The organism is Craterilacuibacter sp. RT1T (genome assembly GCF_023502145.1).
Taxonomy (GTDB): domain Bacteria; phylum Pseudomonadota; class Gammaproteobacteria; order Burkholderiales; family Chromobacteriaceae; genus Craterilacuibacter.
Window position 1 is genome coordinate 1 of sequence record NZ_JAMFLI010000015.1, and the last position, 45,910, is coordinate 45,910.

Here is a 45,910-nt window from a genome sequence, read left to right on the forward strand (position 1 = left end):
TTTCCAAGCCAAATTTGTATATAACAGATCAGTTTAATGTTACGTCATAATTTGGCTTGTCACTTAGAGCAACAACCGTATAATCGTATGTAATATGCAGGTATGTGATAGCCCACCAGCCGGACAAATTATGACCACTTTGCAGCCGATCAAGCGTCAGACATTGACTAGTGCCGTTACCGAGTCCTTGCGCAAGCGCATTCTTTTGGGTGAGTTTGCTGATGGCCAACAATTGAGGCAGGAAGCCTTATCCAATGAGTACGGGGTTAGCCGTGTACCGGTGCGTGAGGCTTTACGCCAGTTGGAGGCTGAAGGCTTAATTCAGATTATCGACCACAAGGGCGCTCTGGTTTCCAAACTGTCGTTTGAGGATGTGCAGGAGTTGCTGGAAATTCGTGCCATGCTGGAAAGCAGTGTGCTGATGGCTTCCATTCCGCGCCAGACTCGGGAGGATCTGGATTTGGCCGAGCAGACGCTAAAGGAGTTTGAGTTGGCGCTTGCCGAGCACGATGTCAAACAGTGGGGTGAGCTGAATTCACGCTTCCATCTTGCCCTGTATCGTTCGGCTGACCGGCCCAATACCTTGTCGCTGATTGAGTCATTGCATAATAAAACGGATCGCTACACCCGGATGCAGATTCTGTTTACCCATACGATGGAGCAAGCGCATGCCGAGCATACCCGCTTGCTGCAGCTGTGCCGCAGCGGTGCGGCAAAAGAGGCCGGCGAATTTGTTCACTTCCATATTTTGTCTGCCGGCCGTGCCTTGGAAGCATATCTGAAAGGGCAAACTGCCGTCGCAGCATAATGCCAGCTACGGCTCAAGGCATGGCAGGCGCTGGCTTGGGCAGGGCACGCATGCGGTCTTGCGGATGAGCAAAGGTCACGCGGCCAATCCGGACGATGCCTATTAGCGGGACGCTATCGTCGATGGCCTCATGGTCATGGCGGGAGTAGGGGCGTTCATAGCGCGCGATCACGCCTTCTACAGGGTTTCTCAAGCCTTCCAGCGCCTGTACCAGTTTGACACCGCCTTCGCCTTGGCTCTCTCGCAGGCCTTGTGCCAGCAATAACATCCCATCGTAACCTTGTGCCACTGCGGATGGCGAGCGCATACGCTTGGTGTGAAAGCGTTGATAAAAGCGCTTGGCAAAGGCTTGCTGGCGGATTTCATGACTGTTTTCGATAAATGTTTGCACCATGCGGGTGCCTTCGGCATTTGGCCCCGCCTGATCGATGAAGTTGCTCATGGATAAGGTCCAGCTACCCATAATAGGGACGTGCCAGCCCATTTTCTTCATGCCGTTGGCAATAGCTGCCAGCGGGGAGCCTATGCCATAGGTGAGCAGCGTTTCGGCACCGGCCTCGCGACTGCGCATTAGTGCCAGATTAAGGTCTCGTTCGTTTTGGCCGAAGTTTTCTATATTAACCGGCTTTAATCCGCGCCGGGCCAATGCCTTGAGTAACTGGGCTTGGCCGTTACGTCCGTAGGGCGTGGTATCGGCAAAAATAGCCACCCGCCTGAGTCCATCACGGCGTACGGCTTCCTGCACAATCAGTTCTGCCTGCGTGTCGTCCGGAGCGGAAACGCGAAAAATATAATGAACCGGCGCTTGCTGATGGCGCTGCAAAATTTCGGGAGCGGTGGCGATGGTCACCATGACCGGCATGCGGGCCTGCTGGTAGATTCCTATGCTGGCAAGCACAACCGGTGTATTGACGAAGCCGATTACAGCATCCAGTTTTTGCTTGCTGGTAAATTCGTGTGCGATGCGAATGCCCCGTTCGTTCTGGCTGGCATCATCACGCTCGACCAGTTGCAGCATTCTGCCGCCAATTCCACCCTGACTATTAATTTCTTCTGTTGCCAGACGAATTCCTGCGCGCATGGATAAACCCATGGGCGACGAGTTGCCGGTAAATGCACCAGTGACACCAATGCGCAAAGGGGGCGGAGCGGGGGAGGCCGCTTGTGCGGTGCCGAGCAAGAACGGGAGCATGGCAAGGCATGCGCGCACAGTAGGCATTATGTGTTGCTCTTTAGTGTGTTTTATTTACATACAATAAATCGATAGACCATACGGTTTCAAGTTTAATGAATTAAATACAAAAAGCATTGCATGGCTTCACTCGGGTAGACTAGCGTCTTCTTTCGCTATTTTTGCTGTGGCTATGTTTTTGTTGCCCTGGTTTTCCCGTCAAACAAGTGGCCGCCGCCTGCCCCGCTGGTTGCGGCTGGTGCCCAATACCACCATTGTCTTGTTCTTTCTGATGATGCTGTTGGTGTGGTGGATGCTGGATGTGCGCGAAGCCGAGCAGCGTCAGGTCGAACTGGTTCGCGATGTGCAGTGGGCCGAGCAGACGATACAGTTGCGGCTGGAGGATGATGTGAGCCAGTTGGCCACACTGGTTTACGCCATCACGCATGAGGAGGTCGGGCGCGCCGATTTTGAACGTCAGGCTGCCGAATTGATGGCCAATGCGCCGGAAATCGTTCAGCTGACCCAATTTGATGCGCAGGGCCATTGGCTGGCCGGCACTGTTTTGCCCGAGCAGTTTTTGCCAAGGTTAAAGGGTAAGGAGCAGACCGGTTTATGGCCATCCTTATTGCTTGATGCGCGTCCTGTTTTCAGTCGGCCTTACAAGCTGGGCAACCAAAACTGGGCGTTTGCCTTGTTGTTGCCCATTCAGCGGCAAGACCGTTTTGCCGGTGCCGTGATGGCAGTGTTTGATGCGACGGCTTTTGTGCGCCATGTGCCGCCGGCCTGGTTTAGTGAAAAATATCAGCTGGCCTTGCAAGACCAATCGGGTGTAACGCTGGCGCGTAGCGCCGCATCTGCGCAGGAGTATGCCCGCTCTGCCGCCCGTTTGATTTTGCCGGGCACCGGCCTGGTTTTGCGTGCGCATCCCCTGGGGAGCCCTTTTTCTTCCGCCCTGACATTTCAACTGGCCCTGATCGGTGGCTTGGCCTTGTTGACACTGATCAGCCTGATTCTGTTGTCGCGCCATATCGGGCGCCGGATAGAGGCTGAGGATGACCGCAATATGGTTTATCAGATGTCTCAGGAAATGTTGGGGCTGATGCGTGCGGACATGACTTTGCTGGATGTCAATCCGGCCTTTTCTGCAGCACTGGGCTATAGCCAGGCGCAGCTGGTGGGGACGTCTTTGTTGAGTTATCTGGAGGAGGAGGCGCGCGAGCCGGGACGTGAGAAATTGTTGCGGATACTGGATGGCTCCGAGCCGGATATTTTGCTTGAAACCGGGCTGCTCGCGGCGGATGGTCGTGTGCGCTGGGTCTGTTGGGCCATCAGTCCGCTACGGGATCGCGGGCTGCTGTATATGTCTGGTCGTGATCTTAGCCATATCCGCCAGGTGGAGGCGGCCTTAAAGCAGGAGTCGGCTTATCGCAAGGCGATGGAAGATTCGCTTTCTGCGGGCGTTCGCGCCATCGATCTGGAAGCGCGTATCTTGCATGTCAATCCGGCGTTTTGCCGTATTACCGGCTATTCCGCCGAGGAGCTGGTGGGCTGTGTGCCGCCTTACCCTTACTGGCTCTCTGGCGATGAAGGCCGGCATTGTTACGAGACGCTTATTCTGGCGATGCAGGGGGCTTACAAAGAGGACGGCTACGAACAGGTTTACCGGCGCAAAAATGGCGAATTGTTTTATGGCCATTTATTGATGTCGCCATTGATTGATGAGTCCGGCAAACATAACGGCTGGATGGCCGCATTAACCGACGCCAGCGAACAGCAAGAGAGCAGGCAGCGCCTGATGGCTGCGCATGAACGCTTCGTCACCGTGGTGGAAGGCCTGAATGTGGCGGTGGCGGTGCATGATGCGGCCAGCCACGAACTGTACTTCTCCAACAGGCTGTACGAAGAGGGTATGGCTGGCGGCTTGGTGCCGGATGCGCCTTGCTGTGATGTCTTTTTATGGCGGCTGATTCAGACGCAGGGCGATTTTGATTTCGAGCTGCAGTTGGGCGCGGAGGGCGGTGCACGCTGCTTGGCCGTACGCCGGCGTATCGTGCGCTGGGTGAATGGTTGTGATGCCGAAATGATCTTGCTGGATGATATTACGGCCCAGCGTGAAGCAGAGCAGCGCTATCAGTCTCAGCTGATTCAGATGCAGGCGACCAGCCGTCTGGTGACCATGGGGGAGATGGCCTCCACTTTAGCGCATGAGTTGAATCAGCCATTGGCTGCGATTGCCAACTATCAGGCCGGCTGTGTGGCCCGTATTCGTCAGGGCAAGAGTTCTCCCGAGGCACTGTTGCCGGTGATGCAGAAGATTACCGAGCAGGCGGAGCGCGCCGGCAAGGTAGTGCGCCGTGTGCGCGAGTTCGTCAAACAGAGCGAGCCGGATCGCCGCGCTTGTCTATTGGCCGATATTATCGAGGCGACGCTGTCTATTGCCGATATCGAAGCCAGGCGCTTGGGGGCGGTGATTGAACTGCAACTGGCCGACGATCTGCCTGCCGTGTGGGCGGACCCCATCCTGATCGAGCAGGTTCTGCTTAATCTGATCAAAAATGGCATCGAAGCCATGCAGCAACTCGAGCGTTCGCAACGCGTGCTGACGATTACGACGCATCAACTGGATACAAGACAGATCAGGCTGGCCATTCGCGATCGCGGTCATGGTGTGCCCGAGTCGATACGCGGCCAGCTGTTTGATGCTTTTTTTACGACCAAGCCTGACGGAATGGGAATGGGTCTGAATATTTGCCGCTCCATTATCGAGATGCATCAGGGGCAATTACGGCTGGATGCGGCCAAGGAGGGGGGCAGCGTGTTTTCTATTACCTTGCCGGTAGCGGAGTCTGTATGTCTGAGCGAAGCATGAAAATCCATGTAGTAGACGATGATGATGCTTTTCGTGATTCCTTGTTGTGGCTGCTGGAAAGCCATGACTATCAGGTGGAAGGGCATGATAGCGCCGAGGCTTTCCTGATCGGGCGCACACGCGGGGAAGTGGCCTGTCTGATCGCCGATGTCAGGATGCCGGGCATGAATGGCTTGCTGCTATTGGGCGAATTGCAGCAGAGGGGGATTCACTGGCCGGTCATTTTTATGACCGGGCATGGTGATGTGCCCATGGCGGTACAGGCGCTGAGAAACGGTGCCCATGATTTTCTGGAAAAACCGTTTGACCAGCCTGCGCTGCTGGCTTCGCTGGATAGTGCATTGGCGGTTGCTCTGGATAGGCAAAGCAAGTTGCTGGCCTATGAGCGGGTCGCCGCGCGTTTGGCGCTGTTGACGCAGCGTGAGCGCGAAGTGCTCGACTTGGTGGTACAGGGCAAGATGAACAAGGTGATCGCTGACGACTTGGGCATCAGTATCAAAACAGTAGAGGTTCACCGCGGCAAGATGATGGATAAAATGCGTGCCCGTTCGGTGGTCGAACTGGTGCAGGCGCTGGTGAGTGTGCAGGAGTAGTGCGTTAAAACATGGCCGGTGCAAATTAAAGCATCCTGTTTCTTTGCCGATAAAGTAACATCTCTTGAAAATAATCGTGGGTATGCATAATGAGCATTTTCAAACCGAGTGCGGCGGTATTTTTGCTGCTTTCCTGTGCCGCGTGCGCTTCTCCGGCTAAAACCACTGCGGCGACGCCAGCGGGCTGGATGGTGGTGGCCGATGTGCCGGCGGCAACCGGGCGTATCGCGAATGCGCCGACCATGGGGCAAGGTGGTGTGGTGCTGGGTAGCGGCTACTCCGGTCCCGGGCAGGATCCTAAAGTCATCGTGCAGGAAAAAATCGTCGTCAAGCAGGCACCGGCACCACTTTATGATGCGCTGCGGGTGCGTGTCGTCGGCTATGGCGCGCCGCCCGTGACGCGTTCGGTATCGTCTGTTCAGCAGCGTTTGCTGGCCAAACGCGCGTCGCAGCTGGATGCTTACCGTAATATTGCCGAGCAGGTGCAGGGCTTTCGTTTGACCGGCAGCAGTGCGGTGTCGAACTTGGTCGCGGTCAATGATATTTTCCGCGTGTATGTGGATGCTTATCTGCGTGGTGTGCGCGTGATTTCAACGACGCTCAAGCCGGATGGCAGTGCCGAAACCGTCGCGGAGATCGTGCTGGACGAAGCATTCTACCAAGCCTATCGCACGGCCTTGGCGGGGCAGTCGCAGCAGGTGCAGCGCGCAGCCGAAGCGATGCCGCATGGCCCTGTGCCGGCTAAGTTGTCCAGTGCCTGCAGCGGCAAGAGCTGCACCTGGGACAATAATTTCTATATGGCGCAATAATGCGTGCTCGCCCGCGCTTTCTTGCCCTGTTGCTTGCCCTGTTGCTCGGGGTGAGCGGGGCTCGTGCCGAAGTTTATCAGGCAGAAGGCATGGCTTCGCTGGAGGGCGGGCGCACGGCTGCCCGCGAGCAGGCGATTGATGATGCGCTGGCGCAGATTGCCGTGTCACACCGCGGGCGCTTAGTTGGCGTGAGCGAGTGGGGGCCTGAGGGATTGGCGGAGTCTTCATTGCTGGGGCCACGGCGGGTGCCGGGGCGTATGAGTGTGATTTCCGAGCGTGAAGGCGAGCAGTTGCTGTATGTGACAGTGAGTCTGGACACCGGGCAAACCGCATCGGGGGAGGCTCCACCGGTGGCTAGGGTAGAGGTGCAAACCGCTCAAGATGGCTGTGCCGGCACCAGCCTGCCGCCGGGGCGCTTTCTAAAGCGCCGGGCGCTGACCAGCTTTTTTGCACTAAAGCATCCGCAGCAAAGTAGCGGGCTAGGTGAAGTTTCGTACTGGCTGCCCGGCGAGCTGGCGCGCCGATTGTCGCTGCAAAACAATGTGAGTGCCATGGACGGGGGGCGCTACACGCTGTTTGCCCCCGGGGTGCTGGATGAACCCTTATCCGGGCAAGATAGCGCCCGCGAGCTGGGCGCGCGTGAAGGCGCGCAGTTTATTGTGGCAGGCCAGGTGGTGGAGAGCCGGATCAGCCGTCAGGCGCCGCGGCTCTCTTTATTCGGTTCTGCCGATAGTACGCAAGCCAGTCTCGCCTATAACGGCCCGTTTGCCGGATTTTTGGGCGCCTCGGTGCGTGTTGCGCCGGTGGCGCGCGAGTTTGCCATGGATGTGTGGCTGTATGACGCGTTTACCGGTGCTTTGCTTGCGCGCGAGCGTTTAAGTGGAGAGGCGAGTGGTGATGTCGCGCCGTCTTCAGCGCGCAGCCTGACGCCTTATGCGCTGGCCGACAGCGATTATGGCCGCATGATTGATGGTCTGATTGATCAGGCTGTGCAGCGTTTGTCGGTCAATATGGGCTGTTTGCCGTTTACCACGCGCGTGGTGCGCGCAGAGGGCGGCAAGGTCTATCTGGGTGCAGGAGCGGTGGATGGTCTGGCCGTGGGCGACCGTTTGCTGGTTTACCGTCAGCAGCCGGATACGCAGATCCGTTCGGCCGCAGGCGAGGCTTTGGGGGTGCCTGAGGTTTTGCTGGGTGATATTTCCATTACCCAAGTGCAGCCCCGTATGTCCCTGGGCATCATGAATGGCGGTCGACAGGCGCAAACCGGCGATCTGGCACGCTTTCCGCGACGGCTTTAACCGGATTTAAAGCAAGGTAAAATATTACAGCTTGGTGTTGATAATTATTATCATTCACATTATTATCTCTGCATCACAACCAAGTCGTGCAGGAGAGTAGCTTGAACAAGATGCTGATGATGGGTGCCGTATTGGCATCGCTGTCTACATGGTCGCTGGCGGAAGAGCTGGTGGTATATGGTGCCCGTGGCGAGCAGCTGGTCAAGCCGCTATTTGATGCCTACCAGAAGGAAACCGGCGTCAATATCCGTTATGTGATGGACAAGGAAGGCCCGCTGATGGAACGGCTCAAGGCCGAGGGTAGCAACTCGCCGGCCGATATTCTGCTGACGGTAGATGCCGGTAACTTGTGGCAGGCATCGCAGATGGGCTTGCTCAAGCCTTATGCGTCCAAGACGATAGACGCCAACGTGCCTGCCCACCTGCGCGACCCGAAAAAAGAATGGACTGGCCTGTCTATTCGCGCCCGCACCATTTTCTACAATACGCAGAAGGTCAAGCCGGCACAATTGTCCAGCTATGAAGATCTGGCCGATCCGAAGTGGAAGGGCAAGCTGTGCCTGCGCACTTCCAAAAAGGTGTACAACCAGTCGCTGGTCGCCATGATGCTGGCCGAAAACGGCAAAGTAGCCACCGAGAAAACAGTTAAGGGCTGGGTGAATAATCTGGCGACCGATGTGTTCCCGGATGACACCAAAATGCTGGAAGCGATTGCGGCTGGCCAGTGTGATGTGGGTATTGCCAACACCTATTACTACGGCCGCCTGATGGAAAAGAGCCCGAACCTGCCATTGGGCGTGTTCTGGGCGAACCAAAAAGCCCGTGGTACGCATGTGAATATTTCGGGTGCCGGCCTGACGCGCTACACCAAGAAAGAACAGGCGGCGACCCGTTTGCTGGAGTGGCTGTCCTCGGATAAGGCGCAGAATATGTTTGCCGACGTGAATATGGAGTTCCCGGTGAACCCCAAGGTCAAGCCGGATGCCAAGGTGGCGGCATGGGGGCCGTTCAAGCAGAACGTGATCAATGTCTCCAACGCCGGTAGCCGCCAGACCGAAGCGGTGATGTTGATGGATCGTGCTGGCTATCGCTAAGCCGTTTAGCCGTGACTGACAAAAGCCGGGCCGCAAGGTTCGGCTTTTGTCTTGGATGGCCGGTATAATAGCGGCGACTCCTAAGCCCAACTAAAGATAGTTCCTGCCTTGCCTAAACTACCTGTCTTGCCCGGCCTTACGCGCTGGCGTGTCTTGCTGCTTTTGCTCAGCCTGCTGACTTTACTGCCGCTGGCGGTGATCATTCCGGCGGTTTTTAGTCCCGATCCGGCCATCTGGTCGCATCTGGTCGATTATCTGCTGCCGCAGCTGTTTCTCAATAGCGCTTATCTGATGCTGGGCGTGGGTAGCGGTGTGCTGCTGATCGGCGTGTCGCTCGCCTGGCTGGTCGCGGTATACGACTTTCCCGGGCGGCGCTTTTTCAACTGGGCGCTGATGCTGCCCCTGGCCATGCCGGCCTATGTGATGGGTTTTTCCCAATTAGGCTTGTTTGACTATACCGGCCCCTTGCAAAGCTGGTTGCGGGCAAGCTGGGGCGACTCGAGCTGGGTACCGTCCATACGCTCGACGCCGGGTGTGATTCTGGTGCTGACGCTGGCTTTTTATCCCTATGTCTATTTGCTGGCGCGTAATGCTTTTGCCACCCAGGGGCGGCGCGCACTCGAAGTGGGGCAGTCGCTGGGTTTGTCGCGGCTGCAAGGCTTCTGGCGCGTGGCCTTGCCGATGGCTCGGCCATGGATTATGGGCGGGCTGATGCTGGCGCTGATGGAAACGCTGGCAGACTTTGGCACGGTGTCGATTTTCAATTACGACGCCTTTACCTCGGCCATTTACAAGGCCTGGTTCAGTTTCTTCTCGCTGGATACCGCCAAACAACTGGCTTCCATGCTGGTGTTGATTGTGTTCGTGCTGGTCGTGCTGGAGCAGCGCGCCCGTGGCCGGCGTGCCTATACCCAAAGCGGCCGTGCCGCGCCCTTGCATCGCTTGCCCTTACAGGGCGCGCCTGCTGCCTTGGCGGTGCTGTTTGCCTCGCTAGTGTTGTTGCTGGCCTTTGTGTTGCCGTTTGGCCAGATCGTCTGGTGGTCTTACCAGAGTCTGGAGACCGAATTGAATAGCGACTTGTTGTCCTACAGCCTGCATTCGGTCGTCTTGTCGGCGCTGGCGGCGCTGCTGGTCTGCGCGGTTGCGCTCTTGCTGTCGTACGCGCAGCGGCGTGCGCCATCGCGCATCAACCAATTGCTGGCCCGTTTGGCCACCATGGGCTATGCCGTGCCGGGTACCGTGCTGGCGGTGGGCATTTTTGTGCCGGTGGCGTGGCTGGATAATGTGCTGCTGGGCCTGTTTGCCAGTGTGCTGCCGCAAGGCACCACGGCCATTTTGAAGGGTTCGATGCTGGTCTTGCTGCTGGCCTATCTTGCCCGTTTTCTGGCTGTCGGCCACACCTCGGTGGATGCTGCCATGCACCGCATTACCCGCTCGCAAGAAGAAGCTGCGCGCAATTTGGGCTGGTTTGGCTGGCGTCTGGTGACGCGTTTGCATCTGCCTTTATTGCGCGGCGGGCTGATGACGGCGCTGTTGATGGTATTTGTCGATGTAATGAAGGAAATGCCGATTACGCTGATGACCCGTCCGTTTGGTTGGGACACGCTCGCGGTGCGCATCTTTACCCTGACCACCGAGGGCGAGTGGGAGCGGGCCGCACTGCCTGCCGTCGCCATTGTTGTGGCCGGCTTGCTGCCGGTGATTCTGCTGTCGAAAGAGGAAAATTAATATGTCTGCCTTGCTTGAATTTTCCGCTGTATCACATGCTTACGGCACGCGCCGGGTCATCGATAGCATGAGTTTTTCGCTGCAGGATGGGGAAATCGGTTGCCTGTTGGGCGGCTCGGGCTGTGGCAAGACTACGGTCTTGCGCTGCATTGCCGGTTTTGAAACGCTGGGCGAGGGTGAAATCCGCTTAAGCGGGCGGGTGCTGGCGGATGCAGCCATGGCGGTGCCGGCCCACCAGCGCGAAATAGGCATGGTATTTCAGGACTATGCCTTGTTTCCCCATCTGACGGTCGAAGACAATATCGGTTTTGGCTTGTCGGCTTTGGCGCGGGGTGAGCGTAAATCGCGGGTTGGGGCGATGCTTGCCCTGGTCGGCCTGACCGCGTATGCCAAAAACTACCCGCATGAACTCTCCGGCGGCCAGCAACAAAGGGTCGCTCTGGCAAGGGCGCTGGCTACACGGCCGCGCCTGCTGCTGCTGGACGAGCCTTTTTCCAATCTGGACGTAGATTTGCGCGAACGCCTGAGCCGTGAAGTGCGCGATATTCTCAAACATGAGGGTGTGAGTGCGATTCTGGTCACGCATGACCAGCACGAGGCATTTGCCGTAGCCGACAAGGTGGGCGTAATGCAGGGGGGCGCTTTATTGCAGTGGGCGACGCCTTATCAGCTTTACCATGAGCCGGTTTCGCGTTATGTAGCCAATTTCATCGGTCAGGGTGTGCTGGTGCCCGGCAAGGTCAGCGGGCCGCGCTGTCTGGCGCTTGAGGTTGGCGAGTTCTGCGGTTTGCTGCCCTTGGGCTTTGCCTGCGGGGACACGGTTGACGTGCTGTTACGGCCGGATGATGTGGTGCATGACGACGCGAGCGAGCAGACCGCCGTGGTGATCGATAAAGTGTTCCGTGGGGCGGATTTTCATTACACCCTGGCCTTGCCTTCCGGCCAGCATGTATTGGCGCAGGTGGGCAGTCACCACAATCACGCCATCGGCGAGGCGATAGGCATCCGTCTGGAACTGGATCACCTGATTGCGTTTAAGAGGGAGTAGGGAGTAGGGAGTAGGGAGTAGGGATCGGGGAGCCGGGATTCGGGATTCGGGATTCGGGAGCCGTGGTGTTGACGTGAGCGAATTTGATCGAAACACTGAAATCCGAGTCCCGAGTCCCGAGTCCCGAGTCCCGAGTCCCGAGTCCCGAGTCCCGAGTCCCGAGTCCCGAGTCCCGAGTCCCGAGTCCCGAGTCCCGAGTCCCGAGTCCCGAGTCCCGAGTCCCGAGTCCCGTCTTAACCCGCCAGCCAATGCCCGGGCTGGGCTTCCAGCCAGGTGCGGATGTTTTTTGCGTCATTGGTGCGGGCGTTGCTGGCTTTGGAGTCCAGCAGCACGATGACCAGTTGCTGGCCACCGACGGTTGCGTACATGACCAGACAGCGACCGGCTTCCTGGATATAACCGGTCTTGGACAGGCCGATATCCCATTCCCCCTCGCGTACCAGCGCATTGCTGTTTTTGTAGTGCAGCATGCGCCCGGCGCGGGCGATGGTATCGTGTTCGGTCGAGGTGCTGAACTGGCGGATCAGCGGGTAGCCATGCGCCGCGCGCACCATGCGTGCCAGGTCTTGTGCCGTCGAGCTATTGCGCATATCCAGACCGGTCGGATCATAGAAGACGGTGTTGTTCATGCCCAGGGCGCGTGCCTTGCTGTTCATGCGTGCGACAAAGGCCTGGGTACCACCGGGGTAGTAGCGCGACAAGACATGCGAGGCGCGGTTTTCCGACGACATCAGCGCCAGCAGCAGCATTTCACGGCGCGACAAGGTGGTACCGACGGCAAGACGCGAGCTGGTATTTTTCAGCCTGTCGATTTCGGCTTCGGAAATTGTCAGCATATCGTCCAGCGGCTGGCCGGCATCCAGCATCACCATCGCCGTCATCAGCTTGGTGATGGACGCGATGGGGGTGCGCATGCCGGCATTTTTCTGATACAAGGCTTCGCCGGTACTGGTATTCAGGACAAGAACCGCGTTCGAGCTGAGCTGTGGTGCGCTCTGCTGGAAGGCAGCAAGGTGGTACACTGGCTGGGCCGCATGCACCATTGGGGGGAGGGCCAGCAGGCTTACGCTCAAGGCGGTGATGATTCTCAGCATCCCGTGAACTCCATATAAGGGTGTCTGAACAGATTCTGTGACGGCGATTTTAAACACAAAACTCCCGGATGTCGCTGTTGTTGCGGGAGTTTATCCAAGCGGATGTTTTCACTATGGTTGTCACCTTTCCCGGTAGTCCGTTTCGCCTGCACCAAAGCTTCGAACCGGCTGGAGATCAGCCGGCGGCGATTCGCGCGCTGGACGAGGGCTTGAGCGACGGACTGTCCTACCAGACCCTGCTTGGGGTGACCGGCTCGGGCAAGACTTTTACCATGGCCAACGTGATTGCCCGCACCGGACGTGCCGCCATCATTATGGCGCACAACAAGACGCTGGCTGCCCAGTTGTATAGCGAGATGCGCGAGTTTTTTCCCGAAAACGCGGTCGAGTATTTCGTGTCCTACTACGACTACTACCAGCCTGAGGCCTATGTGCCCAGTCGCGACCTGTTTATCGAGAAAGACTCCAGCATCAACGAGCATATCGAGCAAATGCGCTTGTCGGCGACCAAAAGCATACTCGAGCGTCCGGACTGCATCATTATTGCTACGGTGTCGGCTATTTACGGTATTGGCGACCCGGCATCCTACCACCAGATGATTCTGCACCTGAAAGAGGGCGAACGTCTGGCGCAGCGCGAGATTATCGCGCGTCTGGTCGCCATGCAGTACGAGCGCAACGATGTTGATTTTTCTCGCGGCACTTTCCGTGTGCGTGGCGATGTAATCGATATTTTTCCGGCCGAATCGGCCGAGCTTGCGCTCAGGGTCTCGCTATTCGATGACGAGCTGGAGACCTTAACGCTGTTTGACCCGCTGACCGGCGTGACGCGCCAGCGCGTCGGGCGCTTTACCGTGTTTCCATCCAGCCACTATGTCACGCCGCGCGACAAGGTCTTGACCGCCTGTGAAAAGATCAAGCTGGAGCTGGCCGAGCGGGTGGCGTGGTATCAAAAGGAAGGCAAGCTGGTTGAGGCGCAGCGCATCGAGCAGCGCACCCGTTTCGATCTGGAAATGTTGTACGAGATGGGCTTTTGCAAGGGCATTGAAAACTATTCGCGCTTGTTTTCCGGGCGCGGCTCAGGCGAGGCGCCGCCGACGCTGATCGACTATCTGCCGAAGAATGCGCTGATGTTTATCGACGAGAGTCACGTCACCATTCCACAGATTGGCGCCATGTATAAAGGCGATGCGGCGCGCAAGTCGAATCTGATCGAGTACGGCTTTCGCCTGCCTTCGGCGGCGGACAACCGGCCGTTGAAGTTTCCCGAGTTCGAGCAACTGATGCCGCAAACCGTATTTGTTTCGGCAACGCCTTCGCTGTACGAGAAAGAACATGCCGGGCAGGTGGTCGAGCAGGTGGTACGCCCGACCGGTCTGACCGACCCCGAAATCGAGGTGCGTCCGGTCGCAACCCAGGTGGATGATTTGCTATCGGAAATCACGCTGCGTGTTGGGCGGAATGAGCGGGTGCTGGTGACTACGCTGACCAAGCGCATGGCCGAGCAGCTGACCGATTACTATACGGAGCATGGCGTCAAGGTACGCTATCTGCATTCGGACATCGATACGGTCGAGCGGGTCGAGATTCTGCGCGACTTGCGTCTGGGTATGTTCGATGTACTGGTGGGCATTAACCTGCTGCGCGAGGGATTGGATATTCCCGAAGTGAGTCTGGTGGGTATTTTGGATGCGGACAAAGAAGGGTTTTTGCGTAGCGAACGCAGCCTGATCCAAACCATAGGCCGTGCTGCGCGCAACCTGCATGGCCGTGCCATCCTTTACGCCGATCGAATTACCGACAGTATGCGCCGGGCGATGGATGAAACCGAGCGGCGCCGTGCCAAGCAGATCGCTTTCAACCTCGAACATGGCATTACCCCTAAAGGGATAGACAAGAAGATCAAGGATCTGATTGATGGCGTCTATTCCAAGGCGGCGGATAAGCAGCACCTTGTTGATGAGGCAAGGGTCGCGATGATGGACGAAAAAACGCTGGCGCGTGAGATTAAGCGTTTGGAAAAAGAGATGCTGGCCGCGGCCCGTAATCTTGAATTCGAAAAAGCAGCCTCACTGCGCGACGAGTTGAAATCACTCAAAGAGCTGGCGTTTATCAATGATCTGTAGGGATGCATGATGCAAAACCCGCCGCAAGACAAAAATAAGCGTATTCGGCCGCTGCAGGCGCTGGAGGTGTCGCCCAGTCTGAGTGCCGATGCGATTTTGCCGCGCCAGAGCGGGCGTGCACAAGGTCGGGGCGGATTGCTGGCGATGGGGTCGTCTACCGGCGGCACCGAGGCTTTGCGCGTGGTCTTGGCCGGTTTGGCCAGGGATACGCCACCGGTGATCGTGTCGCAACATATGCCCGAGATGTTTACCCGTTCTTTTGCCGAGCGTCTGGACAGCCTGTGTGCCATTCATGTGAAAGAGGCGGTAGACGGCGAAGTGTTACAGTCCGGTACGGCGTATATCGCACCGGGGCATTCGCATCTGCTGCTGCGTTTGGCACCGAATGGCGCTTATACGATTAGTCTTAATCAGGGACCTCCGGTTAACCGGCATAGGCCGTCGGTCGATGTGATGTTCCGTGCCGCCGCCAATATTGCAGGTGCCAACTGTATTGCTGTGATCCTGACCGGCATGGGGCGGGATGGTGCCGAGGGGATGCTGGAGCTGAAACAGGCCGGTGCCTATAACCTGGCGCAAGATGAGAAAAGCTGTGTCGTATTCGGCATGCCGCGCGAAGCCATTTTGCGTGGCGCTGCCGACGAAGTGCTTGCCCTGACCGATATTCCCGCGCGCCTGACGGCCTTGTGCCGGCAGCGCTTCAATTTGCGATTGCCTTGCTGATGAAATTTTTACCTGTACTTGTAGTTGAAGACGATGCTGACCTCAGGGAGGCGATTGTCGACACGCTGGCGCTGGCCGGCTTTGCCGTACTCGAGGCGTCGGATGGTCATGCGGCTTTGGCGCTGATGCAAACCGAGCCGGTTGGTCTGGTGGTCTCCGATGCGCAAATGGCGCCGATGGATGGTTATACCCTGTTTGCCAAGCTGGCCGAGTCTTATCCTGCTGTACCTTTTATCCTGATGACGGCATATGGCGTGATTGAGCGCGCGATAGATTTATTGCGCGCCGGTGCCGCGCATTATCTGCTTAAGCCATTCGAGCCCAAGGCTTTGCTGGCCGAGGTGGAAAAGCACATTCTGCCGTTGCCGGCAGCCCAGATGGATGGCGTGGTGGCCGAGTCGCCTGTTATGCAACAGCTGCTGGCGCTGGCGCGCAAAGTGGCGCCCTCTGACGCGAGCGTACTGATTTCCGGCCCCAGCGGTGCGGGCAAGGAGGTGTTGGCGCGTTTTATTCATCGTAATTCACGACGTATGGCGGGGCCTTTTGTTGCGGTTAATTGCGCGGCAATTCCGGAAAACCTGCTGGAGTCGACATTATTCGGCCATGAAAAAGGCGCCTTTACCGGTGCGCACACGGCATTGGCTGGTAAATTCGAGCAGGCGCAAGGCGGAACCTTGTTGCTGGATGAAATCACCGAGATGCCGCTGGCCTTGCAGTCCAAGCTATTGCGCGTTTTGCAAGAGCGCGAGCTGGAGCGGGTGGGGGGAAACCGTACCATTAAGCTGGATATCCGGGTGCTCTCAACCAGCAACCGTGATGTTGCTGCCGAAGTCGCTGCCGGCCATTTTCGCGAAGATCTTTACTTTAGGTTGAATGTTTTTCCCTTGCGCATCCCTGCACTAAGCGAACGTAACGAAGACATTCTGCCCTTGGCACGAATGCTGCTAGTGAAATATGGGGATGCCTGCAGCCGGCAGTCTTTGACACTCTCGCGCGAAGCTGAACGTCATTTGACTGCCTATGGATGGGAAGGTAACATTCGCGAGCTGGAAAACGTGATGCAAAGGGCGGCAATTCTTGCCGCGACAGCGGAGATTTCCGCCGCCGACCTGATGCTGGACACGGTTTTCCCGCCTGCTATTACCTTGTCTTCCGTGGCTGGCGAAGACACTGACATGAAGGCGCTGGAGCGGCGCCATATACTGGAGACGCTGTCCCAGTTTGGCGGTGTCAGAAAGCTGGCGGCCCAGAAGCTGGGCATGAGTGAACGGACCTTGCGCTACAAGCTGCAACGCTATCGTGAAGAGTCCGGGCAGTAAATAAAGGTAAGCATCAATGTCGACACAGGGAATTAATCAGCTTTTAGGCGAGCTCAGAGCCATGTCGGCGCTGGCAGGAGGGCAGTCTGCCTCTGCCCCGCAGCAACCGGGAGCGGTCGAGTTCGGCGATGTGCTCAAGTCGACGCTGGAGCAGGTCAATAGTGCGCAAAAAGCATCGCAGGATCTGCAAAAAAGCTTCGAGTTGGGCGATGAGGGCGTCAATGTGCAGGACGTGATGGTGTCCATGCAAAAAGCCAGCCTGTCATTCCAGACCATGGTACAGGCCCGCAATAAACTGGTGTCGGCCTACCAGGAAATCATGAACACCCAAGTCTGACGCTTGCGGCCGGCATCCGCCGCGCGCGGCGGACATCTAACGAAACCACTGTATGGCTGAACTGGTCGATCACGCAGCGCCAGCCTGGAAAAACCGGGCAAATGAGGCGCTGGGGCGTTTCAAGGCTCTGCCCAATAATAAGAAGTTGTTGTTCTTTGCCGCTATTGCGGCTGTTTTGTCTATCGTTGTCGGCTTGCTGGTGTTTAACCGCGAGCCTGCGCAGCGCATCCTGTTCTCCGGCCTGTCCGATCGCGATGGCGGCCAGATCGCTGCTTCCTTGCAGCAGATGAATATCCCCTACCAGCTGGGCGAGGGCGGCGTGATCAGTGTGCCTTCCGACAAGGTCTACGATGTGCGCCTTAAGCTGGCGGCACAAGGCCTGCCCAAGACCGGTGGCACCGGCTTTGAGCTGATGGATAACCAGAAGTTCGGCATCAGCCAGTTTTCCGAGCAGGTCAACTATCAGCGCGCAATCGAAGGCGAGCTGACGCGCACCATAGAAAGCATCGCCTCGGTCGACTCGGCACGCGTGCATCTGGCGGTACCCAAGCAAAGCGTATTTGTGCGTGAGCAGCAACTGCCAACGGCTTCGGTCATGCTGACCTTGCACCCCGGGCGCTTGATGGATACGGCGCAAACGGCCGGTATCATGCATCTGGTGGCCAGCTCCGTGCCTAATTTGCCGTTGAAAAATATCTCCATTGTCGACCAGGAGGGCAATTTATTGTCCGGCTCGGCGGACCCCAATAATGCCTCGGGCCTGGATCAGCGCCAGTTATCGTTTGTCCGCCAGATTGAGCAGGATTATGCACGGCGTATCGAGGCCATACTCGAACCCATCTTTGGCAAGAATAATGCGCATGCGCAGGTGACGGCGCAGGTCGATTTCTCCGAAGTCGAGCAGACTTCGGAGACCTACCGTCCCAACTCATCGCCCAATCCATCCGCAACGCGCAGCCAGCAGATCAGTGAGTCGCTGGGCGGCGGTGTGCCCGTGCCTTCCGGCGTACCGGGCGCCCTGTCTAATCAGCCTCCTTCAGCGGCTTCGGCACCGTTAACGCTGCCGCCGGGTGCCGCGCCCGGTACGGTGACCCTGTCCGGTCAGCCCTTGACGGCAACGGGTGCGACACGGCGCGATATCACGACCAATTATGAAGTCGACAAGACCATACAGCACACCAAGTTGCCCAAGGGCTCGGTTAAGCGTTTGTCGGCGGCGGTAGTGGTTAACTTCAAGCTGGTGCCGGACAAGGATGGCGAGCTTAAACCGACGGCGCTCACGGCCAAAGAAGTCGAGCAGATCAATAATCTGGTGCGCGAAGCGATCGGTTACAACACCGAGCGTGGCGACTCGGTCAATGTGGTCAATGCAGCTTTTGCCGATGCGGTATTGCCCGCTTCGGTGCAGGACAAAGTGCTGGACTATGTCGGCAACAATAGTGGCGAGTTGATTAAATATGGCTTGCTGGCGCTGGCGCTGCTGTATCTGATGTTTGGTGTGGTGCGTCCTATTATGCGGGATGTATTGCGCCCTGCGCCGAGTGCGCTGCCTGAGGCCGAGGACGATGCCCGTGCAGTGGCAGGCCGCCGCGGCAGCCTGCTGGCTGTGGCGGGCGACGAGGAAGAGGGCGAAGAGGGTGTGGCTGGCAAGCCAAGCGTGCTGACCGAACGCGAGAAGCAGCGTCTGGACTATGAGGCCAATTTGCAGGCCGCACGCGAGCTGGTCAGGGCCGATCCACGCATGGCGGCGCAGATAATCAAGGAATGGATAAGCGACGATGAGTGATGCCGGAATCCGTCGCAGCGCGGTGCTGCTGTTTAGCCTGGGGCAGGCCGAGGCGATCGAGGTATTCAAATATCTCGGGCCGAAAGAAGTGCAGAAACTGAGCCTGACCATGGCGGCTGTCAATAACGTCAACCACGACGAAATCGAAACCGTGGTTGGCCAGTTTCGTGAAGAATGTGCTTCGCGTGCCAGTATCGGTGCGACCGACGAGTATCTGCGCAATGTGCTGATCGAGTCGCTCGGTGCTGACAAGGCCGCCAACTTGCTGGACAAAATTACCCAAGGCAATGACCACAGCGGTATTGAAAGCCTGAAGTGGATGGATCCGAGTTCGGCCGCCGATCTGATCCGCAATGAACACCCGCAGATTATTGCCACCATTTTGGTTCATCTGGAGCCGGACCAGTCCAGCGGTATTCTGGCCAGCTTCCCCGAGCGCATGCGCAATGAAGTACTGATCCGTACCGCGACGCTGGAAGGCGTGCAGCCACAGGCGCTGCGCGAGCTGAACGAAGTGCTGACTCAACTCTTGTCCGGTTCGGATAGGGTCAAGAAAAGTGCGGCTGGTGGCATTGGCATGACGGCCGATATCCTCAACTTCCTCGGCTCGAATGTGGAAGCCTCGGCCTTGAGCTACATCCGTGAATACGACCCCGAACTGGCGCAGCGCATTCAGGACAAGATGTTTGTGTTCGAGAATTTGCTGGATATCGATGATCGCGCGATTCAGACCATCTTGCGCGAGGTACAGTCCGATTCTCTGGTGATTGCCCTGAAGGGGACAACGCCGGAAATGCGCGAGAAAATCTTCAAGAATATGTCGCAGCGCGCAGCCGAAATGCTGCGCGACGACCTCGAATCCAAAGGGCCGGTCAAGCTGTCCGAGGTTGAGGGGGAGCAAAAAGAGATTCTCAAGATAGTGCGCAAGCTGGCCGACGAAGGCCAGATTGTGCTGGCAAGCAAAGGGGGGGATGAAGGCCTTGTCGAGTAATCCCATTATCTCGGCGGAAAGCCTGGGGGTCTGGACCAGCTGGCAGCCCGGTGTACTGGGCGCCTCGGCGCCACAGGCTAAACCACCTGAGCCCGCGCCTGTAGCTGAGTCTGGCGGTGTCGCGGCGCAAGCCGTGGCGGATGACGCGCAGGCAACGCGCGATTTACTGGACTCGGTGATTGCGTCAGCCAGTGAGCCGCCGCTGCTCACGCTGTCAGATCCGGCCTCCTCAGCCATCGAAGCGGCAAAGCCTGAATCTGTCCCGGCTGCGATCAGTTACCCCACGGCGGCCGAACTGGAGGCTATCCATCAGGAAGCCTGGCAGGCCGGCCATGATGCCGGTTTTGCCGAAGGCTTGGCGGATGGGCATGCCGAAGGCCTGAGTCTGGGGCAGGCCGAAGCTAAGGCGCAATTCGAGCTGGCGTGGGCACCGTTGGCACAGCTGACGGACAGCCTGGCTGGGCAGCTTCCGCATCTGGAAGCATCCTTGTCGCAAACACTGGTGGCATTGGCCGTCGAATGTGGCGAGCGTTTGGCGCAGGCGCATTTTGTGCATGCACCGCAGGCATTGGAAGTGCTGGTGCGCGAGGCGCTGGCCTCTGCCGTTGGCGAGTTGTCACAAATCCGGGTACGGGTGCATCCTGAGGATGCACCCGTGCTCGAGCATTTTTTGAGCAAAGAATATCCGAAGAGCCATATCAAGTGGCTACAGGATGCGGCCATCAGTCGTGGCGGCTGCATGATTGACACACAGTTGGCTCACTTTGATTTGACCCTGGAAACCCGTCAGCGCGCCTTGCGCGCGGCTTTGGGTCTGGCGCTTGCCGGGCAGCCGGATGAGTGACTGGCTTGAGCGGCAACTGACGCAGTTGCAGGCCTGTCGCCAGGCCCTGGCCACTGCGCCGACATGGCATGCACAAGGTCATTTGACCCGTGTCACCGGTCTGGTGATGGAGGCGGTCGGGCTTAAGCTGCCGGTGGGGAGTGCCTGCCTGATTCATGTGGGTGGCGGGCATACGGTAGAAGCCGAGGTGGTGGGGTTCTCCGGTGAGCACCTTTATCTGATGCCGGTTGCCAATATTCATGGCTTGTTGCCCGGTGCCCTGGTCGAGCCGCTGCGCACGGCCTTTCCCCCTGTTTACGGACAAAAAGCCATGCTGGCGCACTCTGGTGCCAGTCAGGGACGGCAAGTGCCGGTTGGTATGGGGCTGATGGGGCGGGTGCTGGATGCGCTGGGCCGGCCTCTGGATGGCAAGGGCGCGATTGCTCCGGATGCTTGGGCGCCCTTATATAGCCAACCATTGAATCCGCTGGCGCGCACACCGGTGCGCGAAGTGATGGATGTGGGGGTGCGTGCGATCAACGGCCTGTTGACGGTGGGGCGTGGCCAGCGTCTGGGTTTGTTTGCCGGCTCCGGTGTCGGCAAGTCGGTGCTGTTGGGCATGATGGCGCGCTTTACCCGTGCCGATGTGGTGGTGGTTGGCCTGATCGGCGAGCGGGGACGCGAGGTCAAGGATTTCATCGAGAATATTCTGGGCGAGGAAGGTCTGGCGCGGGCCATTGTGGTGGCCGCGCCGGCGGATATGCCGCCTTTGATGCGCTTGCATGGAGCGGCTTACGCGACGGCGCTGGCCGAGCATTTTCGTGCCGAGGGCAAGGATGTTTTGCTGTTGATGGACTCGGTGACGCGCTATGCCATGGCGCAGCGCGAGATTGCACTGGCGATTGGCGAGCCGCCGGTGACGCGCGGTTATCCGCCTTCGGTGTTTGCCAAGCTGCCGCAATTGATTGAGCGTGCCGGCAATGGAGAAGAGGGCGGCGGTTCCATCACGGCTTTTTATACAGTGCTGTCCGAGGGCGATGACCAGCAGGATCCGATTGCCGATTCGGCGCGCGCCATTCTGGATGGCCACTTTGTTCTTTCGCGTGAGCTGGCGGAGTCGGGTCATTATCCGGCTATCGATATCGAACAGTCGATTTCGCGGGTGATGGTGGATGTGGTGAGTCGCGAGCATATGGAGCAGGCGCGCGGCTTCAAACAATTGTTTTCACGCTATCAGCGCAGCCGCGACCTGATCAGTGTCGGTGCCTATGCGCCCGGCGCCGACCCCATGCTGGACGAAGCGATACGCCGCCATCTGCCGCAAGTCGGTTTCCTGACCCAGCCGCAGCACGAATCCCACGATTTTTCCTCCTCGCTTGCGCAGTTGACGCAGACGCTGGCTAGCTGAGCTTAGCGTATGAGCCAGTTCGAGCTTCTGGTGCGTCTGACTACGCAGTCTCTGGATACGGCCGCCGGACTGATGCGGGAGGCGCAGCAGCGTCAGGAAGGGCAAAAATCGCGTCTGGCGCAGCTGGATGAATTTATCGGCGACTATCGTGTGCGCTTGCTGGAGCAGGGCGGGCGCGGGATGGGGGTCGAGCAGTGGCTGGACTTTCGTACCTTTCTTGGCAAGCTGGACGATGCGCGTGCGACTCAGCAGCTTGAAGTGGATCGTGCGACTCAGCGTTATTTGCTAGCCCGGGAAGCCTGGCTTGCCGAGCGCAAAAAGCTTAAGGCGTATCAGGTGCTGCTGGAGCGCCAGCAGGCCCGGCAGGCATTGAAAGCGCAGCGTGCCGAGCAGAAGCTGGTTGACGAGTTTGCCATGCGCAAGCACAGGGAAAAAGACGGCTCGGGTGTGTAAGAATCTGTTTACGATCTGCTGCGCATCGGCGATACGGTGTTAAAAACAGCTTCGAAATGCTCATGTACCACCTGTACATTCCGCTTTCTCAGCCGTTTTCGCCTTGTCTCGCCCTCGCTCGCGAGAGCGTGAACACGCTCTAAGTTGCTGTCACTTTGGCTGGCATATATATTGCTTTTTATTGTGCGTGCTTATTTGATCTGAGGTTGTACTGATGGCTATACCCTCTTTGTCGCCACAAGCGCCGGCGCGTAACGCGGCATTCGCTTTGCCGCAGGCGGGCGAGCTGGCTGCGTCTGGTGATTTGTTTGCCTCTTTGCTCGGGCTGCAGATGGGAGGCAAATCGGTACTGGCCGGCGTCGAGCCTAAGCTTGCCGGGATAAAGCCTGATCTTGATATGAAATCCGGCAAGGAAGCCAGTACGGCTGAGCAGCCGCAGCTGTTTTTATATGGCGCTCAGCCTGCCGTTTTGCCTATGCATATCTTGCCATCGGCACCGTCAGAGGCGTCTGTGCAGGGTCAGGCGGGCGATATGCTGGACTTGACGCAGGAGATGCTGGCAGCAAGTCATGTGGCAGGCGGCAAAAAGTTGCCGCATGAGACGCGGCAATTGCTGCAGTTCTTGCCGGATGGCAGCCAGATGGCACAGAGTATCCGTCCTGCGGACACCGCCCCGGCTGGGCAAATCGTGCAATTAACGGTCAATACGCCGTTAAGCCCCGACAAGGCATGGGGTGAGGCATTGGCCGGACAGGTGAGCGGTTTGATCCAGATGAAGGCCGAGGGCGCGACCATCAAGCTCAATCCGGCACATCTGGGCCCGATCGAGGTCGCGCTAAAGCTGAATCAGGATCAGGCCCAGATTAGCTTTGTGACCGCTACGCCACAGGCGCGGGACGCACTGGAACAAAACTTGTCGCGCCTGACCTCGATGCTGGCTGAAAGCGGTGTGCAGCTGACCGATGCGCAAGTTTCGTATGGCGGGCGTCAGCAACAGCAGGAGCAGCAGCAAGCCCGGCGCGGATCGGGTTTTGCTATCGATGACGCCGCTGCGATCACTTCGGTCGTGGCAGAAGATGCGGATAATGCCGGGCTAAGCATTCGCGCCTGATAAATTCTTTGGCAATGAACTAGTCATTTCGTCGATATTTCTGGGACAATAAGAGAACATCAAAATACTCTCTTATCGATAGAAGAGCGGAAGACAATAATTCATGGCGGAAGAAAAGAAAAAAGCAGCAGGCGGTGGCGGCAGCAAGATGATGCTGATCGTGATTGTTTTGCTGGTGATCCTGATTGCTGCAGTCGGTGCGCTGGGAGCCTACCTTTATCTGAGTAAGGGTAACGGACTTGCTGAAAGTGGTGCGCATGCCAGCGAACAGGTGAAGAAAAAACCGGAAGGCCCGCCTATTTTTGAAAAAATGGATACTTTTGTCGTCAATTTGGCTGGCGGGTCTGGTGCACTGCTACAGGTCGAGCTGCAGGCTCAGCTACGGGATGTTGAGTCCAAGAAGACGCTGGTCGAATATATGCCCAAAATCCGTAGCGGGCTGATTTTACTGCTCTCGTCTAAAACGGCGGAGGAGTTGGCCAGTGCCGATGGCAAGGTCAGGCTGAAGGCGCAGGTCAAGAAAATCATCAACGAATCCATTGACCTGCCTGGGCAGGAGCCGGTGGAGAGCGTGCTGTTTACTTCCTTTATCATCCAGAATCAGTAAGCCCAGATGGCTGACGATATTCTATCCCAGGAAGAAGTGGATGCCCTGCTGCGCGGGGTGACCGGGGATACCGAGGATGAGGGTGATCATGGCGAAGCCAGTGGCGTCCGCCAGTATGATATCGGGCGCCAGGAGCGCATCGTGCGTGGGCGTATGCCTACGCTGGAAATTATCAACGAGCGTTTTGCGCGTAATTTGCGCATCGGTTTGTTCAATTTCATCCGCCGCAATGCCGAGATTTCGGTAGGGCCGGTCAGGGTGCAGAAGTACAGCGAATTTATTCGCAATCTGGTCGTGCCTACCAACCTTAATCTGGTTCATGTCAAGCCGCTGCGCGGTACCGGGCTGCTGATTTTTGACCCGGATCTGGTGTTTCTGGTCGTCGATAACCTATTCGGCAGCGATGGCCGTTTCCATGTGCGGGTCGAAGGGCGCGATTTTACCCCGACCGAACAACGCATTATCCAGCGCATGCTGAATGTGGTGTTTACCGAGTACCAGAAAGCATGGGAGCCGGTATATCCGCTGCAGTTCAGCTATCTGCGCAGTGAAATGAATACCCAGTTTGCCAATATCGCTACGCCGACCGAGGTGGTGGTGGCGATGTCCTTTCATATCGAACTGGGGGCTGGCGGCGGAGACTTTCACGTCTGCCTGCCTTACTCCATGGTCGAGCCCATTCGGGATCTGCTGTCCAGCACCATGCAAGCCGACCGTACCGAGGTGGATAACCGCTGGGTTAGCCTGATGTCGCGCCAGGTACAAACGGCCGAAGTCGAGCTGGTGGCGGAGCTGGCGCATACCGAGGTGACGCTGGGGCAGGTGCTGAATCTGAAAGAAGGCGATGTCATTACGCTTGAAATACCGGAGCGAGTGGTCGCCGACGTGTCGGGTATCCCGGTGTTGGAATGCAAGTACGGTACGGTTGAGGGCAAGTATGCCCTGAGTGTGGAAAAGATACTGGCCGGGGCGCATGACCTTGGCGATACGGATTCGGGAGAGCTTAAACATGGCTGAAGAACAGGGCACGCAAGGCGCGGCCGATGATGTAATGGATGACTGGGCCGCCGCGCTGGCCGAACAGGCCGAGCAAGCTGCCGCCGCGCCGCCGCCTGTACAGCCTGCTTCCGGCCTGTTTCAGGAGCTGGGCGGCGCAACGCCGGCCAGTACCACCATTTCCCAGAATCTGGACATGATTCTGGATATTCCGGTGCAACTGACGGTAGAGCTGGGCCGCACCAAAATTGCGATCCGCAATTTGCTGCAGTTGGCGCAAGGCTCAATCGTCGAGCTGGATGGTCTGGCCGGCGAACCGATGGATGTGCTGGTCAATGGCTGCCTGATTGCACAGGGCGAGGTGGTGGTGGTCAATGACAAGTTCGGCATCCGTCTGACCGATATCATTACGCCGGTCGAGCGTATCCGGCGTCTGCAAAAATGAGCATCAAGTACTTTTTGTTATGGGCCGCGTTGCTGGCCGGCCCTGCCTGCGCTGCCAGTGCGCCTGCGGCGGTTGCCGCGCCTTCGGCCTTTATGAGTCTGGTGCAGGTGGTGTTTGCGCTCTTGCTGGTACTGGGGGCGATCGTCGGCTGTGCCTGGCTGGTGCGCCGCATCGGTGGCGGTGCACTAGGTGGCAGCCGCGACTTGCGCGTGGTCGGTGGCGTGATGGTCGGTCAGAAAGAGCGGGTGGTGATTGTCGAATCCGGCGACGAATGGCTGGTGCTGGGCGTGACTGCGCACAATGTCAGTCTGCTGTCGCGCCGCGACAAACCCGAAGGCGCCGAGCTGCCGCCGCAGCCGCCCTTGCCCGAGAATTTTGCCCGCCTGTTCAAAAGCGTACTCGCCAAATCCAAGTCATGAAGAAAAGCCCTTCTTTGCTGCTGGGCGCGCTGCTTGCGCTGGCGCCTGTTCTGGCCGATGCGGCCGGTCTGCCGATGATGAACAGCAGTCCCGCGCCCGGTGGTGGCCAGAACTATTCCCTGTCTTTGCAGATGCTGCTGTTTATGACCGGGCTGTCGTTTATCCCGGCCATGGCGCTGATGATGACGTCGTTTACCCGCATCATTATCGTGCTGTCCCTGCTCAGGCAGGCACTGGGCACCATGCAGTCGCCGCCTAACCAGGTGTTGGTGGGGCTGTCGCTGTTTCTGACGCTGTTTATTATGGGGCCGACGCTGGATCAGGTGTATCAGAAGGCATGGGTGCCGTTTTCCGACGACAAGATCAGCATGATGCAGGCCGCCGACGAGGCCGCGCGGCCAATGAAGGCCTTTATGCTGTCGCAGACGCGCGAAAAGGATCTGGCCTTCTTTATCGAGGTCTCGCGTTCGCCGGCTCCGGCGAGTCCGGCCGATATTTCGCTTAAGACGCTGGTGCCGGCCTATGTGATCAGCGAACTGAAGACGGCTTTCCAGATCGGTTTTATGATCTTTATTCCGTTTTTGATTATCGATTTGGTGGTCGCCAGTATTCTGATGGCGATGGGCATGATGATGGTGTCGCCGGTGATCATTTCCTTGCCGTTCAAAATTATGTTGTTCGTACTGGTCGATGGCTGGACGCTGGTATTGGGTTCGCTGGTACAGAGCTTTGCCCAGCGTTAAGCGCAAGGAGAAAGTATGAGTCCGGAACTGGTCATTAATCTGGTGCAGCAGGCGCTGTTTACCCTGATTGTTGTTGCTGCCCCCGTATTGGGCGTGTCTTTGCTGGTGGGCTTGCTGGTGAGCATTCTGCAAGCGGCCACCCAGATCAATGAAATGACCCTGACTTTCATTCCCAAGCTGATGGCGCTGTTTCTGGTGCTGCTCTTGGCTGGGCCATGGATGCTGAACACCATGATGGACTTCACCATTCGCCTGTATCAGAGCATTCCCGGCGCGATCGGTTAAGGCAAGATGGCGGCCAGTCTCGTTATCTCCGATGTGCAGATCAATGCGCTGGTCAGTTTCTTTGTCTGGCCGTTTGCCCGCATTCTGGGCTTGATGCTGTCCGAGCCCATCTTTTCTTCGCGTAGTATTCCGCGCCGCTTCAAAGGCGGTTTTGCCCTGATTCTGACGGTACTGGTTGCGCCTTTATTGCCCCCCATGCCTGCCGTACCCCTGGTTTCGGCGGAGGGTGTGGCTATTTTGCTTAACCAGCTCTTGATCGGCATTATGCTGGGCTTTGTGATGCGCCTTGTGATGACGGCGATGGAAATGGCCGGCATGATTGCCAGTGCGCAGATGGGTCTGGGCTTTGCCATGTTTTTCGATCCGCAGCATTCGGCCTCGGTGCCGGCCTTGTCGCGGGTGCTGTCCATGTTTGTCACTTTGCTCTATCTGGCGCTCAACGGGCCGCAGATCGTGTTGTCGGTGCTGATAGACAGCTTTAATACGCTGCCGGTGGGGCAGGCGCTGCCAACGGACAGCCTGCAGGCGCTGGCGGTGTGGGGTGGCCATATCTTTAGCTGGGGCTTGTGGCTGTCGTTGCCGGTGGTGGCGGCACTCTTGGTGACCAACCTTGCCATCGGCGTGATGACGCGAGCAGCGCCGCAGTTCAATATTTTTGCCTTCGGCTTCCCGCTCACGCTGATGATAGGTTTTATCGCGCTGTATCTGGCCGTGCCCTTGATGGTGCCCGCGATTGAAACCATCTATCAGCAGTCTTTCGGCCTGATGCGCAGCCTGTTGCAGGCGGTGCCGGTGGCTGCGCCCTAGGCGGCTTTTTGCTAGAATCCGGCATCTACAGGATTTTTTGTTACCACAATCCGGAGGCTTGCGTCCGGATTTACGCATACCGAGGCAACTATGGCAGGTCACAGCAAATGGGCAAACATCCAGCACCGCAAGGGTAGGCAGGATGCCCGGCGCGGCAAGATCTTTACCCGCCTGATTAAGGAAATCACCGTTGCCGCCAAAATGGGCGGCGGCGATCTGGCAACCAACCCGCGCTTGCGCCTGGCGGTGGACAAGGCCAAGGCCGAATCCATGCCCAAGGACAATATCGAAAACGCGATCAAGCGTGGCACCGGTTCGCTCGATGGCGTGAACTATGAAGAATGCCGCTACGAAGGTTACGGTATCGGCGGTGCGGCGGTGATGGTGGATTGCCTGACCGACAACAAGACCCGCACCGTGGCCGATGTGCGCCATGCCTTTTCCAAGTACGGCGGCAATATGGGGACGGATGGCTGTGTGGCTTTCCAGTTTACCCACTGCGGTTATATGTTGTTTGCACCGGGTACCGATGAAGACGCGCTGATGGAAGCGGCGCTGGAAGCCGGTGCTGACGATGTGGTCAGCAATGAGGACGGTTCGATCGAGGTGATTACCGCGCCTTACGAGTTCTCCGACATTCAGGCGGCACTGCTGGACAAGGGTTTCAAGTCGGAAATGGGCGAAGTGACCATGCGTCCGCAAAATGAAACCGTTCTTGCCGGTGACGACGCCATCCGTATGCAGAAGCTGTTGGATGCGCTGGAAGATCTGGATGATGTGCAGGAGGTCTATACCTCGGCCGAGCTGGAAGACTAAGCCGGTTTCTCTTTATCCAAGACAAGGCTTGCCTGCGGGCAAGCCTTGTCTTTATCCGTAAGGGCCGCCATGCCACCGCTTCGCATGACGCAGCTGTTTATGTTGCTGACCCTGCTGTGGTGGGGTTTCAGCCTGTATATGCTGCTTAAGCCCGCCAGTACCGAGCCTTCACTTATTCCGTATTTCGACAAGATCGGCCATTTTTGCCTGTTTGCCGTACAGGCGCTCGTGCTGCGCCTGGCTTTGCCGCAACAGGCATGGCCGCGCATCTTGCTGATGCTGGCCTTGTGGGCGGTGCTATCGGAAACCTTGCAGGGCGTATTGACCACAGACCGCTCGCCGGAGCTGGCCGATGCCGGCGCCGATATTCTGGGCGCGGCCACGGCGCTATGGGCGCTGCGCATGCTGCGGTGTACACTTTCGTCATCTTTGCGGCGCGAAAAATAGCGCCGGCCTGAATCTATTTGCAGGGGGCTTTCATGTATTCGAACCATGTACGCCGGCGTGCGGCCTTGATGGCGCGACTGGAAGGGGGCGTGGCCGTGTTGCCGACCGCACCCGAAGTGTTGCGCAATGCCGATAATCCCTATCCTTACCGCCCTGACAGCCATTTTCTGTACCTGACCGGCTTTACCGAGCCGGAGGCGGTACTGGTGCTCGATGCCCGTGCCGGGCGCACCATTTTGTTCTGTCGCGACAAGGACGAAGCCAATGAAATCTGGAATGGCCACCGTTACGGACCGGATGGTGCGCGCGAAGCCTTCGGTTTTGATGAGGCCTATCCGATTAGCGAGCTGGATCAACGTCTGCCCGATATTTTGTCCGGACAAAGCGGCTTGTACTGGCCACTAGGACGACAGGCCGGCTTTGATGCGCGCATCGCAGCGGCGCTGGAAGCAGTACGCACGCGCTATCGCAATGCGGACATGCCACCGGCACGCTTTGGCGATGTCTTGGCCTTGCTGGACGAAATGCGCCTGATCAAGGATGACTTCGAAATCGCCGCCTTGCGTCACGCCGGGCGCATTTCGGCGGATGCGCATATCGCGGCCATGCGCGCAACAAGGCCCGGTTTATACGAGTATCAAGTCGAAGCCGAACTGCTCGCCGTTTTTTGCCGCAATGGCGCACGCCAGTGTGCCTATGAAAGCATTGTTGCCGCTGGCGCCAATGCCTGTACCCTGCATTACGTCGGCAATCACAGCCGGCTGGATGATGGTGCGCTGCTGCTGGTTGATGCCGGTTGCGAGTTTTCCGCTTACGCCGGCGATATCACGCGTACCTTTCCGGTCAATGGCCGCTTCAGTGGCGCGCAGCGCGATGTCTACGAAATCGTGCTGGCGGCCCAGCTGGCGGCCATTGCCACCATCAAGCCGGGCGTACGGCTGAATGTGCCGGGCGATGCGGCACTGGCGGTATTGGCGCAAGGACTGATCGATCTGGGGCTGCTCTCGGGGAGCGTGGACGGGGTGATAGAATCCGGTGCCTACCGGCGCTTTTACATGCACGGCATCGGCCACTTTATCGGGCTGGATGTGCATGATGTGGGGGCGCGCAAGCTGGACGGGCAATGGCGCACGCTGGAAGCAGGCATGTGCACCACGGTCGAGCCGGGGCTGTATATCCGCGCAGCGGATGATATTCCGCCTGCGCTGCACAATATCGGCATCCGCATCGAAGACGATGTGCTGGTGACCCGCAAGGGGCACGAGGTCTACACCGATAGCGTGCCCAAGCAGATGAGCGAAATCGAAGCGCTGATGGAGAGGCTATGACGCACGCCGATGTGATCGTGGTTGGTGCCGGGCCGGTCGGCGCTCTGGCCGCTTTGCGTCTGGCGCGGGATGGACGGCGCGTGCTGATGATAGAAGCGCGTGCGGCAGCGCAAACGGTGCGCGACGCGCGGGCGCTGGCGTTGTCCTGGGCCAGTCGCGCGTTATTGGCCGAGGTCGGTGCTTTTCCCGACACGGTGCCGGTATCGGTGATCGATACCGTGCATGTCTCGCAGCAGGGGCGCATGGGGCGCACTCGTATCAGCCGCGATGATCTGGCTTTGCCGCATCTGGGCGTGGTGGTTGACTATCCGGCGCTGACTTGTGCACTGGCCGCGGTGCTGGAAGACGCCGGCGTTACGGTGCGCTGGCAGTCGCGGGTGTGCAAAATCAATACGCTGGCGCGCTATGCCACGGTGACGCTGGACAATGGCGAGCTTTTGAGCGCACGCCTGCTGGTGCTGGCCGATGGCGGCAGCTTGGCCGAAACCCTGCCCGGCATCCGCCGCCATGTGCACGACTATGCGCAAAGTGCGCTCTTGGCGCAGATTGAATTTGAAGAGGCGCCGGCCGGTGTGGCTTTCGAGCGCTTTGCCGATGCGGGGCCGCTGGCCTTATTGCCGCATGCCGGCGGCTATATGCTGGTGTGGACGCGCACGCGTGCCGATGCCTTGCGTCTGCAAAGTGCCGCGCCTGAAGTGCTGGCGGCCGAGTTGCAGCAGGCCTTTGGCGAACGCTTGGGCCGGATTGTCGGCGTGGGTGAGCGTGCGCTGTTTGCGCTGGCGCTGCGCCAGTTGAACCGGGTGACGGCAAATCGCGTGGTGATGATAGGCAATGCGGCGCAAACCATGCATCCGGTTGCCGCCCAAGGGCTGAATCTGGGGCTGCGCGATGCGGCGCAACTGGCTGACAGCCTGGCCGGCATCGCCGATCCGGGCGATGCGGCGGGGCTGGCGGTTTATGCCCGCGCGCGCAAGCGCGACAGCCACGCCGTGGTCGGTTTTACCCACGGCTTGATCCGGCTGTTTGATGGTGCGTCCACCTTGACCGGCGCATTGCGCGGCGCCGGCATGATGACGCTGGATGCCATCCCGCCTTTGCGCCGGCGCTTTGCCGGCCATCTGGTTTTCGGAGTATGAAATGAGCGGACAACGCGAAGATGCCATCATTGTCGGTGGTGGTTTGGTGGGCGCCGCTACGGCCTTGGCGCTGGCGCGCGCCGGGCGGCGCGTGGTGCTGATAGAAGGACGCTTGCCGGACTTTTCGGTGCTGGAGCAGGGTTGGGATGCCCGCATTTATGCGGTCAGCCCGGCTAATCGCGCCTTTCTCGAGCGCCTGAATGCCTGGCCGGATGGCCAGCGGATAGGCACGATCAGCGCCATGGAGGTGTGCGGTGATGCCGGTGGCCGTATCGCTTTTCAGGCGTCCGATGCCGGTGCCGAGGCTTTGGCCTGGATCGCCGAAAACCGCTGGCTGCTGGCTGCCTTGTGGCGCGAGCTTGAAGTGGCAGGGGTTGAGGTGGTGTCGGGCGTGCGCCCTGTCGCCTTGCATAGCGGTGCATCTGAGGCCCGCTTGCAACTGGACGATGGCAGTACACGCCGCGCCGCGCTGATTGTCGGGGCCGATGGTGCCAACTCCTGGGTGCGCGAAGCGTGTGTCATCAAGGCTGCGATCAAGCCCTATGGCCAAAGCGGGGTGGTGGCTAATTTTGCCTGCGAAAAGCCGCATCAGGGCGTGGCGCGGCAGTGGTTTGACGGCACCAGCATTCTTGCGTGGCTGCCGATGGCGGGCGCGCGTATTTCCATGGTGTGGTCAAGCCCGGACCCGGATGCGCTACTGGCGCTATCGCCAGATGCGCTTGCCGAGTTGGTCGCCGCCGCGGGTGGCCATGCCTTGGGCAAGCTTGAGTTACTGGCACCGGCAGCGGCTTTTCCGCTGCGCCTGATCCAGCCCGAAGCCGTCATCGCGCCACGGGTTGCGCTGGTGGGCGATGCGGCGCATACCGTACACCCATTGGCCGGGCAGGGCGTCAATCTGGGCTTTCAGGATGCGGCGGTGCTGGCCGAATTATTGGCTGGCGGCGGCGATGCCGGCGAATGGCTGACGCTGCGCCGTTATGAAAGATCGCGGCGCGAGGCAGTGCGTACCATGCAGCACACTTGCGACGGCCTGTTTACCCTGTTTCACCAGCTGGATGTACCGCTCTTGGGCTGGCTGCGTAATACCGGGCTATCGCTGACCCATAAACTGCCGCTGGTCAAACGGGAACTCGCCCGTCGCGCCATCGGTTTTTGATACTGTTTTAGATAAGGTTGAACTGAATGAAACGTGTATTTCGCTTGTTGCCTGTTGTGGCTTTGCTGACCCCTTTGCTGGCTTGTTCGGCGACCAATGCTTCGGATAATCCCGATGCGGTGAAAAAGGCCTTTAAGGCGCGCTTTCCTGACCGTGAGGTGGTTAGCGTGGCCGAGAGCCCTGTCAAGAATCTGTTCGAGGTGGTGATCAAGGGGCAGAATCGCGGGCGTGATGTCTATAGCGTGGTGTATAGCGATGCCAAGGCCGACTACTTGCTGGTCGGTGATCTGATTGATGCCAAGGCACGCAATAGCCTGACCGAGGCGCGCATGGAGAAGCTGAACAAGGTCAGCATCGATGTGAGCACGTTGCCGCTGAACAAGGCGATCAAGGATGTGCGCGGTAATGGCAGCCGCCAGCTGGTGGTGTTCTCCGATCCGGACTGCCCGTTTTGCAAGCAGCTGGAACGTGAAAGCATCGCCAAGCTGGATAATGTAACGGTTTACACCTTCTTGCTGCCGCTGGCGCAATTGCATCCGGATGCCGAGCGCAAGTCGCGCGCCATCTGGTGTAGCGAAAATCCGGCCAAGACCTGGGCCGGGTTTATGCGCGAAGGCAAGGCTTTGCCGGATAAGGTCCAGTGCGATGCACCGATTGCCGAAGTGGCGGCGCTGGCCGAGAAGTTCGGTATTTCCGGCACGCCGGCACTGATTTTCGCCAATGGCGATCTGGTGCCTGGCGCGATTCCTGCCGAAGAAATCGAAAAGCGCCTGTCGGCCAAGAAGTAAGCCGCCATGTCTTGGAAAGCGGCCGGATTGCCGTTAGCACTGGGTTTGTCGGTGCTGCTGCATCTGGCCGTTTTGCTTTTGGCGTATACGCCGACTTCCCCTGTCACGGGCAGGCCCTTACAGGTGGGTTTGTTTGCCCCCGTTGCCAGCCCTGGCAAGCCCTTGTCGGTGCCTATCCCTGCTTTACCTGCATCAGACGCCAAGCCCGCGCCTTCCCCCATGCCTTCCTCCATACCCGTGGCGAGTGCCGTATCCGCCATCGCCAAGCCTGTGGTCCGTCCCATCCCGGCCGAGATGGCCAGCGCGCCTTTGTCCGAGCTTGCCGCCTTGCCGCTTGATGTAGATTGGGCCGCGCCGGCGGCCAGCGCATTTGGCCTTTTGCCGCAAGCCGGGGATGAAAACCAGATGCTGGGCTGGAATGTCTATGTGCCGGCTCGTCTGCTGGATGGCCCTTCCTTGCCTTTGCAGGAAATTATCCTGCCCGAAGCGGATGAAGAGGGCGCAGGCTCGGGGGCGATGGCCGAGGCCGAAATCAGGGTTTACGTCAACGAGCAAGGCGGGGTGGATGGGGTGGATATTGTGCGTTCCGAGCCGCCGGGGGTGCTGGACGATCTTGCGCGCACGGCATTTTCCCAGGCGCGTTTTGAGCCGGGGATGCAGCAAGGGCGTGCCGTGCGCCACTACAAACGTATTGTCATTAATAAGGTGCTGTAAGGCTGAAGATTCGGGTAAGATGGCAGCAAGCCTGTCATAGAGCGGCTTCGTTGCTAACCACTGCGTCGTGTATGCGCGCAAACATTACGAGGAACTATCATGTCCGATTTGCAGACCCTGTTCGCCCAAGCCCAGCAAGACGTTACCTCCCTGGCCGAGCGCCCGGATAACGCCGCTATGCTGCAGCTGTACTCCTTGTTCAAACAGGCAACCAGCGGTGACGCGACCGGCGAGCGCCCGGGCATGATGGATTTTGTTGCCCGCGCCAAATTCGATGCCTGGGAAAAATTCAAGGGCCTGAGCGCCGAAGAAGCCATGCAGAAATATATCGATCTGGTCGCCGAACTGAAGGCCTGATCCTCGCGCCTGAGCGCGACTGCCCGCCACACCCTATCAGGGTCTGGCGGGTTTTTCTTGCCTGATGCCCAGGCAGGCAGTGCTATTGTGGTGTTCTCGAGTTTTGGATGGTGTATGCCATGCCTGCCCCCCTGCCTGATCGCGGATTAAGTTCGGCCCGGGCGACTGCCTTGCTGCAGCGCTATGGCTACAACGAGTTGGCGACCGATCAGCGCCGCGCCTTATGGCATATCGTGCGGGAAGTTGCCTGTGAGCCCATGTTTTTGCTGCTGTTGGCGGCAGGCGGACTCTATTTTCTGACTGGCGACCGGCATGAGGCGCTGATTCTGCTGGGCTTTGTCTGCGTGATTATTGCCGTAACCGTAGTGCAGGAGCGGCGGACCGAGCACGCGCTGGCTGCGCTGCGCGATTTATCCAGCCCGCGGGCACTGGCGCTGCGTGATGGAGTGCCGCAACGCATTCCCGGGCGCGAGGTCGTGCCGGGTGACGTGCTGATGTTAAGCGAGGGCGATCGCGTGCCGGCGGATGCGCGCATTCTGGAGTCGCACGAGTTGGCGCTGGACGAGGCCTTGCTAAGCGGCGAGTCGCTGACGGTATTCAAGCATGCGGCGGGCGAGGGTAGTGAAGCGCAGGTGTTTGCCGGCACTTTATTAAGCTCGGGGCAGGCGCTGGTCGAGGTGTACGCCACCGGACAGACGACCGAGCTTGGCCGCATCGGCAAGTCCTTGCAGGGCATAGACAGCGCAGCGCGCTCGCCCTTGCAGGGGGAAATTGCCGCTTTGACCCGGCATCTGGCACTGATAGGCATGGGGCTGTGTCTGGTCTTGACGCTGCTGTTTATCGGCTTGCGCGGCGGATATCTGGAGGGTTTACTGGCCGGGATTACGCTGGCCATGGGGATTTTGCCGCAGGAGTTTCCGGTCATCATGATCGTGTTCCTGGCCTTGGGTGCGCGGCGACTGGCCGCGGCACGCGTGCTGACGCGGTGCCTGTCCGCGATTGAGGCGCTGGGCTGTGCGACGGTATTGTGTGTAGACAAAACCGGTACGCTCACGCAAAACCGCATGGCTGTGGCGGCCCTGGTCGTCGGCGATGCATGGCTGGATGTGCCGGATGCCGCCGCCTTGGCCGACCTGCCGGAATGCTTTCACCCTTTACTGGAGTATGCGGTTCTGGCCAGTGAAACCGAGCCGCATGACCCGATGGAGCGGGCGTTTCACGCTCTGGCCAATAGCTGCCTGGCCGGCACCGAGCATCTGCACCCCGATTGGCGTCTGGCGCACGAGTATGAACTCTCCCCCGAATTAATGGCGATGTCGCATCTGTGGCAAAGCCGTGAGCGCAGCGCCGATACCGTCGCCAGTAAAGGCGCGCCCGAGGCGATTGCCGATCTGTGCCATTTGCCGCCGGCCCTGCTGGATAAGGTGCTGGCGCAGGCGGCGCAGCTGGCTGATCGTGGCTTGCGGGTTTTGGGGGTGGCATGTGCCCGGTACGATGGCCAAGCGTGGCCGGCCGGGCAACATGATTTCGATTTTGAATTTGTCGGCCTGATCGGCCTAGCGGATCCTTTGCGCACCGAAGTGCCTGCCGCCGTCGCGCAGTGCTATCAGGCCGGTATCCGGGTGTTGATGATGACCGGGGATCACCCGCGCACCGCGCGCGCGATTGCCTTGCAGGCCGGCTTGCCTGCTAGGCGGATACTGACCGGCAGCGAGTTGCAGGCTTTGCCGGCGGCGCGCTTGCCTGCCGAACTGGCCGAAGTGGATGTCTTTGCCCGGGTGACACCGCAGCAGAAGCTGCTGCTGGTGCAGGCTTTGCAGGCGCAGGGTGAACGGGTCGCCATGACCGGGGACGGGGTGAATGATGCGCCTGCGCTGAAAGCCGCACATATCGGCATTGCCATGGGCAAGCGCGGCACCGATGTGGCACGCGAGGCGGCCGCGCTGGTGTTGCTGGATGACGACTTTGCCGCCATTGTCGGCGCCATTCGCCTTGGGCGGCGCATCTTCAGCAATTTACGCCAGGCGATGATTTATACCCTGGCCGTGCATATCCCCATTATCGGCTTGTCCATTGTGCCGGTGTTGCTGGGCATGCCGCTGGTGCTGGCGCCCCTGCATATTGCTTTTCTGGAGCTGGTCATCGACCCCGCCTGTTCCGTAGTGTTTGAAGCCGATAAAGGCAGCCCGGATTTGATGGAACAAGCGCCGCGCCGTCAGGGCGATCCGCTATTGTCGGTGCGCCAACTGATGTTAAGCCTGAGTCTTGGGGGGCTGGCCACGCTGATGGTCGTCGCTTTATATGGAGTGTTGCTTGTGCAAGCCGTGACGGAGGAGGAAGCGCGCACCCTGACGTTTGTGGCTTTGTTGCTGCTCAATTCGGTACTGATTTTCAGTAGCCGTTCATCCCGGCCGCAATGGACGCAAGCTTTTGCCGGGCTTAGCCCGGTGACGTACTGGGTCTTGTCGGCAAGTTTAACTGCGTTATTGGCCATCTGTCTGATTCCTGCGCTGGCCAGCCCCTTCGGCTTTGTCGCGCCCTCGCTCGCCGGCTGGCTGGGTGTATGCGTAGTCGGACTGCTGGGGTTTTGCGGCTTCGAGTCGGTCAAGCTCTTATTGCAGCGGCGCTGGGGCGTGGATAGGGAACCGGTTAAAAGGTAGGGATCGTAAGCTAGGTGTAAAAGGCGAAATCATGACACGAGATCGTATTTCGCAGGACGAACAGGGTACCTGGTTGACGCCAGTTTTTAGCTGTCGTGACGCGTTGTTGCAGGACAAATAGCCTGTTCGTTTTTGCCGGGCACGCATGGTGGATGTGCTGGAGGTGCAGATGAATACATCGCCGTGAAAATGGAATGCCATATTCATTTCTTTTGTATAGAATGGCCGGGTAAATAGTTAGGTTTAGTAAAATATAAAAGGAGAAAAAATGACATTTTTTGGGCGGGTTTATACCTTGATAGAACGTACATTCTGGTTCTCTCTCGGCCGAAAATTATGTAGTTTTTTCTTCATCAGCCTGCTGCAGCTCGGCTTGGTTGCATACGTTTACTTTGCATTGGAAGATATCCGGCAATTGCTTTCTGCTACCGGCCTTCCTGCCACGACCATGCTGGAAATCAATGCCGTTCTGCAGCGGACCTTGTGGTGGTCGCTGGGGATCTGGGGCTTATGCTTTGTTTTTATCGGCTTTATGGTCTGGTATCTGCATTACCTGATTGTCCGGCCGCTCAAAACGATCATCCACATGCTTCGTGATATCGGTGCCGGCGAGGGCAATCTTTCCGGGGAAATCCCCGCATCAACCTACGATGAAATCCGTGATCTGTCCGAAGCGCATAACCAGTTTTTGCGAAAAATGCGTGAAATCATCGGCAAGGTTCAGCAAAAGACAATACATATTGCGGTGGATTCAGTGCGTTCCCGTATCAATATGGCGGACTCTTTGGTGGTGGCCAAGCGTCAGGATGCGCTGACGTCCGAAGTGAGAGCGGTCAGTGAAAAGACATCGGAAGGCATTCTCCAGGTGTCTGGCGAGACGCAACATATTTCGGCTAACACAAGCGATAACCTGCAAGTTGCCCGCGAGTCTTATTCCGAGTTATGTGCTGTTGCGGCAACGATAGGGGCGATCAGCAGCAAGGTTGAGCGTTTTAACCAGACCGTGACGGATCTGAGTCAGCGTTCGGCCAGCATCAAGGATATTGTCGGTCTGATCAAGGAGGTTTCCGATCAGACCAATTTGCTGGCGCTCAATGCGGCAATCGAGGCGGCCCGTGCCGGAGAGAGCGGGCGCGGCTTTGCGGTGGTGGCGGATGAGGTGCGCAAGCTGGCAGAAAAGGTCAAGCTTGCGACCGATGAAATCTCCGGCAATATCGACGGCATGCTACAGCGGGTCGGTGAGACCGAGGCTGAAACCGGACTGATTTGCCGGGATACCGGCTCGGCCTTGGTCGTGGTGGGTAGGGCATCCGAGCATTTCGGCAAGATGGTTGTCGATTTTGAGCGTGCTGCCAGCGGTTTATCCGGCATTGCTGCGACAATGGAGTGCTTTGCCGTCAGCAATCAGCAAGTGAATCAGAATGTGCTGGTGGTCAATGAATTGAGCCAGCAGGTCAGTGCCCAGCTTAAACAGTCGAGCGAAGTATCCCGGCAGTTGTCAGGGGAGGCGGAGGAGATTCAGGAGTTGGTGTCGCGTTTTGTCTTGGGCGAAGGGGCGCTGGATCATATCAGCCAGCAGACTAAAGGCTTGCGCAATCGACTGCAGGACATGCTGGAGCGTTGGCGCAGCCAAGGCTTGAATGTCAGTGACAGCCATTATGTGCCGGTGGCGGGTTCTTTTCCCCCTAAATACCATACTTCATATGATGCTGCAGTCGAGGCGGATATACAGCCTTTGCTTGATCAGATCGTACGCAGCAATCAGGGCGTAATCTATAGCGTACTGGTGGATGGTAATGGTTATGCGCCAACGCATAATTCGTTTTACTCCAAAGCGCCAAGCGGCGATGCGGCCAAGGATATGCTGTATAGCCGCGATAAGCGTTTATTTGATGACCCGGTAGGCATTCGCGCGGCTCGCAATACGCAATCGATGTTGCTGCAGACCTATGCGCGCGATACGGGTGAGATTTTGTCCGAGATTGCCGTGCCTGTGCAATTGAATGGACGGCATTGGGGGGCGTTGCGCCTGGGTTTTGATCCACAGCAGTTATTGAAGTAAAGAACGGCTTTGGTGGGGATTGAAAAAAGCGGCACTTGCAAAGATGCAGTGCCGCTTTTTTTATCAGAGTGCCAGCGTAACGATGCCCAGCACGGCAAACAGGCTGGCCGCTACACGGTGAACGATATGTTTGGGTAGTTTGCGCGCAGCGACTTCACCCAGTAATACGGCGGGCACATTGGCGATCATCATGCCCAGTGTCGTTCCAACAACGACCATAAACAGGTCGTGATAGCGGGCGCTTAGCGCAACGGTGGCAATTTGGGTTTTGTCACCCATTTCAGCCAAAAAGAAAGCGATGGTTGTCGCGCCAAATACGCCAAAACGATCCAGTAGTTTGGTGTCGTCATCCAGTTTGTCCGGAATCAGCATCCAGATGGCCATGGCAATGAATGAGCCGCCCAGTATCCAGCGCAAGGTGTCGGGACCGAAGAAGCTGGTAATCCATGTGCCTAATGCGGCAGCGCCGGCATGGTTGAGAATGGTGGCGACAAAAATGCCAAGAATGATGGGGATGGGTTTTTTGTAGCGGGCGGCGATCAAAAGTGCCAGCAGTTGGGTTTTGTCGCCGATTTCGGCAAGCGCCACGATGCCGGTAGAGAAAAACAGAGCTTCCATGATGGGTCCTAAGGGGCTGCAGACAAGCCATGACGCAGCCGCGCGGCAGCCCCTGAACGGGCGCGCGGTACGTCATGGGTCTTGCCAAACCTTCTCAGGCCGCGCATGCCATGGCCGTTAAGCCAAGTGTGTTGACACGCGCCGGTGCTGTCCCGCACCGAGGCTACTCCCCCAGAGTCGGCGCATGATAAAGCAATTTAATCGCATCATCAAGCTGCCGTTTTCCGGATTCAGCCCAGTTGCGACGTGCAGTGCGGGCAACGGCTGGCTTTTAGCGGAATGCTGGTCAGGCAGTAAGGGCAGTCTTGCGTGGTCACGGGTGCTTCGGCTTGAACTTCTTCGCGCTTCAAGCGGTTGATGACTTTGACCAGCATAAAAATAGCAAAGGCGACAATGGTAAAGCTTACCATCGCATTAATGAACAGACCGAAATTGAGCGTGACGGCGCCGGCATCCTTGGCCGCGGCGAGCGATACATAAGGGCCTGCCAGCTTGCTGCCTTGCTTGAGCACGAGAAACAAATTGGAAAAATCGACATTGCCCAGCAGGATACCGATTGGCGGCATGATGATATCGTCGACTAAGGACTTAACGATGGAACCGAATGCACCCCCAATAACCACGGCAATGGCAAGGTCTAGTACATTGCCGCGTACGGCAAAATCACGGAATTCCTTCAGGATGGACATGTCGAGACCTCTTTAGATATAAAGGTGAAGATGACATCTTAGTACTAAAGCTAATCAATTTTTTGCTTGCATGCTATTTTTTGGGTGTATGCAAGGTATGTATGGTGTAAGTGGGTGTATAGCGCAGGGGGGGCTTGGATGTGGATGAGTGGTACTGATATGGAAAAAGCCGAACGTTTTACCGTTCGGCTTTTTTAATTCTGGCTCCCCGAGCAGGGCTCGAACCTGCGACCTGCGGATTAACAGTCCGTCGCTCTACCAACTGAGCTATCAGGGAATTGCTGAGGCACGAACTATACATCGGACGCTTTTTTGCGTCAAGCCTATGGTGAGTTTATTTGGACGACCGGTCGTGATCCGCGTGTTTGGCGGATTGAAATTTCTGGGTTTGTCCTAAGTTACCAGTCATTGAGCCTCTATAAAGAGGGGGCTTGCCAACAGCACGGTAAACGATATGAACGCAATGGTAAAACAGTGGCTGGCGCAAAATGGTGCGGTGTTCAACGAGGAGGGGGCGGCGGCGGTAACGGATACGCGCGCCGCCTGGCAAGCGCTGTCGGAGGGGGCTGTATTTGCGCCGCTGACTGATTTTGCTGTGTTGAATGTATCCGGTGATGATGCCGAAGCCTTCTTGCAAGGGCAGTTGTCGAATGATGTGCGTGAGTTGAATGGCGCGAATGCCCAGTTCACGACTTATTCAACGGCAAAAGGCAGGATGCTGGCCAATTTTTTGCTGTGGAAGGATAAGGGGGGGTACCGCTTATTACTGCCACTGGATCTGTCTGCGGCCATGATCAAAAGGCTGCGCATGTTTGTGATGCGCTCTAAGGTCAGTATTGAGTTGGTCGATTGCGTACCGGCTTTGCTTTCCGGCCCGTTAGCTCGCGATGCGCTCGTGGAGGGCGGTTTTTCTGTCGGCACTGATGAGATGGGGCTGCATGCGGTAAATGACGGTGTAGTCGTAACTTTGCCATTCCCCGCTTATTTGTTGGTGTTGGAGTCCGGCGCGGATTCACCGTCATGGCAAGAGTTATTGTCCCGCTGTGTTCCGGGTGGGCGTGAAATCGTTAATTTAGCTTTTGTCCGGTCCGGTTTTGCCTGGGTCGTTGCGGCAACCCAAGAGGCATTTGTGCCGCAAATGGCTAATATGGAACTGCTCTCTGCGATCAATTTTCGTAAAGGCTGTTATCCCGGGCAGGAAATTGTTGCCCGCATGCAGTATTTGGGCAAGACCAAACGCCGCTTATACCGCGTTGAGGCCCATGAAGGCGGATTGCTGGTGGGGGATGAGGTATTTGCACAAGGGGATGCTGAGCATTCCCTGGGGGTTGTTGCGGCTGTTGCGACGCTGGAAAATGGCAAGCAGGAAGCTTTGCTTGTGATGCTGATCTCCGCTTGGGATCATAAGATTTGCGCCGGGCGCAATTCAGCATTGCTACATTGTTTGACCTTGCCTTATGCTGTTCCTGATATTATTTAAATAGATGGCAGCTAACCGGCGGTCAGTATTCTTGACGTTATAAGTAAAAATAGCTAACTTATAAAAGCTACAAATAAACAATAGGCGCTCACCATGCAAATCGAAACTCTGTCTTACCCTGAACTTCTCCAGCTGAAATCCGATGTGGAATCGGAAATTGCCAAGCGCGAGCAAGAAGAGAAGTCCAAAGCACGCAAGCAAATTCTGGAAATCGCCCGCACTTATGGCCTCAGTGTCGAAGAAGTACTGAGCAAGTCCGTCAGCGTGCGCAAGCCGGTTGAAGCGAAATACAGTCACCCTGATCATCCTGAGATGACTTGGACGGGTCGTGGTCGCAAGCCGGTATGGGTCGTCGAATTGCTGGCTGCAGGGAAAACCCTGGCAGATCTGGCCATCTGATCCGTGCTTTTATACTGAAAAAGCCGCGATGTGTTCGCGGCTTTTTTGTTGCTGAATGTTCTATAGCAAAGAGTGTGACGGGTTATACTTGCAAGCATTCATGGCCGGGTTGTGTCGCGGTCAAAGCTATCATGCCAATACTAATGAGATATACATAGTGATGAGCAGGCTTGATTTCCTTTCTTTTGGTGCCGGCAAGAAAAACCCGGCAGGTCCCTTTTCCGACGGAAAAAATGCCGCGCAGTGGTTGCAGCAGTTGCTTGATGAGCATGGTGCTGCTGCACATCAAATATTGTGTGATGAACTGACGCGCTTTAATGAGGCTGGGCAGGCTCACCCGCATGATGCCGACACCTTAGAGGCTTTGCTGGTATTGAACCGTCTGTCCCAGCACTTGCAATCGCAGTTGCGCACTCAGTATTTGATGAGTGCCCGCATGCCTAAAGTGATGGAGTCACAGCTGCGCAATCAGATGTTGCACTACAGTCAGCTATTTTGTACCGCTTATCAGCGCTTTCTAGTCATCGAGATGAAGGACGATGAGGGTATTCGGGCCTTATTGCCGGAAGCTATGGCGTGCATGATGCATTATCAGGCCGAGCATGCTTTGTGGCTGTATTTCCGCCATTTCTCGCCAGACAAGGTGTTCTGGACCAATGTGCATCAGCTATATCGGCTAGCCGAAACGCGTGGCATGGCGATTGCACCAGTCTTGCTATTTGGTCAAGAGATTGGAACGACGGTTCAGGATCAATACCTGGTGCTGTTGTTGGTCTCTTTGCTCGGTAGTGGTAATTTGCAACCACGGCAGATCAATATGGCTTATATGCTGGCGCAGCGCTTAAGTAGCTATGTCAGCCTTGTTGCCGAAAATACGGGTGAGCTTAGTTTTTGCGTGAATCTTGCCCTAGGCTTGCCTCCTGGGCGTCCTTCTGCCGGCAATATTCCGACGATGCGTTATTGGGGAACTTCGGCGCTGATTGAACAAATCAATACCTGGCTGATTATGCTTGATAGCAGCCAGATGCCGGAGGAGCTGAAATCCCTGCGCGAGCCAGGTCTGGATGCGGCTTTATTGCGCTATTTGCAGCGTGAGTGGGCATCGCAGCCTTATCGCTTTGAACGTGCCGAGCGTTTGCCTGTTACCGGGAAAATGCTGGAACTCGCTTACCGTTTGCCTTTGTTGCATAAACTGGTTCGCGAACCCGATGAGAAAAAGTATGCCGACAAGGCGGCTTCGTCTTCCGATGAAATGGCCGAGATCCGGATTTATGGTTTTGTTACCAGTCGTAGCAGGCCTTCTGCATCGGTGAGTCGGGAGGGGGCAGAGTCGAAAGAAGTCTTGCCGCAGTGTCTTGTCGACAATCAAAGCGCAAGCGGCTTGGGCGTTTCTCTGGCCACGATAGGTAATGAGTGGGTTTCGATTGGTGGTTTGCTGGGTTTTCGGAGTGGAAGCGAGGCTTTATGGAGCCTGGGCATCATGCGCCGGATTAACCGGCCAAGCGCCGAAAAAATCTATCTTGGGGTGGAAATCCTGTCGGAACGCCCGGTTGCCGCTTCTATCCGCCCGGAAGGCAGTGCCATGCCCGAGTTGCCGGCTGAGAGGATGTGGTTGGGTGGGGAAATTGCCTTGTTTGTGCCCTGCGTGCGCGAGGGACGCAAGATTAACGCCATGGTGCTTTCCATATCGTCCTATTCGCTGGGAAAGCAGTTTTATATGACGGCGCGGGGCAAGCATTTTTTGGTGGCACTGGGCAAAATGCAGGAAAGAGGCAGTGACTGGTGCTTATGCGAGATCGAGTTGATCAGACAGCTAGAGGCACTACCTTAAATTGTTGGCCGGAAAACATGGCCGGCCGGAATAAAGTCGGCTTGATCATGAAATCTGCTTGCCTTATGGCAGGCAGATTTCATTTGAGCCTCTGCTTTGATTAGTAGGCGCTGAGGTAGGCATCTGCCGGATATAGCGCGCTTTCCATGCCGCTATGCGAGCGGAAGGTGACTTCGACCCGACGGCCGGCGGGCTGGACATTCACCACTTCAAAGTGCTGGATGTCGCCATTGTTTTTGCGTTCGCTGATCCGAAGGCCGGCTTTCAATTCGCTGATTTTCATCATCATAATAATATTTTCTTTCTTGTCGGTTTCCTGCCGTCCGGCTTATGCCGGATTTGCCGATTATCTGTGACTGCCAATAGTGTCAATGTGCGGTATTCAACCGATAGCAGAAGGCCAGAGTCGGGCCTGAATGGTGTAAAGCAGGATAGTATTTATAAAAAATGGAAGCGTGTCGTGCAGGCAAAGCTGCCGGACGTAAACATCAAGGAAGACCGGAAATACAATGAAGTGCCGCTTGGAAGGGGACTACGATGAACTGCTGGAGTCTGCTGCTTGAAATCTTGCTTTAGGGGTTTATACCGGCTTGCTCCTGGCGGGTCAAGCGGTTTTTGTCTGATACGTTAAAGAAACGGCGCTTAAACTGTAGTCTTTATGCCTGCAGAAAAGAGCCTTCGTGCAAACCGTTTTAATTTTGGGCGCCAGCGGCGCGGTTGGCCAACAGCTACTGGCACAGGCCTTGATTCACCCCGGTGTTGCCCATGTGGTCGCCCCGACGCGGCGGCCGTTGCCCGCGCATCCTCTCCTGCATAATCCCATTGTTGATTTTGCCGCCTTGCCCGAGAGTGCCACATGGTGGCGGGCCGATGCCGTTTTGTGTGCGCTGGGTACGACCCGCAAACAGGCCGGTTCCGCCGCCGCCTTTTACCGGGTCGATCACGATTATGTGCTGGCGGCTGCGCGTTTGGCGCATGCTGCGGGCACGCCCACTTTTGTGCTCAATTCTTCATTGGGCGCAGATGAAAAATCATACGGCTGGTATCTCAAGACCAAGGGCGAGACCGAGCGCGACCTGTCGGCGCTGGGCTTTGCTTCGCTGACATGGGTGCGCCCATCCTTGCTTGATGCCGGCACCCGGGCCGATTTTCGTCTGGGGGAGGAGGTCGGGCTATGGCTGAACCGTTATTTGGGCGGCTTGCTGCCAAGGGCATGGCGCGCAGTTGCCGTCGCCGATGTGGCGAAGGCGATGCTGGATGCGGCGCTTGCGCCGGTGCCGGGTATCAGGGTCATTGCGTCAAGCGAGATTGCCGGCTCGCAGTGAAGGAATTGGTGCAAGGTGCTCGGACTCCACCTTGCGTGAGTCATCCTGCCGGATGGCAGGAATTTAGCAGCGGCATGTGAATGGCCGATGAAGTGTGTGTGACCGTTATATGAAATGGCTGTGTGGATATATATATTTTTTGCCTTCCGGTTTATCTTGTCCCATCCGCCTATACTCGGGCAGCACCTGCATTTGCAGGCGCTTATAAGG

The 45,910-nt window shown here is 57.6% G+C and carries 44 protein-coding genes, 1 tRNA gene and 1 riboswitch; of the genes, 39 read left to right on the top strand and 6 right to left on the bottom strand.

The features are described 5' to 3' along the window. The first annotated feature begins 130 nt into the window (after positions 1 to 130). Positions 131 to 808 carry a GntR family transcriptional regulator gene (locus M3P88_RS14960; protein ID WP_249616794.1) on the top strand — a complete coding sequence of 226 codons (678 nt, stop codon included), beginning with the start codon at positions 131 to 133 and terminating at the stop codon, positions 806 to 808. 13 nt (positions 809 to 821) lie between these two features. On the opposite strand, the gene M3P88_RS14965 is transcribed toward M3P88_RS14960, so the two are convergent. Beyond that, on the bottom strand, positions 822 to 2,027 hold the full coding sequence (locus tag M3P88_RS14965; RefSeq protein WP_502798964.1) for an ABC transporter substrate-binding protein: 1,206 nt from the start codon (positions 2,025 to 2,027) through the stop codon (positions 822 to 824). Positions 2,028 to 2,238: 211 nt separating this feature from the next. Here M3P88_RS14965 and M3P88_RS14970 point away from each other — a divergent pair, with 211 nt between their 5' ends. From M3P88_RS14970 to M3P88_RS15000, 7 genes are all read left to right on the top strand, one after another. Beyond that, positions 2,239 to 4,851 (top strand): PAS domain S-box protein, encoded by a 2,613-nt coding sequence (locus M3P88_RS14970; protein WP_249616796.1) that lies wholly within the window; start codon positions 2,239 to 2,241, stop codon positions 4,849 to 4,851. Continuing rightward, positions 4,833 to 5,444 (top strand): response regulator transcription factor, encoded by a 612-nt coding sequence (locus M3P88_RS14975; protein ID WP_249616797.1) that lies wholly within the window; start codon positions 4,833 to 4,835, stop codon positions 5,442 to 5,444. The genes M3P88_RS14970 and M3P88_RS14975 overlap by 19 nt, the downstream gene beginning before the upstream one ends. 89 nt (positions 5,445 to 5,533) lie before the next feature. Next, positions 5,534 to 6,253 carry an LPP20 family lipoprotein gene (locus M3P88_RS14980; protein ID WP_249616798.1) on the top strand — a complete coding sequence of 240 codons (720 nt, stop codon included), beginning with the start codon at positions 5,534 to 5,536 and terminating at the stop codon, positions 6,251 to 6,253. Then, positions 6,253 to 7,551: a flagella assembly protein FlgT middle domain-containing protein gene (locus M3P88_RS14985; RefSeq protein WP_249616799.1), complete on the top strand. Its 1,299-nt coding sequence runs from the start codon at positions 6,253 to 6,255 to the stop codon at positions 7,549 to 7,551. The genes M3P88_RS14980 and M3P88_RS14985 overlap by 1 nt, the downstream gene beginning before the upstream one ends. A gap of 101 nt (positions 7,552 to 7,652) precedes the next feature. Further along, the gene (locus M3P88_RS14990) at positions 7,653 to 8,645 is read left to right on the top strand and encodes an extracellular solute-binding protein (protein ID WP_249616800.1); all 993 of its coding nucleotides are present in this window, start codon (positions 7,653 to 7,655) and stop codon (positions 8,643 to 8,645) included. Positions 8,646 to 8,753: 108 nt separating this feature from the next. After that, complete coding sequence (locus M3P88_RS14995; RefSeq protein ID WP_249616801.1) at positions 8,754 to 10,373, top strand: ABC transporter permease; 1,620 nt, start codon at positions 8,754 to 8,756, stop codon at positions 10,371 to 10,373. A 1-nt stretch (position 10,374) separates the two neighbouring features. After that, the gene (locus M3P88_RS15000) at positions 10,375 to 11,421 is read left to right on the top strand and encodes an ABC transporter ATP-binding protein (protein ID WP_249616802.1); all 1,047 of its coding nucleotides are present in this window, start codon (positions 10,375 to 10,377) and stop codon (positions 11,419 to 11,421) included. A gap of 233 nt (positions 11,422 to 11,654) precedes the next feature. On the opposite strand, the gene M3P88_RS15005 is transcribed toward M3P88_RS15000, so the two are convergent. Then, positions 11,655 to 12,515, bottom strand: coding sequence for a serine hydrolase (locus M3P88_RS15005; protein ID WP_249616803.1), 861 nt, complete (start codon positions 12,513 to 12,515; stop codon positions 11,655 to 11,657). 113 nt (positions 12,516 to 12,628) lie between these two features. Here M3P88_RS15005 and uvrB point away from each other — a divergent pair, with 113 nt between their 5' ends. The 27 genes from uvrB to M3P88_RS15140 all read left to right on the top strand — a co-directional run bounded on the left by uvrB (position 12,629) and on the right by M3P88_RS15140 (position 39,358). Continuing rightward, complete coding sequence (gene uvrB, locus M3P88_RS15010; protein ID WP_249616804.1) at positions 12,629 to 14,641, top strand: excinuclease ABC subunit UvrB; 2,013 nt, start codon at positions 12,629 to 12,631, stop codon at positions 14,639 to 14,641. A gap of 6 nt (positions 14,642 to 14,647) precedes the next feature. After that, entirely contained in the window at positions 14,648 to 15,364 is a 717-nt protein-coding gene (locus tag M3P88_RS15015) for a CheB methylesterase domain-containing protein (RefSeq protein WP_249616805.1), read from the top strand. Next, positions 15,364 to 16,683: a sigma-54-dependent transcriptional regulator gene (locus tag M3P88_RS15020; RefSeq protein ID WP_249616806.1), complete on the top strand. Its 1,320-nt coding sequence runs from the start codon at positions 15,364 to 15,366 to the stop codon at positions 16,681 to 16,683. Before M3P88_RS15015 ends, M3P88_RS15020 begins: the two co-directional genes overlap by 1 nt. A 16-nt stretch (positions 16,684 to 16,699) precedes the next feature. Beyond that, a complete protein-coding gene (gene fliE / locus M3P88_RS15025; RefSeq protein ID WP_249616807.1) occupies positions 16,700 to 17,020 on the top strand; it encodes a flagellar hook-basal body complex protein FliE in 321 nt (106 codons plus the stop codon). A gap of 52 nt (positions 17,021 to 17,072) precedes the next feature. Then, positions 17,073 to 18,806, top strand: a complete 1,734-nt coding sequence (fliF, locus tag M3P88_RS15030) for a flagellar basal-body MS-ring/collar protein FliF (protein WP_249616808.1) — start codon at positions 17,073 to 17,075, stop codon at positions 18,804 to 18,806. Continuing rightward, positions 18,799 to 19,797, top strand: coding sequence for a flagellar motor switch protein FliG (gene fliG, locus M3P88_RS15035; protein ID WP_160795743.1), 999 nt, complete (start codon positions 18,799 to 18,801; stop codon positions 19,795 to 19,797). The genes fliF and fliG overlap by 8 nt, the downstream gene beginning before the upstream one ends. After that, positions 19,787 to 20,641 carry a FliH/SctL family protein gene (locus M3P88_RS15040; protein WP_249616809.1) on the top strand — a complete coding sequence of 285 codons (855 nt, stop codon included), beginning with the start codon at positions 19,787 to 19,789 and terminating at the stop codon, positions 20,639 to 20,641. Before fliG ends, M3P88_RS15040 begins: the two co-directional genes overlap by 11 nt. Continuing rightward, a complete protein-coding gene (gene fliI, locus M3P88_RS15045; RefSeq protein ID WP_249616810.1) occupies positions 20,634 to 22,028 on the top strand; it encodes a flagellar protein export ATPase FliI in 1,395 nt (464 codons plus the stop codon). The genes M3P88_RS15040 and fliI overlap by 8 nt, the downstream gene beginning before the upstream one ends. Before the next feature lie 9 nt (positions 22,029 to 22,037). Next, positions 22,038 to 22,481 carry a flagellar export protein FliJ gene (gene fliJ / locus M3P88_RS15050; RefSeq protein WP_249616811.1) on the top strand — a complete coding sequence of 148 codons (444 nt, stop codon included), beginning with the start codon at positions 22,038 to 22,040 and terminating at the stop codon, positions 22,479 to 22,481. A gap of 214 nt (positions 22,482 to 22,695) precedes the next feature. Then, entirely contained in the window at positions 22,696 to 23,592 is an 897-nt protein-coding gene (locus tag M3P88_RS15055; protein WP_249616812.1) for a flagellar hook-length control protein FliK, read from the top strand. Between the two features lie 103 nt (positions 23,593 to 23,695). Then, positions 23,696 to 24,199, top strand: coding sequence for a flagellar basal body-associated FliL family protein (locus M3P88_RS15060; protein ID WP_249616813.1), 504 nt, complete (start codon positions 23,696 to 23,698; stop codon positions 24,197 to 24,199). A 6-nt stretch (positions 24,200 to 24,205) separates the two neighbouring features. Further along, complete coding sequence (gene fliM / locus M3P88_RS15065; RefSeq protein WP_249616814.1) at positions 24,206 to 25,216, top strand: flagellar motor switch protein FliM; 1,011 nt, start codon at positions 24,206 to 24,208, stop codon at positions 25,214 to 25,216. Next, positions 25,209 to 25,640 (top strand): flagellar motor switch protein FliN, encoded by a 432-nt coding sequence (gene fliN, locus M3P88_RS15070; RefSeq protein ID WP_249616815.1) that lies wholly within the window; start codon positions 25,209 to 25,211, stop codon positions 25,638 to 25,640. Before fliM ends, fliN begins: the two co-directional genes overlap by 8 nt. After that, positions 25,637 to 26,059 carry a flagellar biosynthetic protein FliO gene (gene fliO / locus M3P88_RS15075; RefSeq protein WP_249616816.1) on the top strand — a complete coding sequence of 141 codons (423 nt, stop codon included), beginning with the start codon at positions 25,637 to 25,639 and terminating at the stop codon, positions 26,057 to 26,059. Before fliN ends, fliO begins: the two co-directional genes overlap by 4 nt. Continuing rightward, positions 26,056 to 26,802: a flagellar type III secretion system pore protein FliP gene (gene fliP / locus M3P88_RS15080; RefSeq protein WP_249616817.1), complete on the top strand. Its 747-nt coding sequence runs from the start codon at positions 26,056 to 26,058 to the stop codon at positions 26,800 to 26,802. Before fliO ends, fliP begins: the two co-directional genes overlap by 4 nt. Before the next feature lie 15 nt (positions 26,803 to 26,817). After that, entirely contained in the window at positions 26,818 to 27,087 is a 270-nt protein-coding gene (gene fliQ, locus M3P88_RS15085; protein WP_249616818.1) for a flagellar biosynthesis protein FliQ, read from the top strand. A 6-nt stretch (positions 27,088 to 27,093) separates the two neighbouring features. Beyond that, on the top strand, positions 27,094 to 27,894 hold the full coding sequence (gene fliR, locus M3P88_RS15090; RefSeq protein ID WP_249616819.1) for a flagellar biosynthetic protein FliR: 801 nt from the start codon (positions 27,094 to 27,096) through the stop codon (positions 27,892 to 27,894). 90 nt (positions 27,895 to 27,984) lie between these two features. Continuing rightward, positions 27,985 to 28,710, top strand: a complete 726-nt coding sequence (locus tag M3P88_RS15095; protein ID WP_124736563.1) for a YebC/PmpR family DNA-binding transcriptional regulator — start codon at positions 27,985 to 27,987, stop codon at positions 28,708 to 28,710. A 69-nt stretch (positions 28,711 to 28,779) separates the two neighbouring features. Beyond that, positions 28,780 to 29,157 (top strand): VanZ family protein, encoded by a 378-nt coding sequence (locus M3P88_RS15100; protein ID WP_249616820.1) that lies wholly within the window; start codon positions 28,780 to 28,782, stop codon positions 29,155 to 29,157. 32 nt (positions 29,158 to 29,189) lie between these two features. After that, positions 29,190 to 30,485: an aminopeptidase P N-terminal domain-containing protein gene (locus tag M3P88_RS15105; RefSeq protein WP_249616821.1), complete on the top strand. Its 1,296-nt coding sequence runs from the start codon at positions 29,190 to 29,192 to the stop codon at positions 30,483 to 30,485. Then, positions 30,482 to 31,621, top strand: coding sequence for an FAD-dependent oxidoreductase (locus tag M3P88_RS15110; protein ID WP_249616822.1), 1,140 nt, complete (start codon positions 30,482 to 30,484; stop codon positions 31,619 to 31,621). Before M3P88_RS15105 ends, M3P88_RS15110 begins: the two co-directional genes overlap by 4 nt. A 1-nt stretch (position 31,622) precedes the next feature. Next, positions 31,623 to 32,777, top strand: coding sequence for a UbiH/UbiF family hydroxylase (locus M3P88_RS15115; protein ID WP_249616823.1), 1,155 nt, complete (start codon positions 31,623 to 31,625; stop codon positions 32,775 to 32,777). A gap of 26 nt (positions 32,778 to 32,803) precedes the next feature. Next, positions 32,804 to 33,565, top strand: coding sequence for a DsbC family protein (locus M3P88_RS15120; protein ID WP_249616824.1), 762 nt, complete (start codon positions 32,804 to 32,806; stop codon positions 33,563 to 33,565). A gap of 6 nt (positions 33,566 to 33,571) precedes the next feature. Continuing rightward, positions 33,572 to 34,279 carry an energy transducer TonB gene (locus M3P88_RS15125; RefSeq protein ID WP_249616825.1) on the top strand — a complete coding sequence of 236 codons (708 nt, stop codon included), beginning with the start codon at positions 33,572 to 33,574 and terminating at the stop codon, positions 34,277 to 34,279. A 99-nt stretch (positions 34,280 to 34,378) separates the two neighbouring features. Beyond that, positions 34,379 to 34,636, top strand: coding sequence for an acyl-CoA-binding protein (locus tag M3P88_RS15130; RefSeq protein WP_249616826.1), 258 nt, complete (start codon positions 34,379 to 34,381; stop codon positions 34,634 to 34,636). A 119-nt stretch (positions 34,637 to 34,755) separates the two neighbouring features. Then, a complete protein-coding gene (locus M3P88_RS15135; protein ID WP_249616827.1) occupies positions 34,756 to 37,296 on the top strand; it encodes a cation-translocating P-type ATPase in 2,541 nt (846 codons plus the stop codon). Positions 37,297 to 37,669: 373 nt separating this feature from the next. Further along, the gene (locus M3P88_RS15140; RefSeq protein ID WP_283773242.1) at positions 37,670 to 39,358 is read left to right on the top strand and encodes a methyl-accepting chemotaxis protein; all 1,689 of its coding nucleotides are present in this window, start codon (positions 37,670 to 37,672) and stop codon (positions 39,356 to 39,358) included. A gap of 63 nt (positions 39,359 to 39,421) precedes the next feature. Here the strand turns inward: M3P88_RS15140 and M3P88_RS15145 are convergent, their stop codons facing one another. The 3 genes from M3P88_RS15145 to M3P88_RS15155 all read right to left on the bottom strand — a co-directional run bounded on the left by M3P88_RS15145 (position 39,422) and on the right by M3P88_RS15155 (position 40,942). Beyond that, a complete protein-coding gene (locus M3P88_RS15145) occupies positions 39,422 to 39,976 on the bottom strand; it encodes a TMEM165/GDT1 family protein (protein ID WP_249616828.1) in 555 nt (184 codons plus the stop codon). A gap of 4 nt (positions 39,977 to 39,980) precedes the next feature. Then, positions 39,981 to 40,154, bottom strand: a riboswitch (yybP-ykoY riboswitch). 52 nt (positions 40,155 to 40,206) lie between these two features. Further along, entirely contained in the window at positions 40,207 to 40,665 is a 459-nt protein-coding gene (gene mscL / locus M3P88_RS15150; protein WP_249616829.1) for a large conductance mechanosensitive channel protein MscL, read from the bottom strand. Between the two features lie 201 nt (positions 40,666 to 40,866). After that, positions 40,867 to 40,942, bottom strand: a tRNA-Asn gene (locus tag M3P88_RS15155). A gap of 177 nt (positions 40,943 to 41,119) precedes the next feature. Between M3P88_RS15155 and ygfZ the strand changes: the two genes are divergently transcribed. The 3 genes from ygfZ to M3P88_RS15170 all read left to right on the top strand — a co-directional run bounded on the left by ygfZ (position 41,120) and on the right by M3P88_RS15170 (position 44,375). Continuing rightward, positions 41,120 to 42,145 (top strand): CAF17-like 4Fe-4S cluster assembly/insertion protein YgfZ, encoded by a 1,026-nt coding sequence (ygfZ, locus tag M3P88_RS15160; RefSeq protein WP_249616830.1) that lies wholly within the window; start codon positions 41,120 to 41,122, stop codon positions 42,143 to 42,145. A 93-nt stretch (positions 42,146 to 42,238) separates the two neighbouring features. Continuing rightward, positions 42,239 to 42,544 carry an H-NS histone family protein gene (locus tag M3P88_RS15165; RefSeq protein ID WP_249616831.1) on the top strand — a complete coding sequence of 102 codons (306 nt, stop codon included), beginning with the start codon at positions 42,239 to 42,241 and terminating at the stop codon, positions 42,542 to 42,544. A gap of 160 nt (positions 42,545 to 42,704) precedes the next feature. Continuing rightward, positions 42,705 to 44,375 (top strand): cyclic-di-GMP receptor FimW-related protein, encoded by a 1,671-nt coding sequence (locus M3P88_RS15170; protein WP_249616832.1) that lies wholly within the window; start codon positions 42,705 to 42,707, stop codon positions 44,373 to 44,375. A gap of 100 nt (positions 44,376 to 44,475) precedes the next feature. On the opposite strand, the gene M3P88_RS15175 is transcribed toward M3P88_RS15170, so the two are convergent. Continuing rightward, the gene (locus tag M3P88_RS15175) at positions 44,476 to 44,664 is read right to left on the bottom strand and encodes a hypothetical protein (RefSeq protein ID WP_249616833.1); all 189 of its coding nucleotides are present in this window, start codon (positions 44,662 to 44,664) and stop codon (positions 44,476 to 44,478) included. Between the two features lie 391 nt (positions 44,665 to 45,055). Between M3P88_RS15175 and M3P88_RS15180 the strand changes: the two genes are divergently transcribed. Further along, positions 45,056 to 45,700, top strand: a complete 645-nt coding sequence (locus M3P88_RS15180; RefSeq protein ID WP_249616834.1) for an NAD(P)H-binding protein — start codon at positions 45,056 to 45,058, stop codon at positions 45,698 to 45,700. The last annotated feature ends 210 nt before the right edge of the window (positions 45,701 to 45,910 follow it).

Excerpts from the sequence above, each read along its gene's own strand:
- M3P88_RS14960 (WP_249616794.1), top strand. The coding sequence starts at position 131 with ATGACCACTTTGCAGCCGATCAAGCGTCAGACATTGACTAGTGCCGTT.
- M3P88_RS14965 (WP_502798964.1), bottom strand. The coding sequence starts at position 2,027 with ATGCCTACTGTGCGCGCATGCCTTGCCATGCTCCCGTTCTTGCTCGGC.
- M3P88_RS14975 (WP_249616797.1), top strand. The coding sequence starts at position 4,833 with ATGTCTGAGCGAAGCATGAAAATCCATGTAGTAGACGATGATGATGCT.
- M3P88_RS14980 (WP_249616798.1), top strand. The coding sequence starts at position 5,534 with ATGAGCATTTTCAAACCGAGTGCGGCGGTATTTTTGCTGCTTTCCTGT.
- M3P88_RS14985 (WP_249616799.1), top strand. The coding sequence starts at position 6,253 with ATGCGTGCTCGCCCGCGCTTTCTTGCCCTGTTGCTTGCCCTGTTGCTC.
- M3P88_RS15000 (WP_249616802.1), top strand. The coding sequence starts at position 10,375 with ATGTCTGCCTTGCTTGAATTTTCCGCTGTATCACATGCTTACGGCACG.
- M3P88_RS15005 (WP_249616803.1), bottom strand. The coding sequence starts at position 12,515 with ATGCTGAGAATCATCACCGCCTTGAGCGTAAGCCTGCTGGCCCTCCCC.
- uvrB (WP_249616804.1), top strand. The coding sequence starts at position 12,629 with ATGGTTGTCACCTTTCCCGGTAGTCCGTTTCGCCTGCACCAAAGCTTC.
- M3P88_RS15015 (WP_249616805.1), top strand. The coding sequence starts at position 14,648 with ATGATGCAAAACCCGCCGCAAGACAAAAATAAGCGTATTCGGCCGCTG.
- M3P88_RS15020 (WP_249616806.1), top strand. The coding sequence starts at position 15,364 with ATGAAATTTTTACCTGTACTTGTAGTTGAAGACGATGCTGACCTCAGG.
- fliE (WP_249616807.1), top strand. The coding sequence starts at position 16,700 with ATGTCGACACAGGGAATTAATCAGCTTTTAGGCGAGCTCAGAGCCATG.
- fliF (WP_249616808.1), top strand. The coding sequence starts at position 17,073 with ATGGCTGAACTGGTCGATCACGCAGCGCCAGCCTGGAAAAACCGGGCA.
- fliG (WP_160795743.1), top strand. The coding sequence starts at position 18,799 with ATGAGTGATGCCGGAATCCGTCGCAGCGCGGTGCTGCTGTTTAGCCTG.
- fliI (WP_249616810.1), top strand. The coding sequence starts at position 20,634 with ATGAGTGACTGGCTTGAGCGGCAACTGACGCAGTTGCAGGCCTGTCGC.
- fliJ (WP_249616811.1), top strand. The coding sequence starts at position 22,038 with ATGAGCCAGTTCGAGCTTCTGGTGCGTCTGACTACGCAGTCTCTGGAT.
- M3P88_RS15055 (WP_249616812.1), top strand. The coding sequence starts at position 22,696 with ATGGCTATACCCTCTTTGTCGCCACAAGCGCCGGCGCGTAACGCGGCA.
- M3P88_RS15060 (WP_249616813.1), top strand. The coding sequence starts at position 23,696 with ATGGCGGAAGAAAAGAAAAAAGCAGCAGGCGGTGGCGGCAGCAAGATG.
- fliM (WP_249616814.1), top strand. The coding sequence starts at position 24,206 with ATGGCTGACGATATTCTATCCCAGGAAGAAGTGGATGCCCTGCTGCGC.
- fliN (WP_249616815.1), top strand. The coding sequence starts at position 25,209 with ATGGCTGAAGAACAGGGCACGCAAGGCGCGGCCGATGATGTAATGGAT.
- fliO (WP_249616816.1), top strand. The coding sequence starts at position 25,637 with ATGAGCATCAAGTACTTTTTGTTATGGGCCGCGTTGCTGGCCGGCCCT.
- fliP (WP_249616817.1), top strand. The coding sequence starts at position 26,056 with ATGAAGAAAAGCCCTTCTTTGCTGCTGGGCGCGCTGCTTGCGCTGGCG.
- fliQ (WP_249616818.1), top strand. The coding sequence starts at position 26,818 with ATGAGTCCGGAACTGGTCATTAATCTGGTGCAGCAGGCGCTGTTTACC.
- fliR (WP_249616819.1), top strand. The coding sequence starts at position 27,094 with ATGGCGGCCAGTCTCGTTATCTCCGATGTGCAGATCAATGCGCTGGTC.
- M3P88_RS15095 (WP_124736563.1), top strand. The coding sequence starts at position 27,985 with ATGGCAGGTCACAGCAAATGGGCAAACATCCAGCACCGCAAGGGTAGG.
- M3P88_RS15100 (WP_249616820.1), top strand. The coding sequence starts at position 28,780 with ATGCCACCGCTTCGCATGACGCAGCTGTTTATGTTGCTGACCCTGCTG.
- M3P88_RS15105 (WP_249616821.1), top strand. The coding sequence starts at position 29,190 with ATGTATTCGAACCATGTACGCCGGCGTGCGGCCTTGATGGCGCGACTG.
- M3P88_RS15110 (WP_249616822.1), top strand. The coding sequence starts at position 30,482 with ATGACGCACGCCGATGTGATCGTGGTTGGTGCCGGGCCGGTCGGCGCT.
- M3P88_RS15115 (WP_249616823.1), top strand. The coding sequence starts at position 31,623 with ATGAGCGGACAACGCGAAGATGCCATCATTGTCGGTGGTGGTTTGGTG.
- M3P88_RS15120 (WP_249616824.1), top strand. The coding sequence starts at position 32,804 with ATGAAACGTGTATTTCGCTTGTTGCCTGTTGTGGCTTTGCTGACCCCT.
- M3P88_RS15125 (WP_249616825.1), top strand. The coding sequence starts at position 33,572 with ATGTCTTGGAAAGCGGCCGGATTGCCGTTAGCACTGGGTTTGTCGGTG.
- M3P88_RS15130 (WP_249616826.1), top strand. The coding sequence starts at position 34,379 with ATGTCCGATTTGCAGACCCTGTTCGCCCAAGCCCAGCAAGACGTTACC.
- M3P88_RS15135 (WP_249616827.1), top strand. The coding sequence starts at position 34,756 with ATGCCTGCCCCCCTGCCTGATCGCGGATTAAGTTCGGCCCGGGCGACT.
- M3P88_RS15145 (WP_249616828.1), bottom strand. The coding sequence starts at position 39,976 with ATGGAAGCTCTGTTTTTCTCTACCGGCATCGTGGCGCTTGCCGAAATC.
- mscL (WP_249616829.1), bottom strand. The coding sequence starts at position 40,665 with ATGTCCATCCTGAAGGAATTCCGTGATTTTGCCGTACGCGGCAATGTA.
- ygfZ (WP_249616830.1), top strand. The coding sequence starts at position 41,120 with ATGAACGCAATGGTAAAACAGTGGCTGGCGCAAAATGGTGCGGTGTTC.
- M3P88_RS15165 (WP_249616831.1), top strand. The coding sequence starts at position 42,239 with ATGCAAATCGAAACTCTGTCTTACCCTGAACTTCTCCAGCTGAAATCC.
- M3P88_RS15170 (WP_249616832.1), top strand. The coding sequence starts at position 42,705 with ATGAGCAGGCTTGATTTCCTTTCTTTTGGTGCCGGCAAGAAAAACCCG.
- M3P88_RS15175 (WP_249616833.1), bottom strand. The coding sequence starts at position 44,664 with ATGATGATGAAAATCAGCGAATTGAAAGCCGGCCTTCGGATCAGCGAA.